Source organism: Streptomyces sp. NBRC 110035 (genome assembly GCF_000829695.1).
GTDB lineage: Bacteria > Actinomycetota > Actinomycetes > Streptomycetales > Streptomycetaceae > Streptomyces.
In genome coordinates this window covers 57,672-115,342 of the sequence record NZ_BBNN01000029.1, presented here as the reverse complement: position 1 = coordinate 115,342, position 57,671 = coordinate 57,672, and the positions used below count along the sequence as shown (strand labels likewise).

At 72.4% G+C, this 57,671-nt stretch carries 45 protein-coding genes, 2 tRNA genes, 1 pseudogene and 1 riboswitch (2 of these 49 cut by a window edge); of the genes and pseudogenes, 30 read left to right on the top strand and 18 right to left on the bottom strand.

Translation table 11 applies throughout. The features are described from left to right. Positions 1–12 carry the 3' end of a DEAD/DEAH box helicase gene (locus tag TU30_RS19775; RefSeq protein ID WP_042171850.1) on the top strand. It extends 2,130 nt beyond the left edge of the window, so only the last 12 of its 2,142 coding nucleotides appear in the window; the start codon falls outside the window, past its left edge; its stop codon occupies positions 10–12. 27 nt (positions 13–39) lie between these two features. Here TU30_RS19775 and pth read toward each other — a convergent pair whose 3' ends face one another. The 5 genes from pth to TU30_RS19750 form a co-directional block, all read right to left on the bottom strand. Continuing rightward, a complete protein-coding gene (gene pth / locus TU30_RS19770) occupies positions 40–642 on the bottom strand; it encodes an aminoacyl-tRNA hydrolase (RefSeq protein WP_042171763.1) in 603 nt (200 codons plus the stop codon). 134 nt (positions 643–776) lie between these two features. Then, positions 777–1,364 (bottom strand): 50S ribosomal protein L25/general stress protein Ctc, encoded by a 588-nt coding sequence (locus tag TU30_RS19765; protein ID WP_042171762.1) that lies wholly within the window; start codon positions 1,362–1,364, stop codon positions 777–779. Between the two features lie 240 nt (positions 1,365–1,604). After that, positions 1,605–2,585, bottom strand: coding sequence for a ribose-phosphate diphosphokinase (locus tag TU30_RS19760; RefSeq protein WP_042171761.1), 981 nt, complete (start codon positions 2,583–2,585; stop codon positions 1,605–1,607). A 153-nt stretch (positions 2,586–2,738) separates the two neighbouring features. Continuing rightward, positions 2,739–4,187 carry a bifunctional UDP-N-acetylglucosamine diphosphorylase/glucosamine-1-phosphate N-acetyltransferase GlmU gene (gene glmU / locus TU30_RS19755; RefSeq protein ID WP_042171760.1) on the bottom strand — a complete coding sequence of 483 codons (1,449 nt, stop codon included), beginning with the start codon at positions 4,185–4,187 and terminating at the stop codon, positions 2,739–2,741. 131 nt (positions 4,188–4,318) lie between these two features. Next, positions 4,319–4,394: transfer RNA gene (locus TU30_RS19750), tRNA-Gln, on the bottom strand. Positions 4,395–4,742: 348 nt separating this feature from the next. Between TU30_RS19750 and TU30_RS38050 the strand changes: the two are divergent. Beyond that, a pseudogene (locus tag TU30_RS38050) lies at positions 4,743–6,063 on the top strand (sensor histidine kinase). Positions 6,064–6,139: 76 nt separating this feature from the next. On the opposite strand, the gene TU30_RS19740 reads toward TU30_RS38050, so the two are convergent. Together TU30_RS19740 and TU30_RS19735 are read right to left on the bottom strand one after the other, a co-directional pair. Further along, positions 6,140–6,673: an SUKH-3 domain-containing protein gene (locus TU30_RS19740; RefSeq protein ID WP_042171759.1), complete on the bottom strand. Its 534-nt coding sequence runs from the start codon at positions 6,671–6,673 to the stop codon at positions 6,140–6,142. Between the two features lie 119 nt (positions 6,674–6,792). Continuing rightward, positions 6,793–7,311, bottom strand: coding sequence for a YwqJ-related putative deaminase (locus tag TU30_RS19735; RefSeq protein ID WP_042171758.1), 519 nt, complete (start codon positions 7,309–7,311; stop codon positions 6,793–6,795). Positions 7,312–7,665: 354 nt separating this feature from the next. Here TU30_RS19735 and TU30_RS19730 point away from each other — a divergent pair, with 354 nt between their 5' ends. The 4 genes from TU30_RS19730 to TU30_RS19715 all read left to right on the top strand — a co-directional run bounded on the left by TU30_RS19730 (position 7,666) and on the right by TU30_RS19715 (position 15,151). After that, a complete protein-coding gene (locus TU30_RS19730; RefSeq protein ID WP_078878379.1) occupies positions 7,666–8,652 on the top strand; it encodes an SMI1/KNR4 family protein in 987 nt (328 codons plus the stop codon). A gap of 9 nt (positions 8,653–8,661) precedes the next feature. Further along, the gene (locus tag TU30_RS34300) at positions 8,662–11,256 is read left to right on the top strand and encodes an SUKH-4 family immunity protein (RefSeq protein WP_042171756.1); all 2,595 of its coding nucleotides are present in this window, start codon (positions 8,662–8,664) and stop codon (positions 11,254–11,256) included. Between the two features lie 530 nt (positions 11,257–11,786). Further along, complete coding sequence (locus TU30_RS19720; RefSeq protein ID WP_042171755.1) at positions 11,787–12,575, top strand: ABC transporter ATP-binding protein; 789 nt, start codon at positions 11,787–11,789, stop codon at positions 12,573–12,575. Continuing rightward, on the top strand, positions 12,572–15,151 hold the full coding sequence (locus TU30_RS19715; RefSeq protein WP_042171754.1) for an ABC transporter permease: 2,580 nt from the start codon (positions 12,572–12,574) through the stop codon (positions 15,149–15,151). Before TU30_RS19720 ends, TU30_RS19715 begins: the two co-directional genes overlap by 4 nt. A 351-nt stretch (positions 15,152–15,502) precedes the next feature. Here TU30_RS19715 and TU30_RS36075 read toward each other — a convergent pair whose 3' ends face one another. Next, a complete protein-coding gene (locus TU30_RS36075) occupies positions 15,503–16,102 on the bottom strand; it encodes a hypothetical protein (RefSeq protein WP_042171753.1) in 600 nt (199 codons plus the stop codon). Positions 16,103–16,199: 97 nt separating this feature from the next. Further along, the gene (locus tag TU30_RS19705) at positions 16,200–16,991 is read right to left on the bottom strand and encodes a class I SAM-dependent methyltransferase (protein WP_158719340.1); all 792 of its coding nucleotides are present in this window, start codon (positions 16,989–16,991) and stop codon (positions 16,200–16,202) included. Positions 16,992–17,223: 232 nt separating this feature from the next. Here TU30_RS19705 and mfd point away from each other — a divergent pair, with 232 nt between their 5' ends. Next, the gene (mfd, locus tag TU30_RS19700; protein WP_042171752.1) at positions 17,224–20,814 is read left to right on the top strand and encodes a transcription-repair coupling factor; all 3,591 of its coding nucleotides are present in this window, start codon (positions 17,224–17,226) and stop codon (positions 20,812–20,814) included. A gap of 218 nt (positions 20,815–21,032) precedes the next feature. On the opposite strand, the gene TU30_RS19695 is transcribed toward mfd, so the two are convergent. Continuing rightward, the gene (locus TU30_RS19695) at positions 21,033–21,224 is read right to left on the bottom strand and encodes an antitoxin (protein WP_042171751.1); all 192 of its coding nucleotides are present in this window, start codon (positions 21,222–21,224) and stop codon (positions 21,033–21,035) included. Positions 21,225–21,461: 237 nt separating this feature from the next. Between TU30_RS19695 and TU30_RS19690 the strand changes: the two genes are divergently transcribed. The 14 genes from TU30_RS19690 (at position 21,462) to TU30_RS19625 (ending at position 37,697) form a co-directional block, all read left to right on the top strand. Next, the gene (locus TU30_RS19690; RefSeq protein WP_042171750.1) at positions 21,462–22,199 is read left to right on the top strand and encodes an HNH endonuclease family protein; all 738 of its coding nucleotides are present in this window, start codon (positions 21,462–21,464) and stop codon (positions 22,197–22,199) included. A gap of 226 nt (positions 22,200–22,425) precedes the next feature. Beyond that, complete coding sequence (locus TU30_RS19685; protein ID WP_042171749.1) at positions 22,426–23,082, top strand: hypothetical protein; 657 nt, start codon at positions 22,426–22,428, stop codon at positions 23,080–23,082. A 38-nt stretch (positions 23,083–23,120) separates the two neighbouring features. Next, entirely contained in the window at positions 23,121–24,617 is a 1,497-nt protein-coding gene (locus tag TU30_RS19680) for a serine/threonine-protein kinase (protein WP_267889349.1), read from the top strand. A 171-nt stretch (positions 24,618–24,788) separates the two neighbouring features. Beyond that, positions 24,789–25,439, top strand: a complete 651-nt coding sequence (locus TU30_RS19675) for a SurA N-terminal domain-containing protein (protein WP_042171747.1) — start codon at positions 24,789–24,791, stop codon at positions 25,437–25,439. A gap of 105 nt (positions 25,440–25,544) precedes the next feature. Continuing rightward, positions 25,545–26,534 carry a nucleoside triphosphate pyrophosphohydrolase gene (locus TU30_RS19670; RefSeq protein ID WP_042171746.1) on the top strand — a complete coding sequence of 330 codons (990 nt, stop codon included), beginning with the start codon at positions 25,545–25,547 and terminating at the stop codon, positions 26,532–26,534. Positions 26,535–26,615: 81 nt separating this feature from the next. Beyond that, positions 26,616–27,902 (top strand): cytochrome P450, encoded by a 1,287-nt coding sequence (locus TU30_RS19665; RefSeq protein WP_042171745.1) that lies wholly within the window; start codon positions 26,616–26,618, stop codon positions 27,900–27,902. A 331-nt stretch (positions 27,903–28,233) separates the two neighbouring features. Then, positions 28,234–29,148 (top strand): transglycosylase family protein, encoded by a 915-nt coding sequence (locus TU30_RS19660; RefSeq protein ID WP_042171744.1) that lies wholly within the window; start codon positions 28,234–28,236, stop codon positions 29,146–29,148. Positions 29,149–29,479: 331 nt separating this feature from the next. Next, a riboswitch (cyclic di-AMP (ydaO/yuaA leader) is annotated at positions 29,480–29,649 on the top strand. 4 nt (positions 29,650–29,653) lie between these two features. Next, positions 29,654–30,427, top strand: a complete 774-nt coding sequence (locus TU30_RS19655; RefSeq protein WP_042171743.1) for a transglycosylase family protein — start codon at positions 29,654–29,656, stop codon at positions 30,425–30,427. Between the two features lie 276 nt (positions 30,428–30,703). Then, positions 30,704–31,984, top strand: coding sequence for a phosphopyruvate hydratase (gene eno / locus TU30_RS19650; RefSeq protein ID WP_042171846.1), 1,281 nt, complete (start codon positions 30,704–30,706; stop codon positions 31,982–31,984). 146 nt (positions 31,985–32,130) lie between these two features. Beyond that, the gene (locus TU30_RS19645) at positions 32,131–32,607 is read left to right on the top strand and encodes a septum formation initiator family protein (RefSeq protein ID WP_042171742.1); all 477 of its coding nucleotides are present in this window, start codon (positions 32,131–32,133) and stop codon (positions 32,605–32,607) included. 54 nt (positions 32,608–32,661) lie between these two features. Then, a complete protein-coding gene (locus tag TU30_RS19640; protein WP_042171741.1) occupies positions 32,662–33,261 on the top strand; it encodes a DUF501 domain-containing protein in 600 nt (199 codons plus the stop codon). Continuing rightward, a complete protein-coding gene (locus tag TU30_RS19635; protein ID WP_042171740.1) occupies positions 33,258–34,208 on the top strand; it encodes a Ppx/GppA phosphatase family protein in 951 nt (316 codons plus the stop codon). The genes TU30_RS19640 and TU30_RS19635 overlap by 4 nt, the downstream gene beginning before the upstream one ends. Before the next feature lie 420 nt (positions 34,209–34,628). Continuing rightward, on the top strand, positions 34,629–36,041 hold the full coding sequence (locus TU30_RS19630; protein ID WP_078878376.1) for an NAD(P)/FAD-dependent oxidoreductase: 1,413 nt from the start codon (positions 34,629–34,631) through the stop codon (positions 36,039–36,041). Positions 36,042–36,398: 357 nt separating this feature from the next. Beyond that, a complete protein-coding gene (locus TU30_RS19625; RefSeq protein ID WP_042171738.1) occupies positions 36,399–37,697 on the top strand; it encodes a cyclopropane-fatty-acyl-phospholipid synthase family protein in 1,299 nt (432 codons plus the stop codon). Between the two features lie 149 nt (positions 37,698–37,846). Here the strand turns inward: TU30_RS19625 and TU30_RS19620 are convergent, their stop codons facing one another. Continuing rightward, on the bottom strand, positions 37,847–40,375 hold the full coding sequence (locus tag TU30_RS19620) for an ABC transporter permease (RefSeq protein WP_042171737.1): 2,529 nt from the start codon (positions 40,373–40,375) through the stop codon (positions 37,847–37,849). Between the two features lie 87 nt (positions 40,376–40,462). Beyond that, complete coding sequence (locus tag TU30_RS19615; protein ID WP_042171736.1) at positions 40,463–41,233, bottom strand: ABC transporter ATP-binding protein; 771 nt, start codon at positions 41,231–41,233, stop codon at positions 40,463–40,465. 455 nt (positions 41,234–41,688) lie between these two features. Here TU30_RS19615 and TU30_RS19610 point away from each other — a divergent pair. Next, positions 41,689–41,776: transfer RNA gene (locus tag TU30_RS19610), tRNA-Leu, on the top strand. A gap of 744 nt (positions 41,777–42,520) precedes the next feature. Next, complete coding sequence (locus TU30_RS19605; protein WP_042171735.1) at positions 42,521–43,429, top strand: Bax inhibitor-1/YccA family protein; 909 nt, start codon at positions 42,521–42,523, stop codon at positions 43,427–43,429. 126 nt (positions 43,430–43,555) lie between these two features. On the opposite strand, the gene TU30_RS19600 is transcribed toward TU30_RS19605, so the two are convergent. After that, on the bottom strand, positions 43,556–43,789 hold the full coding sequence (locus tag TU30_RS19600) for a DUF4287 domain-containing protein (RefSeq protein ID WP_042171734.1): 234 nt from the start codon (positions 43,787–43,789) through the stop codon (positions 43,556–43,558). Positions 43,790–43,889: 100 nt separating this feature from the next. On the opposite strand from TU30_RS19600, the gene TU30_RS36550 reads away from it, so the two are divergent. Continuing rightward, positions 43,890–44,201 carry a hypothetical protein gene (locus TU30_RS36550; protein ID WP_176726225.1) on the top strand — a complete coding sequence of 104 codons (312 nt, stop codon included), beginning with the start codon at positions 43,890–43,892 and terminating at the stop codon, positions 44,199–44,201. Positions 44,202–44,294: 93 nt separating this feature from the next. Here the strand turns inward: TU30_RS36550 and TU30_RS19590 are convergent, their stop codons facing one another. The 3 genes from TU30_RS19590 to TU30_RS19580 all read right to left on the bottom strand — a co-directional run bounded on the left by TU30_RS19590 (position 44,295) and on the right by TU30_RS19580 (position 47,843). After that, complete coding sequence (locus TU30_RS19590) at positions 44,295–45,104, bottom strand: hypothetical protein (protein WP_042171732.1); 810 nt, start codon at positions 45,102–45,104, stop codon at positions 44,295–44,297. A gap of 306 nt (positions 45,105–45,410) precedes the next feature. Further along, positions 45,411–46,631, bottom strand: a complete 1,221-nt coding sequence (locus TU30_RS19585) for an acetyl-CoA C-acetyltransferase (RefSeq protein WP_042171731.1) — start codon at positions 46,629–46,631, stop codon at positions 45,411–45,413. A gap of 105 nt (positions 46,632–46,736) precedes the next feature. Further along, positions 46,737–47,843, bottom strand: a complete 1,107-nt coding sequence (locus TU30_RS19580) for an SGNH/GDSL hydrolase family protein (RefSeq protein WP_234307912.1) — start codon at positions 47,841–47,843, stop codon at positions 46,737–46,739. A gap of 251 nt (positions 47,844–48,094) precedes the next feature. Between TU30_RS19580 and TU30_RS19575 the strand changes: the two genes are divergently transcribed. Next, on the top strand, positions 48,095–49,483 hold the full coding sequence (locus tag TU30_RS19575) for a cystathionine beta-synthase (RefSeq protein ID WP_042171730.1): 1,389 nt from the start codon (positions 48,095–48,097) through the stop codon (positions 49,481–49,483). A 465-nt stretch (positions 49,484–49,948) separates the two neighbouring features. Here TU30_RS19575 and TU30_RS19570 read toward each other — a convergent pair whose 3' ends face one another. Then, complete coding sequence (locus tag TU30_RS19570; RefSeq protein WP_042171729.1) at positions 49,949–50,383, bottom strand: membrane protein; 435 nt, start codon at positions 50,381–50,383, stop codon at positions 49,949–49,951. Positions 50,384–50,595: 212 nt separating this feature from the next. Between TU30_RS19570 and TU30_RS19565 the strand changes: the two genes are divergently transcribed. Both TU30_RS19565 and TU30_RS19560 read left to right on the top strand, forming a co-directional pair. After that, positions 50,596–51,441: a MurR/RpiR family transcriptional regulator gene (locus TU30_RS19565; RefSeq protein WP_176726226.1), complete on the top strand. Its 846-nt coding sequence runs from the start codon at positions 50,596–50,598 to the stop codon at positions 51,439–51,441. A 130-nt stretch (positions 51,442–51,571) separates the two neighbouring features. Then, positions 51,572–52,153 (top strand): hypothetical protein, encoded by a 582-nt coding sequence (locus tag TU30_RS19560; RefSeq protein WP_042171727.1) that lies wholly within the window; start codon positions 51,572–51,574, stop codon positions 52,151–52,153. Positions 52,154–52,286: 133 nt separating this feature from the next. Here TU30_RS19560 and TU30_RS19555 read toward each other — a convergent pair whose 3' ends face one another. Next, positions 52,287–53,738, bottom strand: coding sequence for a diaminopimelate decarboxylase (locus TU30_RS19555; RefSeq protein ID WP_042171726.1), 1,452 nt, complete (start codon positions 53,736–53,738; stop codon positions 52,287–52,289). Positions 53,739–53,864: 126 nt separating this feature from the next. On the opposite strand from TU30_RS19555, the gene hutU reads away from it, so the two are divergent. The 3 genes in view from hutU to TU30_RS19540 are tightly spaced (at most 41 nt apart) and all read left to right on the top strand, a layout consistent with a single transcriptional unit that may run on beyond the window. After that, positions 53,865–55,601: a urocanate hydratase gene (gene hutU, locus TU30_RS19550; protein ID WP_042171725.1), complete on the top strand. Its 1,737-nt coding sequence runs from the start codon at positions 53,865–53,867 to the stop codon at positions 55,599–55,601. A gap of 41 nt (positions 55,602–55,642) precedes the next feature. After that, positions 55,643–56,893: an allantoate amidohydrolase gene (locus TU30_RS19545; RefSeq protein ID WP_078878375.1), complete on the top strand. Its 1,251-nt coding sequence runs from the start codon at positions 55,643–55,645 to the stop codon at positions 56,891–56,893. Beyond that, positions 56,890–57,671: the 5' portion of a formimidoylglutamate deiminase gene (locus tag TU30_RS19540; protein ID WP_042171723.1), read on the top strand. Its footprint extends 628 nt past the window's final position; 782 of the gene's 1,410 nt are visible here — the first part of the coding sequence; it begins with the start codon at positions 56,890–56,892; its stop codon lies off the right edge, out of view. The genes TU30_RS19545 and TU30_RS19540 overlap by 4 nt, the downstream gene beginning before the upstream one ends.

The window sequence follows — 57,671 nt, the reverse complement described above, 5'->3', positions numbered from 1 at the left end:
CCGCCCTCCTGATCCACGGGCCTGCGAAGGCGGCAGGTCTCAGGAGTTGTACGTACCCTGCGCCCGCTCCAGACCGTCGAGCACCAGACACTCCACCGCGTCCGCCGCCCGGTCCACGAAGTAGTCCAGCTCCTTGCGCTCCGCCGACGAGAAGTCCCGCAGCACGTAGTCCGCCACCTGCATCCGCCCCGGCGGCCGCCCGATCCCGAACCGCACCCGGTGATAATCCGGACCGAACGCCTTCGTCATCGACTTCAGCCCGTTGTGGCCGTTGTCCCCGCCCCCCAGCTTCAGCCGCAGCGTCCCGTACTCGATGTCCAGCTCGTCATGGACCGCCACCACCTGCGCCACCGGCACCTTGTAGAACTCCCGCAGCGCGTTCACCGGCCCGCCCGACAGATTCATGAACGACGTCGGCTTCGCCAGGATCACTCGCCGGTTCGCCGGCCCCGGCGGCCCGATCCGGCCCTCCACGACCTGCGCCTGCGCCTTCCCGGCCCGCTTGAACCGGCCCGAGATCCGCTCCGCCAGCAGATCCGCCACCATGAACCCCACGTTGTGCCGGTTCATCGCGTACTCGGGGCCCGGGTTGCCCAGTCCCACGAGCAGCCAGGGGGCCGCCGCATCGGTCGTCACGTGCATGTCTCCTTCGTCCCGCTTCCGCGTCCGCGTCTTGTCCTCGGTCCCGTCCCCGTACACGCGTCGGCCGCTGCCCCCGTACGGGGAACAGCGGCCGACGCGCAGTGAAGACCGCGTAGCGAAGACTACGAGGAGGATCAGGCCTCGGCGGCCTCGTCCCCGTCACCCTCCGCGGCCTCCTCGGCCTGCGCGGACAGCACCTGCAGCACCACGGTGTCCTCGTCCACCGCCAGCGTCGTACCGGCCGGCAGCTTCACGTCCTTGGCGAGCACCGCGTCACCGGCCGTCAGGCCCTCGATCGAGATGGTCACGCCCTCCGGGATGTGCGTCGCCTCGGTCTCGACCGGCAGCGCGGACAGGACGTGCTCCAGCAGGTTGCCGCCCGGCGCCAGCTCACCCTCGGTGTTCACGAAGATCTCGACGGTGACCTTCTCGCCGCTCTTCACCTTCAGCAGGTCGACGTGCTCCAGGAAACCCTTGATCGCGTCACGCTGCACGGCCTTCGGGATCGCCAGCTGGCTGCCCTCACCGTCGACGACCAGATCGATCAGCACGTTCGGCGTACGCAGCGCCAGCAGCAGCTCGTGGCCCGGCAGCGTCACGTGCAGCGGCTCGAGGCCACGCTCGTACACCACGCCCGGAACCTTGCCCTCACGACGGATACGACGCGCCGCACCCTTGCCGAACTCGCGCCGCGTCTCCGCGTGCAGCTTCACCTCGGACATGCTCACCACTCCTCGAAGTCAGAAACCGTTGGGGATACCCCCCGCTCCGTGGAGCTTGGGGAAGGTCACCCGGCCACGAACGGCCTGCTACGAAGAGCGCGTCGATAACGGACCGCCGTACTCCACCCCTCACGAAGCGGTACGGCCTCCCTCGCCGAGCAACTGGAGCAGTCTACTCGGAGAGGGGGGCCGTACCCAAAACGATCAGCCGGGGCGCCGGCGGAACCCGGAGCGGAACCCTTACCGCTCGTCGAACAGGCTCGTCACCGAACCGTCCTCGAACACCTCGCGCACCGCACTCGCGATCGTCGGCGCGATCGACAGCACCGTGATCTTGTCCAGGTCGCCGCTCAGCTCACCCGGCGTCGGCAGCGTGTCCGTGAACACGAACTCGCTCACCCGCGAGTTCTTCAGCCGGTCCGCCGCCGGACCCGACAGCACGCCGTGCGTCGCCGTCACGATCACGTCCTCCGCACCGTGCGCGAACAACGCGTCCGCCGCGGCGCAGATCGTGCCACCCGTGTCGATCATGTCGTCCACCAGGACGCACACGCGGCCCTTCACCTCGCCGACCACCTCGTGGACCGTGACCTGATTCGCCACGTCCTTGTCCCGCCGCTTGTGCACGATCGCCAGCGGCGCACCCAGACGGTCGCACCAGCGGTCCGCCACCCGCACGCGCCCCGCGTCCGGCGACACCACCGTCAGTTTCTCCCGGTCCACCTTCGTGCCCACGTAGTCCGCCAGCAGCGGCAGCGCGAACAGATGGTCCACCGGACCGTCGAAGAAGCCCTGGATCTGGTCCGTGTGCAGATCCACCGTCAGTACCCGGGTCGCCCCCGCGGTCTTCATCAGATCCGCGATCAGGCGCGCCGAGATCGGTTCACGCCCACGGTGCTTCTTGTCCTGCCGCGCGTAACCGTAGAACGGCACGATGACGGTGATCGACCTCGCCGACGCACGCTTCAACGCGTCGATCATGATCAACTGCTCCATGATCCACTTGTTGATCGGTGCCGTGTGGCTCTGGATCAGGAAACAGTCCGCCCCACGGGCCGACTCCTCGTACCGCACATAGATCTCGCCATTGGCGAAGTCGAAGGCCCTCGTCGGCACCACCCCGACACCCAGTACGCGGGCGACCTCCTCGGCAAGCTCGGGGTGGGCGCGGCCGGAGAAGAACATCATCTTCTTCTGGCCGGTCGTCTTGATCCCGGTCACAGCACTATCTCCTCAGAGGTGTCGCAGAAACTCGCGGCTCGACGGCGAGAGATCCCCCGGACCGCTCAGGCGGCACACGAAAGGTCATCTCACCTGATGGGGTGCGGATGTGCACTTATCACGATACGACGACTCCGGCGCACCGCTTTCCGGTCAATCCTGCCCGGCCGACTCCCGGGCGGCCTCCTCCGCGGCCCTCGCGGCAGCGCTCCCCGGACGCTTACGGGCCACCCAGTCCTCGATGTTCCGCTGCTGGCCCCGGGCCACGGCCAGCGAACCGGGCGGTACGTCCTTCGTGATCACAGAGCCGGCGGCAGTGTAGGCACCGTCCCCGACGGTGACAGGTGCCACGAACATGTTGTCCGACCCGGTCCGGCAGTGCGACCCGACCGTCGTGTGATGTTTGTCCTGCCCGTCGTAGTTCACGAACACGCTCGCCGCACCGATGTTCGAGAACTCGCCGATCGTCGCGTCCCCCACGTACGACAGATGCGGAACCTTCGTCCCCTCGCCGATCGACGCGTTCTTCGTCTCCACGTACGTGCCGATCTTGCCCCTGCGGCCCAGCCGGGTCCCCGGACGCAGGTACGCGTACGGCCCCACCGTCGCCTCCGGACCCACCTCCGCACCCGACGCCACCGTGTTGTCCACCCGCGCCCCGGCACCCACCCGCGTGTCCGTCAGCCGCGCGTTGGGGCCCACCTCGCACCCCTCGGCGAGATGCGTGGCGCCGTGCAGCTGCGTCCCCGGATGCACCACCACGTCCTGCTCGAACGTCACCGTGACGTCCACCCACGTCGTGGCGGGGTCGACGACGGTGACCCCGGAGAGCATGGCGGCGGTCAGCAGCCGGTCGTTGAGGATCCGCCGCGCCTGCGACAGCTGCACCCGGTTGTTGATCCCCGCGATCTCCCGGTGGTCGCCCGCCACCGACGCGCCCACCCCGTGCCCCGCCTCACGCAGAATCCCCAGCACGTCCGTCAGGTACTCCTCACCCTGACTGTTGTCCGTCCGCACCCTCTTCAACGCATCCGCCAACAACGCGCCGTCGAACGCGAACACACCCGAGTTGATCTCCCGGACCGCCCGCTGCTCCTCGGACGCGTCCTTGTGCTCCACGATCGCCGTCACCGCGCCCGAGGCCGCGTCCCGCACGATCCGCCCGTACCCCGTCGCGTCCGGCACCTCGGCCGTCAGCACCGTCACCGCGTTCCCGTCCGCGGAATGCGTGGCCGACAGCCGCCGCAACGTCTCACCGGTCAGCAGCGGAGTGTCACCGCAGACCACGACCACGGTCCCGTCCACGGAGCCGCCCAGCTCCTCCAGCCCCATCCGCACCGCGTGCCCGGTGCCGTTCTGCTCCGCCTGGACGGCGGTACGTACGTCGGGGGCGACCTCGGCGAGGTGCGCGGTCACCTGCTCGCGTGCGTGCCCCACGACGACGACCAGGTTCTCCGGCTCCAGCTCACCGGAGGCGGCCAGCACGTGACCCACCAGGGAACGGCCGCAGATGTCGTGCAGGACCTTCGGCGTGGCCGACTTCATACGGGTGCCCTCACCCGCTGCGAGAACGACGACGGCTGCCGGGCGATTGGCGCTCACAAGGATGCCCTTCGGCTGTGAGGGGGAGGGGGACATCCGCAGGATACCGGGGTGTTTCGAGGCGGACACGCGTGCGGGCCCCGACCGGTGGTCCGACCGGTCGGGACCCGCACGGGAGTCTTGCTGCGCTGTGGCTCCCCCGCAAGGATTCGAACCTTGTCCTACTAGATCCAAAATCTAGTGTGCTGCCAGTTACACCACGGGGGACGGCGCCTCAGACCTTACCGGAGAGGTGCTCGCGCGTGGGTCACGACGGCGACCCACCCACCCTCGACGCGGCGGTACGGCTCACCGCTCTGCCGCACGGCGAGGACGAGACGCCCGCGATGGCTGTCGCCCGTTCCCCGAGGGCTCCGGAATCGGCGTATGTGCCCGGTGCGTGGGTCACGGACATGCCGTCCGGGCGGAACGCGGACTTCCTGACTCGGACGGCGTGCGGTTCGGCAGTGCGAGGGATTTCGGGATGTAGCGCACCTGAACGGTCACGGGATGTGGGGGGAGTCAGTCGGGGAAAGTCCCCGGAAGTCCGGCACCGGGCGCCTTTAGGGTGGAGGCATGACCACGACGGGGGAAGACCATGTGACGGCCCGTGGAGGGCCGTGGTGGTGGGGCAGACGGCGTAGTGCCGTGCTGGATGTGGGCCTTGCGGTGGTGTCCGCGCTGGAGTGCGGGCTGGAGGGGATTCCGTTCGCGCGGGACGCGGGGATTCCGGTGGCCGCGGGGGTGCTGTTCGGGTTGCTGGCGGGGTCGGTGCTGGTGGTGCGGCGGCACTGGCCGATCGCCGTGGTGCTGGTGGTGATCGCCATCACGCCGGCGCAGATGGGCTTCCTGATGGGCCTGGTGGGCCTGTACACGCTGGCGGCGTCGGAGCTGCCGCGCCGGATCATCGCGTCGCTGGCGGGGATGTCGCTGGTGGGGACGTTCATCGTGACGCTGGTGCGGGTGCGGCAGGACATGGCGCGGGGGGAGCTGGACCTGGGGGACTGGTTCGTTCCGTTCGCGTCGGTCGCGACGTCGGTGGGGCTGACCGCGCCGCCGGTGCTGCTGGGGCTGTACGTGGGGGCGCGGCGGCGGTTGATGGAGAGCCTGCGGGAGCGGGCGGACAGTCTGGAGCGGGAGCTCCAGCTGCTGGCCGAGCGGGCCGAGGAGCGGGCCGAGTGGGCGCGCAACGAGGAGCGGACGCGGATCGCGCGGGAGATGCACGACGTGGTCGCGCATCGGGTGAGTCTGATGGTGGTGCACGCGGCGGCGTTGCAGGCGGTGGCGCGCAAGGATCCGGAGAAGGCAGTGAAGAACGCCGCGCTGGTGGGGGACATGGGCCGGCAGGCGTTGACGGAGCTGCGGGAGATGCTCGGGGTGCTGCGGTCCGGTGGGGACGGTGCGGGGCGCAGGGCGGGGTCGGCGTTGCCGTTGGCGGCGGTGGGCGCGGCGGCGGCCGCGGCGGCGTCGCGGGCGGTGAGCGAGGAGCGGCCCGGTGGGGCTGAGGGGCCGAGCCTGTCGGAGATAGACGAACTGGTGGGGCAGTCGGCGGCTGCGGGGATGGTGGTGGCTCTGTCGGTGGAGGGGGAGGGCCGGTCGTACGCGGGGGTGGTGGAGTCGACGGCGTACCGGGTGGTGCAGGAGGCGCTGACGAACGTGCACAAGCACGCGCCGGGGGCGAAGACGTATGTGCGGCTGGCGCACCGGGTGTCGGAGATCGCGATGCAGGTGGAGAACGAGCCGCCGCCGGAGGCGGGGTCCTCGGCGCGGCTGCCGTCGGGTGGGAACGGTCTGGTGGGGATGAAGGAGCGGGTGTCGGCGCTGGGCGGGGTGTTCGTGTCGGGGCCGACGGACGCGGGGGGGGTTCCGGGTGTCGGCGGTGATTCCGGCGTCGTAGGGCGGCCGGCGGCCGGCGACGGCGACTGGTGAACGGCGGGCGTGGTGGCCGGGTGTCCGGCGGGCGTGGTGGCCGGTCAGCCTGTGGTGAGGCGGGTGGGTTCGGTGCCGGAGAGGAGGGCGGTGAGGCCCTGGTCGATGTCGTGGCCGAGGTACCAGTCGCCGGTGTGGTCGAGGGCGTGGACGCGGCCTTCGGTGTCGATGGCGACGAGGGTGCGGGTGTCGGGGTCGGCGCCGACGGGGCAGACCTCGGTGTGCAGTGCGCGGCCCAGGTCGCCGAGGGTGCGGGCCATGTGGAGGCCGTGGAGGGGGTCGAGGTGGAGGGCGGCGGGGGCGAGTTGGCGGCCGGGGCCGGCGGGGGCGATACGGAGTCCGCCGAATTCGGCCCAGGCCTCCACGGCGGCGGGGAAGACGGTGTGGCGGTGTCCTGCGGGTGAGGTGTGGTCACGCAGGGTGTCGGCCCAGATTTCGGCTTGCCCGATGTCCCAGCGTCCCGGCTGCCAGCCGGCTGCGCGCAGGGCGGCGGCGACGGGGGCGGGGAAGCGGTGGGAGGTTCCCCCCGGTCCGGGCGGGGCCGGGTGGTTGGGGGAGGGTGCGTGGTCGGTGCGCATCTGCCGTTCGTTCGTCGTGGTGGTGCGGCCGGTGGGGGGTGGGGGCCGGCCGGGTGGCGGTGGTGCGTGGCTCAGGGGTGGATACGGACCGGGCGTACGGAATCACTCACCGGACGGGTTCACCCGGGGTCGACGACGCGGACGCCGAAGTGGGCGGCGAGGGCGGTGCAGGCCCGGCAGGGGGCGGCGTAGCCGCCGTGGAGGGGGTCGCCGTCCTCGCGGATGTGACGGGCGGTGAGCTTGGCGTGTTTGAGTGCTTTGCGCGCTTCGCCGTTGGTCATGGGTTTGCGTGCGGCGCGTTTGCTGCGCGCGGAGTCGGCGGCGGTGAGGTGCCGGGAGATGAGGATCGTCTCGGCGCAGCGGCCGGTGAAGCGGTCGCGTTGGCCGCTGGTGAGGGTGTCGAGGAAATCCTGGACGAGGGGGTGCAGTTCGGGGGGCCTGTCGGCGCGGGCGGCGGTGCCGGTGAGGGTGGTGCCGCGGATGGAGAGGGCGGCGGCGATGGTGGGCAGGATGCCGTCGCGGCGGTGGTGGAGGAGGGGGGTGCGGGCGGCGTCGGTGCTGCTCCAGCCGATGCGGGGGTCGCCGCCGCGCGGGTCGGCGGGGTGTCCCGCCGGTGCTCCTGTTTGAGTCATGTTCATGATCGCCTTCCCCTCCCGTGCCTCCCCCGGAAGGTCACAGAGTGCCAAACGGCGCGGCTGATGGGGAAGCTGGGGCGGGGCGACACGCCCAGCTTTGGGCGAGCTGTCACGGGAGGGTGACGTTTGGTCACGGAAGCGGACGGGCCGGCGGCCGGTGCCCGGTGACCGGTGCCGTCGTACCGCATAGGCTGTTGGTGTCGCGATTCCTGCGGTGAACCGTACGGACGGCGTGCGGGGCGCCGGTGGGGGTGGCGGCGTCAAGCAGTCGAGACAGACGTGACAGTCGAATACGCTCCGTGACGGCACGATGGTGGTCGGCGCGGTGCGTACAGAGTGCCGCAGGGGGCAACCGCCATGACGACAGGTCGGCTCGGACAGAGAGCCGTGCCGCCGAATGCGGCCTATGCCGGGCAGGTCGTGCACTTCCCGGATCCGGTGCGGGCGGCCCGTCACCCGAGAGGGGTACGGGTGGACGAGCGCGGTTACCCCGATTTCTCGCCCTACGCGCGGGCGGCGGCGGAGATCGCGGAGCCGCCGGAGGGTTTCGGCGTCGACGAGCTGCGGCTGACGGACTACGTGTCGGCGAACGCGGCGCTGGCGGCGACCGGTCACGAGCTGTGGGGCACGGTGCCCGCGGTGGCGACGCCGCACGGCTGGACGTGGCACCACGCGGTGGCGTCGCGGCGGCTGGAGCTGGTGCCGGTCGAGGTGAAGGCGCTGCTGCGGCACCATGGTGGGGTGGTGACGTCGGGCGTGGACCAGGAGAAGCGGGGCACGCGGCCGTTGCAGGAGACGCGTCCGGCGCACTTCCGGCTGCCGAAGCCGGGGCTCGCGGTGACCGAGGCGCAGGTGCTGAACGTCGAGGAGGACCTCGGCTACCGGCTGCCCGGCGCGTACCGGTCGTTCCTGAAGACGGCGGGCGGTTGCGCGCCGGTGGGCACGGCGCTGGACGCCGAACTGGGCCTGCTGGTCGACCAGCCGTTCTTCACGGTGCGGGACGAGGCCGCGGTCAACGACCTGGTGTACATCAACAAGTGTCTGCGTGATCACCTGACCAAGGACTATCTGGCCGTCGGTTTCGTCCAGGGAGGTCTGCTGGCGGTGAAGGTGCGGGGCGACCGGGTGGGTTCGGTGTGGTTCTGCGCCTACGACGACGCGCGGGACGTGGATCCGTCGTGGCCGCCGGCGGAGCGGGTGGAGCGGCTGCTGCTGCCGTGCGGGGACGACTTCGACGCGTTCCTGGCCCGGCTGGCGGGGTCGCCGCCGGAGCTGGAGACGGTGGCGAATCTGATGGTGGACGGCGGCTTCGCGCAGGTCGTTCCGGTTGCTGCGGGGGAGTGAGGTCCGGCGATGGTGACGTTCGCGCAGGCGCAGGAGCGTGCGGAGGAGTGGGTCAACGGGGAAGTGCCGTCGTATCAGCACCGTGAGGTGCGGGTGCGGGAGTTCGGCCTCGGGTTCGTGGTGTGGGCGGAGGACCGCGAGGACGGGCCGCGGTCGGACGGCGGTGGCCAGCGGCTGGTGATCGCCCGGGACAGTGGTGAGGCCACGCTGTGGCCCGCGCTGGCGGTGGGCGAGGTGATCCGCCGGTACGAGGAGGAGTACGCCCGTACGGACGAGGCGGAAGGGCCGGCGCCGGCGGCTCCGGCGCGGGTGGACCTGAACCAGACGTCGTTCCTGCTGAGTCCGCCGGAGTGGTTGCAGGAGGCGGCGGACCGGCTGGGGATTCCGGACCGGCGGGGGGAGACGTCGGACGGCTCGGAGGGCACGGCCGGGACGGCGGGCGAATCCGGCGGGTCCGGTACGGCCGGGTCCGGTGCCGCGGCCGCCGGTGCCGCGGTGCCGGGTGCGCCGGCGGCGCCCGGGAGTGGTGCCGCCTGGCCCGCTGCCGGCGGGGACGGCTCCCCGGCGGGGACCGGTGCGGGCACTCCGGCCGGGGCGACGCCGTGGGCCGGTACGGACACGAACGCCGACGCCGGTGAGGACGGTTCGGTGCCGCTCCCGGTCACCGTGTTCGCGCCGCCGCTGAGCGGGTCCGACGACGGCACGCCGCCGCCCTCGGCGTCGGCGGCGGACGCCCCCACGGCGCTGATGTCGGGGGGCAGCCAGCTGCCGCCTACGGCGCTGACGCCGGCGCTGCAGGACGCGGACGCGCAGACTCCGCCGGGTGCGCCGGAGGCTCCCGGTACGCCTCCGCCGGCACAGGACGCCGCGGACACCGCCGACGCCGCGACCAGCAAGGCGGCACCCCCGCACCGTCCCGCGGGTCCGACGCCGCCGCCTCCGCCGGGAGCGCCGGGAGCCCCGGGTACGCCGGGTGCGCCGGGTGCGCGGCCGGGGGGTACGCCGCCGCCTCCGTCGGCGCCCCCCTCGGGGGCCGGCGCGCCGGGCGGTCCGGCGGGCGGGTACATGCCGACGCAGCTGGTGTCGTCCCTGGGGTCCAACGGCCTCGGCGGTTTCGACGGCCAGGGAGGTCCGGCAGGCCAGGGAGGTCCCCCGGGCGGTCCGCAGCCGCCCGGGGCCCCGACGCCTCCGCCCGGTGCCCCGCCTGCGCCGGGCACGCCGCCCGGCGGCGTCCATCACGCCGTGACGATGTTCGCCGACCCCGGCCGACCGGGTGCCGGTGCGCCGCAGCCTCCCGGCCCTCCCGGCGTTCCGGGTGCGCCGCAGCCTCCCGGGCCTCCCGGCGTTCCGGGTGCGCCGCATCCGCCCGGCGCTCCGGGGGTTCCGGGGGCCGCGGCGGGCGGGCGTGGTCCCGTGCATCACGCGGAGACCGTGCTGGCGGGCCCTCCTGTCGGTGGGCCCGGTACGCCTCCGCCGCCCTCGGCCCCCGGTGGCCCGGGTGTGCCACCGCCCCCCGCCCCGCCGGGGGTGCCCGGCGGGATGCCGCCCGGAACGCCGGGGGCGGTGCCGCCGGGTGTGCCCGGGCCCGGTCGGCCGCCGGCCTACGGCTATCCGCCGCAGCCGGTCGGGCAGCCGACGGTCGGTCCCGGTTATCAGGCCGTGCTGCGCTACCGCGCGCAGGACGGTTCCGAGCAGCAGCTGATCCGGCGTTCGGCGCCGGGCACGCCGCATCCGGAGTGGCAGATCTTCCACGAGCTGCGGGCGATGAACGTGCCGCCGGATCAGGTGCTGGAACTGCACACGGAGTTGGAGTCGTGCCAGCTGCCGGGCGCGTACTGTGCGCGGATGATCCGGGAGCAGTGGCCGCAGGCGCGGATCACGAACATCGCGCCGTACGGCACGGATCATGCGAGCCGGCAGCAGGGCATGCAGCAACTGCTCGTCCATCAGGGTGAGTTGCACCAGGTGGCGGACGGGCCCGCCCGGCCGGCGCCGGTGCGCGCGCCGTTGACGCCGGTGCAGCCGGCGCCGCCGCTTCCGCCGGAGGCCGTCGGGCAGGAGCTGGCGGGGGCGTTCGGGCCGGGGGTGTTCCGGTTCGAGCAGCAGGCGGTGTCCCGGCAGGGGGTGCCGCCGGTGGTGGCGCACACGCTGGTGGTGGCCGGGCTGCCGCTGGACATGGGTCCGTTCTTCTGGGCGCAGGCCCAGCCGGGCCGTCCGGTGCCGACCCTGGCGGAGCTGGCCGCGGAGCGGGGTGTGCAGCCGGCGTCGGACGCGGGCTCGTACCTCGTCATGGGCAGCGACTTCGGCAAGGCGATCTGTGTGCAGTACGGCACGGCGAACATCGTCGCGGTGCCGGTGGAGGCGGGGCCGGGCGGTGCGCCCGTACCGCCGCAGTTCGTGAACACGGGGCTGCCGGAGTTCGCGCGCTGTCTGGCGTTGCTGGGGCGGATGTGGCGGCTGCGGTTCGGGCTGAACCAGGAGCAGGCGGGCCGCTGGACCGTCGACTTCCAGATGCAGCTGACGGCGCTGGATCCCGCGGCGCTCGGTTCGCCGGAGAGCTGGTGGTCGGTGCTGCTGGAGCAGATGTGGGACGGGCTGCTCTGATCCGTCGTTCCCGTCCCCGCCGCTGAGGCGGAGGGCGGGGTGGGGGGGGCCGGGTCCGGCCGGATACGCGTATCCGGCCGGACCCGGCCCCCGTCCGTGTGCCCCGGCTCCGCGGCCGCGGCTGTTTCCCCAGGTCCGTTCGCCGCTGCGGTACTTGACCCTGACGTGGGGTGAGGGTGGAGGCTGGCCGGGACCTCAGGAGGAGGAACCCCGAGAAGTGCTCCGCCTGCCGGTGGAGAGCCCCTAGGGGTACCTCCGTACTACGGCTCGGGGAGGGCTCGTACCGGCGGAGGACGAGACGGGGCGGGGTCGGTTCTTAACCTGGCTTTACGCCGCTGGGGGGCGGCGAGCACACCACCGGGGGGTGGGGTTTTCCCCCGAGGAAGACTGCGCCGGGCACCAGGGCGCCCGGCCCTCCCCGCCGCCAGACTGCATCACGTCGAACGAACACGCACGGAGCGGCCGTCGGGCACGACGGCGGTCGCGCGGGCACCGCTTTCCCTCTTGCCGACCGACATAGGAGACTTACCGTGACATCGGCTGTGACCCTTCCCAAGCACGGAGGAACCGGTGGGCGCACGGCCGTTGCCGCGCGGGCCCGGCAGGTCGTGAAGGCATACGGGTCCGGGGAGACCCGCGTCGTCGCCCTCGACCACGTGGACGTGGACATCGCCCGCGGCCGGTTCACCGCGATCATGGGCCCGTCGGGGTCCGGCAAGTCCACGCTGATGCACTGCCTGGCCGGGCTCGACACGGTGACCAGCGGGCAGATCCACCTGGACGAGACGGAGATCACCGGGCTGAAGGACAAGAAGCTGACGCGGCTGCGCCGGGACCGGATCGGCTTCATCTTCCAGGCGTTCAACCTGCTGCCGACGCTGAACGCGATCGAGAACATCACGCTTCCCATGGACATCGCCGGCCGCAAGCCGGACCAGCCGTGGCTGGACCGGGTGGTGGAGACCGTCGGACTGTCCGACCGGCTGAGGCACCGGCCCACCCAGCTCTCCGGCGGGCAGCAGCAGCGGGTGGCGGTGGCGCGGGCCCTGGCGGCCCGGCCGGAGATCATCTTCGGTGACGAGCCGACCGGAAACCTCGACTCGCGCGCGGGCGCCGAGGTCCTCGGCTTCCTGCGCCGCTCGGTCGACGACCTGGGCCAGACCATCGTGATGGTCACGCACGACCCGGTCGCCGCCTCCTACGCGGACCGGGTGCTGTACCTCGCCGACGGCCGCATCGTCGACGAGATGCACAAGCCGACGGCCGAGCAGGTCCTGGACCGCATGAAGGACTTCGACGCCCGGGGGCGTACGTCATGACCGTGCTGAAGACCTCGATGCGCAACTTCCTCGCGCACAAGGGACGGATGGCGCTGTCGGCGGTGGCGGTGCTGCTGTCGGTGGCGTTCGTGTCCGGGACGCTGGTGTTCACGGACACGATGTCGACGACGTTCGACAAGCTGTTCGCGGCCACCGCGTCGGACGTCACGGTCAGCGCCAAGGACGCCTCCGACGGCGGCGAGACCACCTCCGACACCGGCAAGCCGCCGGTCGTCGCGGAGTCCGTGCTCGCCCGGGTGCGGGACGTGGACGGGGTGAAGTCGGCCGAGGGGGCGTTGCACTCCACCGCGCTGACCGTCGTCGACCGCGACAAGGAGAGCCTCTCGCCCACCAGCGGCGGCCCGACCATCGTCGGCAACTGGACCGCCAACGACGCCCGCACCATGAAGATCACCTCCGGTGCGCCGCCCGAGGGCCCCGACCAGGTCATGGTGGACGCCGACACCGCCGACAAGCACGGCCTGGAGCTCGGTGACGCGATCAGTGTCATCAGCGTGGTCGGCTCGCACACCGCGAAGATCTCCGGCATCACCGACTTCACCGTCACCAACCCCGGCGCCGCGATCTTCTTCCTGGACACGCCGACCGCCCAGCAGGCCCTGATCGGTGAGAGCGGTGTCTTCACCAACGTCAACGCCACGGCCGCCGACGGCGTCAGCGACGCACAGCTGAAGCAGAACGTCGTGGCCGCTCTGGGCGGCGACTACAAGGTGCTGACCGCCAAGGAGAGCACGGAGGCCGGGCAGCAGGACGTCGAGGGCTTCATGAGCGTCCTGAAGTACGCGATGCTCGGCTTCGCCGCGATCGCGTTCCTCGTCGGCATCTTCCTGATCATCAACACGTTCTCCATGCTGGTCGCCCAGCGCACCCGGGAGATCGGCCTGATGCGGGCCATCGGCTCCTCCCGCAAGCAGGTCAACCGTTCGGTGCTGATCGAGGCGCTGCTCCTCGGCCTCGTCGGGTCGGTGCTCGGGGTGGTCGCGGGCGTCGGGCTCGCGGTCGGGCTGATGAAGCTCATGGGCGCGGTCGGCATGGAGCTGTCCACCGACGACCTCACGGTCGCCTGGACGACCCCGGTGGTCGGACTGCTCCTGGGGGTCGTCGTCACCGTCCTGGCCGCCTACCTGCCCGCGCGACGGGCCGGGAAGATCTCCCCGATGGCCGCGCTGCGTGACGCGGGTGCCCCCGCGGACGCCAGGGCCGGCCGGATCCGGGGTGGCATCGGCACGTTCCTGACCGCGGTCGGCGCGTTCGCGCTGTACCTCGCCTCGGCGGCGGACAAGGCCGCCGAGGGATCGATGTGGCTGGGCCTGGGCGTGGTGCTCTCGCTGATCGGGTTCGTGCTCATCGGCCCGCTGCTCGCCGGCGGTGTGGTCCGGGTGCTGGGCGTCGTCGTGCTGCGGGTCTTCGGCCCCGTGGGGCGGATGGCCGAGCGCAACGCGCTGCGCAACCCGCGCCGCACCGGCGCCACCGGTGCCGCGCTGATGATCGGGCTGGCCCTGGTGGCGTGCCTGTCGGTGGTCGGCTCGTCCATGGTGGCCTCCGCCACCGACGAGCTCGACAAGACCGTCGGCACGGACTTCATCATCCAGTCCGACAGCGGCCAGCTCCTCACCCCGCAGGCGGTGAAGGCGGTGCAGGACACCCCGGAGCTGGAGCGCGTCACCGAGTACAAGTGGACCGAGGCGGACTTCACCACACCCGACGGGAAGCGGCTCGAGGACACGGCAATCACGGCGGCCGACCCGACGTACGCCACCGACCTGCGGGTGGAGACGGTGGAGGGGAAGCTCTCCGACGCCTACCGGCCCGACTCGATGTCCGTCCACGAGAAGTTCGCCGAGGACCACGGCATCGGCCTCGGCTCGACGATCGACGTCGCGTTCAAGGACGGGGAGACCGGCACCCTGACCGTCCGGGCGATCACCAGCAGCGAGGCCGTGGTCGACGCGGGTGCGATCTACACGTCGATCGACACCCTCGCGACGTACGTCCCGGCCGACAGGCTGCCGCTGGACACGCTGCTCTTCGCCACGGCGAAGGAGGGGCAGCAGGAGGCTGCGTACACGGCGCTGAAGGACTCGCTGCGCGGCTACCCGCAGTACACCGTGCGCGACCAGACCGACTACAAGGAAGCACTCGAGGACCAGATCGGCCAGCTGCTGAACATGATCTACGGCCTGCTGGCCCTGGCGATCGTCGTCGCGGTCCTGGGTGTGGTGAACACCCTGGCCCTGTCGGTGGTCGAGCGGACGAGGGAGATCGGCCTGATGCGGGCCATCGGTCTCTCGCGCCGCCAGCTGCGCCGCATGATCCGCCTGGAGTCGGTCGTCATCGCCCTCTTCGGTGCCCTGCTGGGCCTGGGGCTCGGCATGGGCTGGGGCGCCACCGCCCAGCAGCTCCTCGCGCTGGAGGGCCTGAAGGTCCTCGAGATCCCGTGGCCGACGATCATCGGTGTGTTCATCGCCTCGGCCTTCGTGGGGCTGTTCGCGGCCCTGGTCCCGGCGTTCCGGGCGGGCCGGATGAACGTCCTGAACGCGATCGCCACGGAGTAGCCGCGGCCGGCCACCGCACACGGGGGGTGCGGGGGAACGCCCGGCGCCGGAGGCCCAGGAGGGCCACCGGCGCCGGGCGGCTTCGCGCGTGCGGGGGCCCGGGGCAGGGGGTGGGGGACCGTGACAGAAGCGGGCCTGGCCGCGGCGTCGGCGTCGGCGGCTTCGCGCGTGCGGGGTCGGGGAGAGGTGGGGTCCGGAAGACGCGGGCCGAGTCGGTCGGGGTCGAGGTCGGGCGGCTTCGCGCGTGCGGGGGCCCGGGGCGGCCGGAGCCCGCGTGACGGCGACGGCCTCCGGCCCCGGCCTTACCCGCCGGCGCACGCCTCACGCACGGTGGCGACCCCGCCCGTACTGTCAGCCCCCGTCCGTGCTGTCCGTCCCGTCCGTCCCGTCCGTCCCCTCCGTGCCGGCGGGAAAGTAGGCGGGACTGAACATCTCCCGTACGAAGATCAGCGGCCCGCCCGCGTCGCACATCACGTACGTCTTCGACGCGCAGGGCTTGTCCGGTGCCTCGGGCCAGGCGGCACGCCCGACGTGGAGCAGCCGCCGCTCCAGCCGGCTGCCCCGGCCGGCCAGCGCGTACCCCAGGGGCCGCGGGGCCAGCATCGCCGCGTCCACGTCCGCGTCGCGGCCGGCCGCGGCGACCACGACGTTGGCGGAGACGGGCACACCGGCGGGCGTGACCAGCCGGGTCCGGCGCAACAGGCACGGCCGGCCCGCCTCGAGACCCAGCGCCGCCCGGGAGGCGGAGTCGTCGAGGGCGTGCGCGGACAGCCGGGCGGTCTGGGTGATCCGGACGTGCAGGGACGCCTTCACCACCGCTTCGAGCAGGACGGTCGTCAGGCCGTCGCTCGCCAGGAGCATGCGCGTGCGGGCCGAGGCGAACCCGGCGATGCGCCGGTCGAGGCCGGGTGCGGAACCGGGGGGCGGAGCGTAAGGAGGAGCTGTGGTCATCTGATACGCGGCCTGCTTTCGCTGAATGCGGGGGTGGGGGCCTCTCACAGCGCGGTGGAGCGCGGGAGGAGTGCGCGGGGGCGGGGGCGGGGCGGGTCTACCGGGCGGCCTCGTGCGGTCTGCGGCCCCACGCCGTCAGCATCGCGATGAACATCTCCCGGGTCGAGGGCCGGCGCACGTGGGCGACGGCCTCGTCCAGCGTGGCCTTGGCCACCCCGTCGGCCAGCAGGTGGCTCTCGGACTGCTCGAGCGTGTGCGCGACGAAGGTGCCGAACCCCGGATTCATCCCGATGATCGGATGGTGCGCGAGCAGACCGACCTTGGCCAGTCCCAGGTCCGTGAGGATCTGCGGGTACCGGGAGGCGAAGTGGAGGTCGCTGCCGATCACGTTCGCCATCATGCGGAAGTGGCCCGTCATCACCTCGCGGTAGGCGGGGTGATGGTACTGCTCGGGGTGCAGGGCGACACCGTCGGTGAGCACCAGCAGCCCGCCCGGCCGCACCCAGGACAGCATGCGGGGCAGCAGTTCCTCCCGCTGCCGCAGGTGCATCACCAGCAGCCTGGCGTGGACGAGGTCGAACGCGCCCGGAGGGAAGTCGGTGTCGTTGACGTCGGCGTGGACGACATCGAGGTGCGACCGCTTGCGCGCGAGGAACGTGATGTCGCGGTCGAGCGCGGTGACCGGCCCGTGGACGGTCCGGCTCAGCCAGGAGCTGACGGTACCGGTCCCCGCTCCGACGTCGAGACAGCGCCAGCCGGGCCCGACACCCAGGTCGTGCAGGGTTTGGAAGGAGACAGGGTCCAGGGCCCGGGTGAGCCCGTCCAGACGTGTCTGTTCGTTGTCGCGTGCCGATGAGAAGAGCACATCGCCGTAACTTTCCGTAGCCACGGCCGGATCAACGATCTACCGGTTGTGACGACACGGGCGGCCCGACGAGGGCTGCTCATCCGCCGTTCGCCCGTCGTTCGCCGCCCCGTCCGCCCGCCGCCCCGGCCGCCCGCCGCCCCGCCGCCGGACGGGGCGGCGGGGCCGGGGCCGGGCGTCGTACGCTGGAGACCCCCGGCCCGCGGCGCGTGTCGGGCCCGTCGTGTTGCACACCTCCGGAGGGAAGCCGCCCCGAATGAGCCTGCACGGTCTGTTGGACGCCGTCGTCAAGGACACCGCCCTCGCGGAAGCGATCTCGGCGGCCGCCGACGGCAACCGCATGCATGTCGACCTGGTCGGCCCCTCGGCCGCCCGCCCGTTCGCGGTCGCCGCCCTCGCCCGGGAGACCGGCCGCACGGTGCTGGCCGTGACGGCGACCGGCCGGGAGGCGGAGGACCTGGCGGCGGCCCTGCGCTCCATGCTCCCGCCCGAGGAGGTCGCGGAGTACCCGTCCTGGGAGACGCTGCCGCACGAGCGGCTCAGCCCGCGCAGCGACACCGTGGGACGCCGCCTGGCCGTGCTGCGCCGGCTGACGCACCCCCGCGCGGACGACCCGGAGACGGGTCCGGTGTCGGTCGTCGTCGCGCCCGTACGGTCCGTGCTCCAGCCGCAGGTCAAGGGCCTGGGCGAGCTGGAGCCGGTCGCGCTGCGGACCGGAGGGAGCGCCGACCTGGACGAGACGGTCGAGGCGCTCGCCGCCGCCGCGTACGCGCGGGTGGAGCTGGTCGAGAAGCGTGGCGAGTTCGCCGTACGCGGCGGCATCCTCGACGTGTTCCCGCCCACCGAGGAACACCCCCTCCGGGTGGAGTTCTGGGGCGACGAGGTCGAGGAGATCCGTTACTTCAAGGTCGCCGACCAGCGTTCCCTGGAGGTCGCCGAGCACGGCCTGTGGGCCCCGCCCTGCCGCGAGCTGCTGCTCACCGAGGACGTACGGGAGCGCGCGCGGGTGCTGGCCGAGCGGCACCCGGAGCTGGGCGAGCTGCTCGGGAAGATCGCCGAGGGGATCGCGGTGGAGGGCATGGAGTCCCTCGCGCCGGTCCTGGTCGACGACATGGAGCTGCTCCTCGACGTCCTGCCCGAGGGCAGCATGGGCGTCGTGTGCGACCCGGAGCGGGTGCGCACCCGCGCCTCGGACCTGGTGGCGACCTCGCAGGAGTTCCTGCAGGCGTCCTGGGCGGCCACCGCCCAGGGAGGCGAGGCGCCCATCGACGTCGGCGCGGCCTCCCTGCGGTCCATCGCGGACGTCCGGGAGCGGGCCCGTGAGCTGGGGATGATGTGGTGGTCGGTGTCGCCGTTCGCCGCCGACGAGTCGTTCGCGTCCGACGGGGACGGCGACGGGGCGGGTGGCTCGGACACCCTCAAGCTCGGCATGCGCGCCCCGGAGGCCTACCGGGGCGACACCGCGCGGGCGCTCGCCGACACCAAGGGCTGGCTCGCCGACGGCTGGCGCACGGTGTTCGTCACCGAGGGCCACGGCCCGGCCGCCCGCACCGTGGAGGTGCTGGGCGGCGAGGGCGTCCCGGCCCGCCTGGCCGGGGCGGCCGACGGGAAGGCGGGGACGGGCGAGCTCGGCGAGATCGCCCCGGCCGTCGTCCACGTCGCCTGCGGCTCCCTCGACAACGGCTTCGTCGACCCCGTGCTCCACCTGGCCGTGCTCACCGAGACCGACCTGTCCGGCCAGAAGGCGTCCGGCCGCGAGGGCGTGCGCATGCCGGCCCGGCGCCGCAAGACCATCGACCCGCTCACCCTGGAGCCGGGCGACCACATCGTCCACGAGCAGCACGGCGTCGGCCGCTACATCGAGATGGTGCAGCGCACCGTGCAGGGCGCGACCCGCGAGTACCTGGTGGTGGAGTACGCCCCCGCCAAGCGCGGCCAGCCCGGCGACCGCCTCTACATTCCCACCGACCAGCTGGAGCAGATCACCAAGTACGTCGGCGGTGAGGCGCCCACCCTGCACCGGCTCGGCGGCGCCGACTGGACCAAGACGAAGGCCCGCGCCAAGAAGGCCGTCAAGGAGATCGCCGCCGACCTGATCAAGCTGTACAGCGCGCGCATGGCGGCCCCCGGGCACGCCTTCGGCGGCGACACGCCCTGGCAGCGCGAGCTGGAGGACGCCTTCCCGTACGCGGAGACGCCCGACCAGCTCACCACGATCGCCGAGGTCAAGGAGGACATGGAGAAGACGGTTCCGATGGACCGGCTGATCTGCGGCGACGTCGGCTACGGCAAGACGGAGATCGCGGTGCGGGCCGCGTTCAAGGCGGTGCAGGACGGCAAGCAGGTCGCCGTCCTCGTCCCCACGACGCTGCTGGTGCAGCAGCACTTCGGGACGTTCGGCGACCGGTACGCGCAGTTCCCGGTGAACGTGCGGGCGCTGTCCCGGTTCCAGACCGACACGGAGGCGAAGGCGGTCCTCGAAGGGCTGAAGGACGGCTCGGTGGACGTCGTCATCGGCACCCACCGGCTGTTCTCCTCGGAGACGAAGTTCAAGGACCTGGGCCTGGTCATCGTCGACGAGGAGCAGCGGTTCGGCGTCGAGCACAAGGAGCAGCTGAAGAAGCTGCGCGCCAACGTCGACGTGCTGACCATGTCCGCCACTCCGATCCCGCGCACCCTGGAGATGGCGGTCACCGGCATCCGTGAGATGTCGACGATCACCACGCCGCCGGAGGAACGCCACCCGGTGCTCACCTTCGTCGGCCCGTACGACCAGCGGCAGATCGGCGCGGCCGTCCGCCGTGAACTGCTGCGCGAGGGGCAGGTCTTCTACATCCACAACCGGGTCGAGTCGATCGACCGCGCGGCGGCCCGGCTGCGCGAGATCGTGCCCGAGGCGCGCATCGCGACCGCCCACGGACAGATGTCGGAGTCGGCGCTGGAGCAGGTCGTCGTCGACTTCTGGGAGAAGAAGTTCGACGTGCTGGTGTCGACGACGATCGTCGAGTCCGGCATCGACATCTCCAACGCCAACACCCTGATCGTGGAACGCGGCGACAACTTCGGCCTGAGCCAGCTGCACCAGCTGCGCGGCCGGGTCGGCCGCGGGCGGGACCGCGGTTACGCGTACTTCCTGTACCCGCCGGAGAAGCCGCTGACGGAGACCGCGCACGAGCGCCTCGCGACGATCGCCCAGCACACCGAGATGGGCGCGGGCATGTACGTGGCGATGAAGGACCTGGAGATCCGCGGCGCCGGAAACCTGCTCGGCGGCGAGCAGTCGGGCCACATCGCGGGCGTCGGCTTCGACCTGTACGTCCGGATGGTCGGCGAGGCCGTCGCGGACTACCGGCGCCAGCTGGAGACCGGCGGGATCCAGGAGGAGCCGCCGCTCGAGGTCAAGATCGAGCTGCCCGTCGACGCGCACGTCCCGCACGACTACGCGCCCGGCGAGCGGCTGCGTCTGCAGGCGTACCGGGCGATCGCCGCCGCCGACAAGGAGGAGGACGTCACGGCGGTGCGCGAGGAACTCGTCGACCGCTACGGCACGTTGCCGGAGCCGGTGGAGAACCTGCTGCTGGTGGCGGGGCTGCGCATGCTCGCCCGCGCGTGCGGTGTCGGCGAGATCGTCCTGCAGGGCAACAACATCCGGTTCGCGCCGGTGGAGTTGCGCGAGTCCCAGGAACTGCGCCTCAAGCGGCTCTACCCGGGCACGGTCATCAAGCCGACCACGCGCCAGGTGCTGGTGCCCCGCCCGAAGACCGCGAAGGTGGGCGGGAAGCCGCTGGTCGGCCGGGAGTTGCTGGCGTGGGTCGGGGAGTTCCTGACGTCGGTCCTGGGGTCGTGACCGGCCCCGCCCCGTTCCGGGCCCCGGACACACGAAACGGCGGACACACGAAACGGCGGACACGGGAAACCGGTGGACCCGCGAAACCGGTGGACCCGCGAAACCGGTGGACCCGCGAAACCGCCCACGGGAAGGGGGTCCGTGGGCGGTTCCCGGCCCTGGGGCACGTCGGGTTCCGGTGACGTGGGGGCGGACGGCTGAGCGAGGAGACCCGGGGTCTACGCCTGGTCGTGGTGGCCCCGGTCGCGGTGCAGGCCGAACCGTTTCTCGGCCTGCCGCTGTCCGGCGTCGACCTGGCTCTCGTGCTTGCCGCCGGTCCTCTTGTTGATCTTCTTCTCCGCCGCGTCGGAGGCCTTCTTCGCCTTGTCCTGCGCCGAGCGGTTGCTCTTGAACTTGTCGAGGATGCCCATCCGGAGCTCCTTCCCGGGTGTCTCAGCACCGACCCTACGCGGAATCATCCCTTGATGCTCGATTTGTACCGATGTGGTCTGGACCTCTCTCTGGCTACGGTGGGACCAGGTGCGATCCGGCCGTTCGGGGACGGGTGCAGAGGGGCAAAGGGGTGGTGCGCCGTGGGGCGGTACTCGACGACGTTCTCGGCGTGCGCGGCACGGGGCGGGACGCGGGGCGCGGCGGGACGCGCGGGAGTGGCGGCGCTGGCCGCCGTACTGCTCCTCGCCGGCTGCGAGGTCCTGGAGGAGGGGAGCGGTTCTCCCGCCGAGGGCGGCGGCGCGGCGCAGGCGCCGGACGGACGCGCCGTCAGCCCCCTGGACAACCCGGACGGCACCGGACCGGGCCTCGCCCCGCTGACCGGGGAGGCGGACCGGGCCGACGGGCGTGCACTCATCGAGACGGTGCGGACCAAGGGGCGCGGGCCGAAGACCGGTTACGACCGCGACGAGTTCGGCTACGCCTGGAAGGACACGGCCGACGGAGTGCCGTTCGCCCGCAACGGTTGCGACACGCGGAACGACTTGCTGAAACTCCACGGGCGCAACGTCGAGTTCCGTACCGGTTCCGACTGCGTGGTCGTCTCGATGGACGTGTACGACCCGTACACGGGCAAGGACATCGCCTGGAAGAAGGCGAAAGCCGCCGAGGTCCAGATAGACCACGTGGTGCCGCTCTCGTACAGCTGGCAGATGGGCGCCTCCCGCTGGTCCGTGGACAAACGGGAACAGCTGGCGAACGACAGCCTCAACCTCCTCCCGGTCGACGGCGGCGCCAACTCCTCCAAGGGCGACTCCGGGCCCGCGGCCTGGCTGCCGCCCAGCAAACGGATCCGGTGCGCGTACGCGGTCCGCTTCGCCCAGGTCGCCGTCAAGTACGAGATGCCGGTGACCGCCGACGACAAGGAGATGATGCTGCGGCAGTGCGGCGGCTGACCGTCCTGACGGCAACGGTCGGCAACGGTTCGGTACACACCGGGACCGGTTGTCCCCATCGGCCTATACGCTCGGACTTCCCGGCGCCTTCCGCTCGCGCGGTTTCGCCCACCCGTACCACCCGCACGACCCGTACCACGCGTGTCACTCGCGCGCTCGTACCCCTCGCACCACTCGCACCACTCGCACCACTCGTCCCATCGGCCACACCGGTCCAGGAGCAGTCATGTACGGCCACGGCGCGGCGCCGCCCCAGCGCAGTACGGCAACGGTCATCTCCCTGCGCGTGCTGATCGCCGCCGCCGGCGTCCTGTCGTGCGGGCTGCTGGCCTGCGTGCCGCTGTTCCGGGTCGCGGTCCTGCGGGGCCGCCTCCCCGACTGGCTGATGGCCTGGGTGAGCCTGCCGCTCTCCCTCTTCCTGCTGATGGTGATCGGCTCGCTCCCGGAGTCGGACCCCCGGACCGATGTCGCCCTCTTCGGCCTCCTGCTCCTGGGCGCGGCCGCCGCCGCGTACTACCTGACCGTGGACATCCGCCACCACCACCGGCTGCGCCAGTACGGGGTGCACGGCATGCCGTCGCCCCACGCCACGACGATGCACGCGCACGGGGGCGCCCCCGCCCCGTACGGCTACCCGCAGCCCACGTCGCCGTACGCGCACACACCGGTGCCGCAGCCCCAGCCCGGGATGCCCCCGCAGATGCCCCGGCCGCCCGTGCCGCACCACGACGGGGCCCCCACCCCCGTACCTCCGGCCCAGTCGCCGCAGCAGCCCGGGCCGGCCCGGATCGACCAGGTGCGCGCCGAACTCGACGAGCTCAGCGACTACCTGCGCAGAAGCGACGGCGGCCGGGGCGACGGCGACAAGCAAGGGGGCAGGTGAGGGTGACGGCGGGACGTGTCGTCGCCGGCCGCTACGAGCTGTCCACGCTCATCGGGCAGGGCGGCATGGGGCAGGTCTGGACGGCCTACGACAAGCGGCTGGACCGGCGGGTCGCGGTGAAACTGCTGCGCCCGGACAAGGTGGCCGGCCAGGAGGCCGACGAACTGCGCCGCCGCTTCGTGCGCGAGTGCCGGGTGACCGCGCAGGTCGACCACCCCGGCCTCGTCACCGTGCACGACGCGGGCAGCGAGGGCGACGAGCTGTTCCTCGTCATGCAGTACGTCGACGGCGCCGACCTCGGTGACCACCTCGCCGAGCACACCCCGTACCCGTGGCAGTGGGCGGTGGCGGTGGCCGCGCAGCTGTGTGCCGCGCTGAGCGCGGTGCACGCCGTGCCGATCGTCCACCGTGACCTCAAACCGCGCAATGTGATGGTGAAGCAGGACGGCACGGTCACGGTGCTCGACCTGGGCGTCGCCTCCGTCATGGACAGCGACACCACGCGCCTGACCCACACCGGTTCACCCATCGGCTCGCCCGCCTACATGGCCCCGGAGCAGGCGATGGGCGGCGTGGTCGGCCCGTACACGGACCTGTACGCGCTCGGCGTGCTGCTGCACGAACTGCTCAGCGGCGACGTGCCCTTCGCGGGCTCGACGGCGCTCGGCGTGCTGCACCGGCACCTCTACGAGGCGCCGCAGCCGGTGCGCCAGGTCCGTCAGGAGGTCCCCGAGGCCCTGGAGGCGCTGGTCCTGCGTCTGCTCGCCAAGGACCCGCAGCACCGCCCCGCCTCCGCCCAGGAGGTCTACGAGCACCTGACGCTGCTGCTGCCGTCGCGGGGCACACCCACCGGAGCGCCCCTCGACCCCACACGTCCCTTCCTGCGTCCGCACGCCCCCTGGCCGGACCGTGCGCGCACCCCCGCGCCGCAGCCCGTCCCCGCCGCACCGCCCGCGCCCGTCACGGAGAAGGCCGATGTCGCCGCCGCCGTGGACGAGGTCAAGCGGCTGCTCGGCGAGGGCCGTATCACCCAGGCGGTGGACATTCTCGGCGGCATCCTGCCCGTCGCCGCCGAAGAACACGGCGAGCACTCCCCGGTCGTCCGCACCCTGCGCAAGCAGTACGCCGCCACCCTCCTGGACGACGGCCAGTACCGGCGCGCGCTGCCCGAACTGCGCCGTCTCGCCGACGAACGCGCCACCGAGGCGGGCCAGGCCGACCCGCAGTCCCTGCGCTACCGCTACGAGGCGGCCCAGTGCCTGGAGCAGCTCGGCCGGCCGACAGCGGCGCTCTCCGAGTACCGGGCGCTGCTGCCGTACTACGAGAACCGGTACGTGGCCGCGGGCGACCCCCAGCTCGCCCATGACGTCCGCCGCCGCATCGGCCACCTCCTGCTCGCCCTCGGCGACCGCCCGGCCGCGCACGAGACCCTGGCCCGGCTGCTGCACGACGTGGAGCGTTCCCAGGGCCCCGGCCACCCGCTCGCCGGGGAGATCCGCCGGACCCTGCAGTGGCTGGGGCAGGTGCGCGGATAACGGGGCAGGACGTCCTTTTTCACCACCCGGGCGGGCCGGCGGGGGTGCGGCGGTGCCGGAAGTCCTGGTGAATCGTTGGTCGAATGGGTTGGCCGGAGCCCGGCCGCTGCCTACCATCGATCACCGCAGGACTTTGTGCACCGCCGCACAAGCTCTCCTCAGGAGGTTTCCTTGCACCGCCGTCGCCGCACCGCGCTCCTCCTCACCGCCGCCCTCACCGCGGCGGCCCCCCTGCTCACCGCCTGCGGGAACGACGCGCATCCCGGCGCGGCGGCCGTCGTGGGCGGTCAGCGGATCACGGTGTCGCAGCTGGAGAGCCGGGTCGGCGAGATCCGCGCGGCCCAGCGGGAGGCGGTGCCGGACGAGGCCCAGTACGAGCAGGTCATCGCCCGCACCGGCAGCCTCACCCGCGACACCCTGCAGGGCATGGTCCTGGACCGGGTGCTGGAGCGCGCCGCGCGCGACGCCGGTGTGACGGTCACCCCCAAGGAGGTCCAGGGGATGCGCTCCGGTCTGGAGGAACAGGCCGGCGGGGCCGAGGCGCTGGAGACGGCCTGGCTGCAGCAGTACGGCATCCCGCCGGAGCGGCTCGACGACAACCTCCGCCTGCAGCTCCAGGCCCAGAAGCTCGCCCAGCGGCTCGGCACCGACACCAGCAGGCCCGAGTTCTGGCAGGCGCTGTCCGAGGCGAGCAAGGAGCTCGACGTCGACCTCAACCCGCGCTACGGCACCTGGGACGACGAGAAGAGCAGCCGCGTCGACGCCAGGACCCCGTGGGTACGGGACGTCACGGGGGAAGCCGCGGCCCAGCCGGTCGCCTGACGGGCCGGGCGGTCGCCGGACGGGCCGGGCGTACCGTCACACCGCGCCGGTCCCCCTGTGGACAACCTTCGGAGGGCCGGCGCCGCAGTGGGTTAGTTTCGGACCGTGAACGCACCCAGCCCCGCAGCCCCCTCCGCGGCCCCGACCGGCCGCATCGTCCTGCTCACCACCAGCCACCGCGTCGCGCCCGGTCTGCTGTCCTGGCCCGCCTGGCAGACCCTGCGCGCGGCCGACACGGTGCTGTGCGCGGACGGCACCCATCCGCAGCTGCCGTATCTGCGGGAGGCGGGCATACCGGTCGAGGAGGCGTCCCCGGCCGCCGAGGAGCTGGTGGACGCCTGCGCCGGCGGGCGCACGGTGGTGGTCGTGGCGACCGGCGAGGGCGAGCCCGCCCTGACCGACGGCCTGGCCCGCCTCGCCGGCACCGGCCGCGTCCCGATGCCGGAACTGGAACTGCTCCCCGCCTCCTACGACCTGCCGGGCGCCCGCCTGCTCGACCTCGTCCAGGTCATGGACCGCATCCGCGCCGAGTGCCCCTGGTCCTCCCGGCAGACCCACCAGGGCCTGGCGAAGTACGGCATCGAGGAGGCGTACGAACTCGTCGAGGCGATCGAGGAGGGCGACCGGGACGAACTGCGCGAGGAACTGGGCGACGTCCTCCTCCAGGTCGTCTTCCACGCCCGGATAGCAGAGGAGCACCCCGAGGAGCCCTTCTCCGTCGACGACGTGGCCGGCGGCATCGTCACCAAGCTCGTCCACCGTCACCCCCACGTCTTCGGCGACGCGACGGCGACCACCCCCGAGGAGGTCAAGGAGCACTGGCTGCGTACCAAGGCGGTCGAGAAGCGGCGCACCTCGGTCACCGAGGGCGTCCCGCTCGGCCAGCCGGGACTGGCCCTCGCCGCCAAACTCGCCTCCCGCGTCCGCACGGCGGGCCTGGACGTCCCCCTGCCCCGGGCGGAGGGCATCGGCTACGAACTGCTCGGCCTCGCGGCGCGGGCCGAGGCGGAGGGCGTCGACCCGGAAGCGGCGCTGCGCGCGGCCGCCCGGGCCTACCGGGACGCGATACGGGCCGCCGAGGGCGTGGGGGAGTAGGGCGCGGTCCCCCGGCGTGGCCGGCCACCGTCGCGGGGAGCGGGACGCACCTGCCCGCGTGCCGCCGGATACGGTCGAGCGGTGACCGACCAGCACCAGCCTCAGCCCCGGCCCGAGCACGGCGCCCCCGCACTCTTCACCTGGGAGTTCGCGAGCGACCCCTACCCCGCGTACGCCTGGCTGAGGGAGCACGCGCCCGTGCACCGGACGCGGCTGCCCAGCGGGGTGGAGGCCTGGCTGGTCACCCGGTACGCCGACGCCAAGCAGACCCTCGCCGACCCCCGCCTCTCGAAGAACCCGGCGCACCACGACGGGCCCGCCCACGCCAGGGGCAGGACCGGCATCCCCGGCGAGCGCAAGGCCGAGCTGATGACGCATCTGCTCAACATCGACCCGCCGGACCACACCCGGCTGCGCAGACTGGTCAGCAAGGCGTTCACACCGCGCCGGGTCGCCGAGTTCGCGCCCCGGGTGCAGGAGCTCACCGACGGCCTCATCGACCGGTTCGCGGAAGGCGGCTCCGCCGACCTCATCCACGACTTCGCCTTCCCGCTCCCCATCCACGCCATCTGCGACCTGCTCGGCGTTCCGAAGGAGGACCAGGACGACTTCCGCGACTGGGCGGGCATGATGATCCGTCACGCGGGCGGGCCCAGGGGCGGTGTCGCCCGGTCGGTGAAGAAGATGCGCGGCTACCTGGCCGACCTGATCCACCGCAAGCGCGAGGCCCTGCCCGCCGAACCCGCCCCCGGCGAGGACCTCATCTCCGGCCTGATCCGGGCCTCCGACCACGGCGAGCACCTCACCGAGAACGAGGCCGCCGCCATGGCGTTCATCCTGCTGTTCGCCGGCTTCGAGACCACCGTCAACCTCATCGGCAACGGCACCTACGCCCTCCTCACGCACCCGGGGCAGCGTGAGCGCCTGCAGACGTCCCTCGCCGCCGGGGAACGCGGGCTGCTGGAGACCGGGCTGGAGGAACTCCTGCGCTACGAAGGGCCCGTGGAGCTGGCCACCTGGCGGTTCGCCACCGAGGCGCTCACCCTCGGCGGGCAGCACATCTCCGCCGGCGACCCGGTCCTCGTCGTCCTGGCCGCCGCGGACCGCGATCCGGAGCGGTTCGCCGACCCCGACGCGCTCGACCTCGCGCGGCGCGACAACCAGCATCTGGGGTACGGCCACGGCATCCACTACTGCCTCGGCGCCCCGCTGGCCCGCCTGGAGGGCCAGACCGCGCTCGCCACGCTGCTGACCCGGCTGCCGGACCTCGAACTCGCGGCGGATCCGGCCGAACTGCGCTGGCGCGGCGGCCTCATCATGCGCGGACTGCGCACACTGCCGGTGAAATTCACCCCGCCCCCGATGTGATGTTGCGAACGGGGGCGGCGCGCCCGGAAAGCATTCCGAAATGCCCAGGATGGTCTGTGAAAGGGCCCCGGAAAGACCCTCGGCATGCCCGTCGGCCACGGCTCCAGTGACCGTCAGGACCCCCTCGAACAGGGTCCGTCGACCCTTGGTAGGACGTCCGTAAAGGTGACACCCACTCAACTCTGTGATCTTCATGTGATCTGCGCGGCATGAACTTGTGACAGACGCTCGACTGCCTATACGTTCACCCATCAAGCGCGGCGTCCCGCTTTTCATACGCCATGGTTCGAAACGCCGTGCGAGCAACTGTTCTCCTGCGAAAGGTCTCCGCATGCTCTCCGGGAACGGTCGTCACCGTCGCCCCCGCCAGGCTCCGGCTCTCCTCGTCGCGGCCGGAGTGACCGGCTCGGCCATCGCGATCCCCCTCCTCGGGGCCGGCGCCGCCAGTGCCGCCGACGGCTCGACCTGGGACCGGGTGGCCGAGTGCGAGTCGGGCGGCTCTTGGAGCCAGAACTCCGGCAACGGCTACTACGGCGGCCTGCAGTTGACCCAGGAGGACTGGGAGGCCTACGGCGGCCTCGACTACGCGCCCAGCGCCGACCAGGCCAGCCGCGGCCAGCAGATAGCCGTGGCCGAGAAGATTCTCGCCGACCAGGGTGTCGGCGTGTGGAGAGCCTGCGGGCTGCTGGGGGGTCTGGACCAGGACGCGCCCGCGCTCGACGTCGACACCGGCGTGGAGGGTGACTCGTCGGGTGCGTCCGGCTCCGAAAGATCTGCCACTCCGTCACCCTCCCAGTCCGCCGGCTCCTCGTCGGACGCGAAGGACGCCGAGGGCGCCGAAAACGGCCAGAAGAAGGAAGCAGGAGCGGACGCTTCTCCCTCGCCCTCGGCGTCTCCCTCCGCACAGGGGGACGACTCGGGCAAGTCGGGGCAGAAGGCCGACGCTTCGGAGTCGGCCGACGGCGAGGACTCCGGCAGCGGTCGCCACCGCGGCGCCAGCGCCGAGGAGGAGGCGCGCGAGGGCCGTGACGCCGGATCCTCCGGGCGGCACGCGTCGCGCGGCGGTCTCGGCTTCACGCGCAGCCTCGACAGCTCCTCCCCGTCGAGCGACTCCGGGTCGGGCTCCGCGGGCGGCTCCTCGGCCGCCTCCGACTCCCTTGCCCTCGGTGGTGGATGGCTCGCCCAGTACGGCGGGGGCGACGAGGCCGAGGGTGCCGCCACCCCGCATCTCACCCTTTTCGGTTAAGGGATCGCATTCCTGTTTGAGTCGGTTGAATTCTGACATTCCTACAGCGGCGGCCGGTCGCTCGGGCGTCGGCCCTGCGCCGGCCGGGTGGTGGCGGCGCGCCGACCGGGTGACAGGTGGCCCGGAATGCGAAAAAGCGCACCGATGGTGGAAGTTGAGAGTCATGGTTCGCAACAAATGTCCGGTTTAAAGGTGATGAGAGATAGGTCTCAGAAGCCCTGATCGTCTTTGATAATCCGCTGCGAGCGTGTCTACGGTCGTGACCGCTCGTCATCACGGGCCCCGGCTGCCGCCACGCCGAATCCTGCCAGTGGCAGCACGGGAACAGTCGTCGCGTCATGCGCCGTAGGCAGGAGCGGGGGACCCAAGGTAGGCGCCGGATCCGGTGAAGTGCGCCGGGTGCGGCTCGGGGTGAAGCCGCGTCCCGCAGGGGAACGCGGCCGGGCAACTCAACCGGCCCGAACCCGACAGCTCACCTCGTAGGCGTCGGTGAGGGGATCCATCCATGCTGTTTTCCAGCAAGGGCAAGCACCGTCGTCCGTCCAAGGCCACCCGTGCCATCGCCGTCGCCGGCGTCACCGGTGCCGCCGTCGCCGCCCCGCTGATGGCGGCCGGCAACGCCTCCGCCGCCACCGCCGCCGAGTGGGACGCCGTCGCCCAGTGCGAGTCCGGCGGCAACTGGTCGATCAACACCGGCAACGGCTACTACGGCGGCCTGCAGTTCTCCGCCTCCACCTGGGCCGGCTACGGCGGCACGAAGTACGCCGCCACCGCCGACCAGGCCGGCAAGGCCCAGCAGATCGAGATCGCCGAGAAGGTCCTCGCGGGCCAGGGCAAGGGTGCCTGGCCGGTCTGCGGCAAGGGCCTGTCCGGCGCCGCCTACACCGGTGGCGGTTCCACCGGGAGCTCGGGCAGCCAGAGCTCGGGCAGTCAGAACTCCGGCAGCCAGGGCGGCGGTTCCTCGCAGGGCTCCCAGCAGCAGGCGCCGGAGCAGCAGGCGCCGGAGCAGAGCACCGAGGCCGCTCCCGAGCGTTCCGCCGAGCAGAAGGCCTCCCGCTCCGACGAGCGTCCGGCCGCCAGGAAGACCGTCACCACCCCGACCGGCGAGAAGGTCAAGAAGGGCGACGGCGAGTACAAGGTCCTCAAGGGCGACACCCTCAGCTCGATCGCCTCGGAGCACGATGTCAAGGGCGGCTGGGACAAGCTGTTCAAGCTGAACGACGACATCGTCGAGGACGCCGACCTCATCTACCCGGGCCAGCAGCTGCACCTGAAGTAGGACGCCGGCCGCGGGTCCGGGCCCCGGCCCCGCGGAGGCCTGCCCCGCCCCGGCGCGCGTCCCCCGTGCGCCGGGGCGGGGCTTTTCCGTGGCCGGAACGGGCCTCCCGTTCCCGGGTTTCCCGGACCCGTCTTTGTTCCGTTCGGAAACAATTTACTCTCGGTTCTGTCCGCGAAGCGGCCGACCGGATGGCCGATCGCCCCGAGCCGGATAGGCTCGGGTCCGCAGGGCCCCGTGGCCCCGCTGAACCACGTCACATCCATGAAGGAGATGCTCGTGCCGTCCATCGACGTCGTCGTAGCCCGGGAAATCCTGGACTCCCGAGGCAACCCCACGGTCGAGGTCGAGGTCGGCCTCGACGACGGCAGCACGGGTCGTGCCGCCGTCCCGTCCGGCGCCTCCACCGGCGCCTTCGAGGCCATCGAACTCCGTGACGGAGACCCCGACCGTTACCAGGGCAAGGGCGTCGAGAAGGCCGTCCTGGCCGTCATCGAGCAGATCGGCCCGGAGCTCGTCGGCTACGACGCCACCGAGCAGCGCCTGATCGACCAGGCGATGTTCGACCTGGACGCCACCGACAACAAGGGCTCCCTCGGCGCCAACGCCATCCTCGGCGTCTCCCTGGCCGTCGCCCACGCCGCCTCCGAGGCCAGCGACCTGCCCCTGTTCCGCTACCTCGGCGGCCCCAACGCGCACCTGCTGCCGGTGCCGATGATGAACATCCTCAACGGCGGTTCGCACGCGGACTCCAACGTGGACATCCAGGAGTTCATGATCGCCCCGATCGGCGCGGAGTCCTTCTCCGAGGCCCTGCGCTGGGGCACCGAGGTCTACCACACGCTGAAGAAGGTGCTGAAGGGCCGCGGCCTGTCCACCGGCCTCGGCGACGAGGGCGGCTTCGCCCCGAACCTCGGCTCCAACCGCGAGGCCCTCGACCTCATCCTCGAGGCCATCAAGGAAGCCGGTTACACCCCCGGCGAGCAGATCGCCCTCGCGCTCGACGTCGCCGCCTCCGAGTTCTACAAGGACGGCACGTACGTCTTCGAGGGCAAGGAGCGCTCCGCCGCCGAGATGACGGAGTACTACGCCGAGCTGGTCGCCGCGTACCCGCTGGTCTCCATCGAGGACCCGCTGTTCGAGGACGACTGGGACGGCTGGAAGGCCCTCACCGACAAGCTCGGCGACAAGGTCCAGATCGTCGGCGACGACCTGTTCGTCACCAACCCGGAGCGCCTGGCCCGCGGCATCGAGGACGGCGCGGCCAACGCCCTGCTGGTCAAGGTGAACCAGATCGGTTCGCTGACCGAGACCCTGGACGCCGTCGAGCTGGCCCAGCGCAACGGCTTCAAGTGCATGATGTCGCACCGCTCCGGCGAGACCGAGGACGTCACCATCGCCGACCTGGCCGTCGCCACCAACTGCGGCCAGATCAAGACCGGTGCCCCGGCCCGCTCCGAGCGCGTCGCCAAGTACAACCAGCTGCTGCGCATCGAGGAGATCCTCGACGACGCCGCGGTGTACGCCGGCCGCAGCGCCTTCCCGCGGTTCAAGGGCTGATCCGCCGGTCCGCCGAACCGACGGCCCGCGCCGGGTGACGACCGGGGTCGTCGTGTCCTGGCCGGGCGTCCGTACGTCCCCGGACGCGGTCCCGTACCGTGTCCGGGGACGTACGCGCGTATGACAGGGGAACGGGAGGCGGGGAGATGGCCGTGAAGGACCGGGACCGGTTCTCCACCGCGACCAGGATCCGGCTGATCGGCGAGCAGACCGCCGCCCGGGTCTACCGTTCGCAGACCAAACGCCAGGCCCGCCGTTCCCGGCTGACCGGCCGGGCCGCGCTGCTCGCCCTGGTCGTCTGCTCGCTGATCGTGGCCCTCGCCTATCCCATGCGGGAGTACGTGTCCCAGCGCGCCGACATCGCCGACCTCCAGCAGGAGCAGGACGCGGCCAGGCAGCGGGTCGAGCAGCTGCGCGACCTGAAGGCGCGCTGGCAGGACGACGCCTACGCCGAGCAGCAGGTCCGCGCCCGGCTGCACTACGTCATGCCCGGCGAGACCGGCTACATCGTGATCGACCCGGGCGCGGCCGAGCAGCCGCGCGCCGACCGCGGATCGGCCGACCGCCCCTGGTACGCCAACGTCTGGGACGGCGTCGACACGTCCGATGCGGCCGGGCGATGAGCCCGGCGCCGTAGCCTTACTCCTCACGAGCACCAGCACCGCAGAAAGACAGGTATGGAAACGCCCCCGCCCACGACCCCGCGCACCGACCCGACCGACGCGGACGTCGAGGCGTTCACACAGCAGCTCGGGCGGCCCCCGCGCGGGCTGCGCGCCATCGCGCACCGCTGCCCCTGCGGGCAGCCGGACGTCGTCGAGACCGCGCCGAGGCTGCCCGACGGCACCCCCTTCCCGACGCTGTACTACCTCACCTGCCCCCGGGCCGCCTCGGCGATCGGGACGCTGGAGGCGAACGGCGTGATGAAGGAGATGACGGAGCGGCTGGCGACGGACCCGGTGCTGGCGGCCGCCTACCGCGCGGCGCACGAGGACTACGTCCGGCGCCGCGACGAGATCGAGGAACTGAAGAACTTCCCGAGCGCCGGCGGGATGCCGGACCGGGTGAAGTGCCTGCACGTCCTGGTCGCCCACTCGCTGGCCGCCGGCCCCGGCGTCAACCCGCTGGGCGACGAGGCGCTCGCGATGCTGCCGCAGTGGTGGCGCAAGGGCCCGTGCGTGACGGCCGCCGAGCCGCCCGCCGGTGGGGGATGGCAGGTGGAGAGCTCGGACGGCGGCTACTTCGCGGCCAGGCCGATCGAGGAGGACGGCCGATGACCCGCGTCGCCGCCATCGACTGCGGTACCAACTCGATCCGGCTCCTGGTGGCCGACGCCGACCCGCGGACGGGTGAACTCGTCGACCTGGACCGGCGCATGACGATCGTTCGGCTCGGCCAGGGCGTCGACCGCACGGGCCGGCTCGCCCCCGAGGCGCTGGAGCGGACGTTCGCCGCCTGCCGCGCGTATGCCCGGGTCATCAAGGAGCACGGCGCGCAGCGCGTCCGCTTCGTCGCCACCTCCGCCTCCCGCGACGCCGAGAACCGCGACGCGTTCGTGCGCGGAGTGCTGGACATCCTCGGCGTGGAGCCCGAGGTCATCACCGGCGACCAGGAGGCCGAGTTCTCCTTCACCGGCGCCACCAGGGAACTGGCGGGCCGTGCGGACCTGCACCGCCCGTTCCTGGTCGTGGACATCGGCGGCGGCTCCACCGAGTTCGTCGTGGGCGACGACCGCGTACGGGCCGCCCGGTCCGTCGACGTGGGCTGCGTACGGATGACCGAGCGGCACCTGCTGCGGGACGGGGTGGTGCAGGACCCGCCGTCCGAGGAGCGGATCGCGGCGATGCGGGCCGACATCGAGGCCGCCCTCGACCGTGCCGAGCGGACGGTCCCGCTGCGCGAGGCCCGCACCCTGGTCGGCCTGGCCGGTTCGGTCACGACCGTGTCGGCGATCGCCCAGGGCCTGCCCGCGTACGACTCGACGGCCATCCACCACTCCCGGGTCACCCGGGAACGCGTCCGCGAGATCACCGACCGCCTGCTCCACGCCACCCACGCCGAACGGGCGGCGATCCCTTCCATGCACCCGGGCCGGGTCGACGTCATCGGGGCGGGCGCCCTCGTCCTGCTCTCCCTCATGGAACGCACCGGCGCGAAGGAGGTCGTCGTCAGCGAGCACGACATCCTGGACGGGATCGCCTGGTCCGTCGCCACTGACGCGTAGTGCTCTGCCGAGCAGCGGGAACACACTTTGAGCGGTGATCGGAAGGGCCGGTCGGGCCCTTCCGCGGAGTGTCGGCGGGAAAGTTCGTGAAGTTCTTCACAAGGAAATCGGCCCGGTGGATCGAAGAACCGGGTCCGGTTGCCCCTTTCGAGCCCCCTGGGTCGCTTTGAACGTGTTCAGGAGGCGCGGGCGGGGGGTTCCCGAGGGGTCGCCGCCGACCCTCCGCGCGCGACCTCACGGGGGTCTCGGGAGCGAAGAGAGGCAGCTCACGCGGCATTGACAACGGGTCGCGGGCGGCCCTGGTTCCCGGATCCCGGCATGGGCTTGATCACAAAAGCCGGGAAGTGTAACACGAGCACTGTCCGAGCTTGTGAAGGGGCGCACGAGCCCACCCCTCGGGGCGGGTGGATACTCGATGGCATGAGCACCACGGAGCGTCCCAGGATCCTCGTAGTAGGCGGTGGGTACGTAGGCCTGTACGCAGCTCGGCGCATCCAGAAGAAGATGCGTTACGGCGAGGCGACCGTCACCGTCGTCGACCCGCGGTCGTACATGACCTACCAGCCCTTCCTCCCCGAAGCCGCCGCCGGCAACATCTCCCCGCGGCACGTCGTCGTCCCCCTGCGACGCGTGCTCCCCAAGGCGGAGGTTCTCACCGGCCGGGTCACCACCATCGACCAGGACCGCAAGGTCGCCACGGTCGCGCCGCTCGTCGGCGAGGCCTACGAGCTGCCCTTCGACTACCTGGTCATCGCGCTCGGCGCGGTCTCCCGCACCTTCCCGATCCCCGGCCTCGCCGAGCAGGGCATCGGCATGAAGGGCATCGAGGAGGCCATCGGCCTGCGCAACCACGTCCTCGAGCAGCTCGACAAGGCCGACTCCACCACGGACGAGGAGATCCGCCGAAAGGCGCTCACCTTCGTCTTCGTGGGCGGTGGCTTCGCGGGCGCGGAGACCATCGGCGAGGTCGAGGACATGGCCCGGGACGCGGCCAAGTACTACAGGAACGTCTCCCGCGAGGACATGCGCTTCATCCTCGTCGACGCCGCCGACAAGATCCTCCCCGAGGTGGGTCCCAAGCTCGGCGCGTACGGCAAGGAGCACCTCGAGAGCCGCGGTGTCGAGGTCTACCTCTCCACCTCCATGGACTCCTGCGTCGACGGCCACGTCGTGCTGAAGAACGGCCTCGAGGTCGACTCCCACACGATCGTGTGGACGGCGGGCGTCAAGCCGAACCCGGCACTGGCCCGCTTCGGCCTGCCGCTGGGCCCGCGCGGCCACGTCGACACCCGGCCGACCCTCCAGGTCACCGGCACCGACTACATCTGGGCCGCGGGCGACAACGCCCAGGTGCCGGACCTCGTGGGCCGCAAGGCCGGCAACGAGAACGCCTGGTGCCCGCCGAACGCCCAGCACGCGCTGCGCCAGGCCAGGGTCCTCGGCGACAACGTGGTCTCCGGCATGCGGGGCTTCCCGCAGAAGGACTACAGCCACGCCAACAAGGGCGCGGTGGCGGGCCTCGGCCTGCACAAGGGCGTCGCGATGATCGTCATGGGCAAGATGAAGATCAAGCTCAAGGGCCGTCTCGCCTGGTACATGCACCGTGGCTACCACGGCCTCGCGATGCCGACCTGGAACCGCAAGATCCGCGTCTTCGCCGACTGGACGCTCGCCGTCTTCCTCAAGCGCGAGGTCGTCTCGCTGGGCGCGATCCAGTCCCCGCGCGACGAGTTCTACGAGGCCGCGAAGCCGGCGCCGCTGCCCGCGGCCGCCGAGCCGGTCCCGGCCGGGAAGGCGGAGAAGGCCGGGAGCGAGAAGGCCAAGGCCTCCTGACCGCAGGCCTCCCGACCGCAGGCTTTCCCGCCGCAGGCCGTCCGACCCGCAGGCCCCGCCGGGCCCGCGCCCGGTCGGGCGGCCTGCGGTCCGCCCGGTCCGCAGGCCTCCCGACGTCCCCCGGTTCGCCCGTCGGGAGCGACACGCCGTCTGCCGGGCCGTCTTCGGCTCCTCGAAAGGGCCGCCCGCCATCCGTGGTGCGGGCGGCCCTTTCCGGCGTTTTGCCCACTCATGACGCGCGCCGGGGGGTGCCGTGCGCCCCGTAGGTGTTTTCTTGGTGAGGACATTCCGGGATTTCCCCTCCCCAGGCTCTCGACCTCGCTCGAGCAGGGGACGGCCCTATCGGAGGTGCACACCATGAGAGACGCCGCTCCGCGGCTGAAGGGCCTTGTCGAACAGCTGGTGGGGGCGCCCCTCCCGCTGCGCATCCGCGCCTGGGACGGATCACAGGCCGGTCCGCCCACCGCCCCGATCCTCGTCGTACGCAACCGCCGTGCCGTGCGCCACCTGCTGTTCAAGCCGGGCGAACTCGGCCTCGCCCGCGCCTGGGTGACCGGAGACCTCGGCGTCGAGGGCGACCTGTACACCGCCCTCGACGCCATCGCCGGCCTCGTCTGGCAGCGCGGTGAGGACGCCCCCACCCTCGCCCGGTCCCTGCGCGACCCGGGCGTCCGCTCCGCCGTCCGCGGCCTCGTCGCGCTGGCCGGCCCGCCGCTGCCGCCCGGCCCGCCCCCGGAGGAGGTCCGCAGGCCCCGCCGCGGCCTCCACACCAGGCACAGCGACCGGCGGGCCATCAGCCACCACTACGACGTCGGCAACGACTTCTACGAGATCGTCCTCGGCCCGTCCATGGTGTACTCCTGCGCCTACTGGCCCGCCCCGCCGCCGCGGGCGACCCTCGAACAGGCCCAGCGCGACAAGCTGGAACTCGTCTGCCGCAAACTCGCCCTGACGCCCGGGCAGCGGCTGCTGGACGTCGGCTGCGGCTGGGGCTCCATGGCGATCCACGCCGCCCGCGAGCACGGCGTGAGCGTCGTCGGCGTCACCCTCTCCCCGGCGCAGGCCGGGTACGCCCGCAAGCGCGTCGCCGAAGAAGGACTCACCGACCGCGTCGAGATCCGCGTCCAGGACTACCGGGACGTCACGGACGGCCCCTACGACGCCATCTCCTCGATCGGCATGGCCGAACACGTCGGCTCCCCGCGCTATCTGGAGTACGCCACCGCTCTGCACCGTCTCCTGAGGCCCGGCGGGCGGCTGCTGAACCACCAGATCGCGCGCCGCCCGCAGCGGGACGAGGCGGAGTACGAACTGACCCCGTTCATCGACGCGTACGTCTTCCCCGACGGTGAACTCGCCCTCGTGGGTACCACCGTGTCCCTGTTGGAGCGGGCCGGCTTCGAGACGCGCGACGTCGAGTCGATCCGCGAGCACTACGCCCTCACCCTGCGCCGCTGGGTGGCGAACCTGGAGGCCGACTGGGACCGGGCGGTCTCCCTCGCGGGGCCCGGCCGTGCCCGCGTCTGGCTGCTGTACATGGCCGCCTCCGCGCTCGCCTTCGAACGCAACCGCCTCGGCGTCAACCAGGTCCTGGCCGTGCGGACCCCCGGATCCGGCACCTCCGGTCTCCCCTTGCGCGCCCGCACCTGGAACTGACGGAGCGGTGCCCGTCCCTCCGCCCCTCGGCCGGCACCCGGCACGACGAAGGGCCCTGTTCCGGCGACCGACGCCGAGCCGGCTTCGGCCACCGGAACAGGGCCCGCGCCCCGTCCCCCCGTACTGCTTCACCCTCCGGCCGCCGACGGCTACTCGGCCTTGATCGCCCCGAGCATGTTCAGCCGTGCCGCCCGCCGGGCCGGCCACAGTGCCGCGATGACGCCCACGGCGCCGGACAGCAGCAGGAAGACCGCCAGCCGGTCCCAGGGCAGGATCAGTTCGTACGTCGCCACCGTGGAGTCCACCAGCCGGCCGGCCGCCCAGCCGAAGAACACGCCGAGGCCGATGCCGAGCACCCCGCCGAACAGGGAGATCACCAGGGACTCCAGGCGGACCATCCGCTTGACGCCCTTGCGGTCCAGGCCGATCGCGCGGAGCATGCCGATCTCCTGGGAACGCTCGAACACCGACATGGCCAGGGTGTTGACGACCCCGAGGACCGCGACGAGCACCGCCATCCCCAGCAGCCCGTAGACCATGTTCAGAACCAGGGTGAGCGTGGACGCCAGCTCGTTGGAGATGTCCTTCTTGTCCTTCACCTTGATTCCGGGGTTGGTGCCGAGGGCCTCCACCAGCCCGTCCTTCGCCGCGTCGGAGGCGCCGCCGGAGGTCTTCACCATGACCTGCATGTCGAGCGGGTCCGACTGGTGCGGGGCGAGGGTCGCGGTGTCGAGCATGATGCCGCGGAACATCTTGTTGCCCTCGTAGACACCGGCGACCGTCAGTTCCTGCTTCTCGCCGTCCTCGTAGGTGAGGGCGAAGCGCGAACGGGCCTTCCAGCCGTACTCCTCGGCCGTCTCCTGGTCGACGACGACCCGCGTGCCGGTCACCTCGAAGGCGCCGTCGAGAACCGGGAAGTCGGTCAGTTCGCCGATCGAGGCGCCGTCGACGCCGGTGACGAAGTCGGTCCCGCCGTCGAGGCGGACGGCCCCGTTGCGCAGCGGGCTGGTGGCGGTGACGCCGTCGGACTGCTTCAGGGCCCGCCCGACGTCCGGCGACAGCCAGTTGCCGTTCGCCATCGACACCACGTAGTCGGCCTCGATCGAGGAGGCGGCCATCTTGTCGATGGCGTTCTGCAGGCTGCCCGCCACCACCGTCATGCCGGTGATCAGGGTGAGTCCGATCATCAGCGCGGACGCGGTCGCGGCCGTACGGCGCGGGTCGCGCACCGAGTTCTGCCGGGCCAGCTTCCCGGACACCCCGAAGACGCGCAGCACCGGCGCCGCGGCGGCGATCAGCGGGCGGGACAGCAGCGGGGTCAGGATGAACACGCCGATGATCAGCAGCACCGCGCCGATGCCCATGGGGGCCTGGCCGTCCGTGCCGCTCATCGTCGTGGCCGCGAGGACCACCGCGACGCCGGCACCCGAGACGAGCGCGCCCAGCGTGTTGCGCAGGACGAGCGACCTGGTCGTCGCCTTGGCGTGCACGGAGCTCATCGCCGCCACCGGCGGGATCTTCGCGGCCCGGCGGCCGGGCAGCCAGGCGGCGAGCATGGTGATCAGGACGCCGACCGCGAACGCGGTGCCGACGGTGCCCGGAGTGACGACCAGCGGTCCGGCGGGCACGGACCCGTCGAACGTCCCCATCAGGGCCTGCAGCCCGGCCCCGATGCCGATACCGGTGAGCAGTCCGACCACGGCGGCGACCGCGCCCACCACGAACGCCTCGAGCAGCACCGACCGGGTGACCTGCCGGCGGGAGGCACCGACCGCGCGCATCAGCGCCAGCTCCCGGGTGCGCTGGGCGACCAGCATCGTGAAGGTGTTGGCGATGATGAACGTGCCGACGAACAGGGCGATGCCGGCGAACACCAGCAGGCTCTGCTTCATCTCCTCCATGGAGGAGGCGATCATGCTCGCCTGGTCCTCGGCGAGCTTCGTGCCGGTGGTGGTCTCCACGGCGCCGGCGGGCAGCGCCTTGTCCAGCTCCGCCCGCAGCGCGGCGTCGGAGACGCCGTCCTTCGCCTTGACGGCGATCTCGTCGAACGTGTCCCCCTTGCCGAACAGCTTCTGCGCGGTCGCCGTGTCGAACAGCGCGAGGCTGCCGCCGGCCGCGACGTTGCCGTCGTCGGTGGTGAAGACGCCGGCGACGACCGGTTCGAGGACGGGGCCGTCGACCGACATCCGTACGGTGTCACCGACCTGGTAGCCGGTGCGCTTCGCGGTCTCGGTGTCGATGAGGACCTCGTCCGCGCCCTTCGGGGCGTGCCCTTCGGTCAGCGGGTAGCGGGGGTCGTCGGTGCCCCAGTAGTTGCCGCCCTGCGACTGGAAGCCGTCGCCGATCAGCCTGCCGTCCCGGTCGGCCATGGCGGTGAACCCGGTGACGACCCCGATGGCCCGCGCGGCGCCGGGCACCCGGGCGCTGTCCTCGACCATGGCCGGGGTCAGCTCGTAAGCCTCACCGAGCTCGTCGCCCCCGGCGTCCTTCCAGCCGGGGGTGACGGCGACGTCCACGTGGTCGAAGCCCTTGGCGGAGCTCTTCTGGAGGGCGTCGGAGATGGTGTTGGTGAAGACCAGGGTTCCCGACACGAAGGCCACGCCGAGCATCACGGCGAGCACGGTCATCAGGAGCCGGGCCTTGTGCGCGAACACGTTGCGCAAGGCGGTACGGAACATGGGTGTCTTCTCGAGTCCAGTCGTACGGGTGGGGGTGCGGGACGTCAGCAGGGGCGGGGGCGCGTCACCACGAAAAGTGACGGAGCCTCAGCTGGTGCGGCCCTTGGCGTCGAACTGCTTCATGCGGTCGAGCACCGAGTCGGCCGTCGGTCCGTGCACCTCGTCCACGACCCTGCCGTCCGCGAGGAACACCACCCGGTCCGCGTAGGCCGCGGCGACCGGGTCGTGGGTCACCATGACCACCGTCTGCCCCAGCTCGCGCACGGAGTTGCGCAGGAAGCCGAGCACCTCGGCGCCGGACCGGGAGTCGAGGTTGCCGGTGGGCTCGTCGCCGAAGATGATCTCGGGCCGGGAGGCGAGCGCCCGTGCCACGGCGACGCGCTGCTGCTGACCGCCGGACAGCTGCGAGGGCCGGTGGCTCAGCCGGTCGGACAGTCCGATCATCCGGATCACGGTGTCGAGCCACTGCTTGTCCGGCTTGCGCCCCGCGATGTCCATCGGGAGGGTGATGTTCTCCAGGGCCGTCAGGGTCGGCAGCAGGTTGAACGCCTGGAAGATGAAGCCGATCTTGTCCCGGCGCAACTTGGTCAGCTGCTTGTCCTTGAGGGAGCCCAGCTCGGTGTCGCCGATGCGCACGGAACCGGCGGAGAACGTGTCGAGCCCGGCCACGCAGTGCATCAGCGTGGACTTGCCGGAGCCGGAGGGGCCCATGATCGCGGTGAACTCGGCCTGCCGGAAGTCCACGGAGACCTGGTCGAGGGCGACCACCCGGGTCTCGCCCTGGCCGTAGATCTTCGACAGCTCCGTGGCGCGTGCGGCCACGGCGGTGGTCCGGTCGGCGATGGGTGCGGTGGTCACGGGATGGGCACTCCTGACGGAACGGCGTTGCGCGGGAACGGGACGGTCTCCATCGTCGCGCCCGCCCGCCGCCGTGTAGTCAGCCGCTGTTCCGGTTCCGGGGGGCGACTCGGGGCGGACCCCGGTCGCCGCCGTCATACCTGGGGATGACGGCGGACCCGGAGCGGGGGAGGAGTCACCGGAGCCGGGGAGTGCCTTCGTGCCGAGCGGAGTCCCACTGCGCGGTGGATGTCGTGGGAACGGGTGGAGTGCCCTTGTTCGGGCGGTGAAATTCCGTCATTCCGTACGCACCGCCGGCCCCCGCACGCAAGGCTGGTGGCATGTGCTGATGGCAGTTTCCGTGGCCTGATACACCCTCAGGCGTCAATAAAATAAGACAACATCGGCTCACCACCCCGCAGTTCGGGGGAGGGGTCCCGATAGGCTCGGGGGGCCCGATGCGGAGCCCATGGCCTGCCCGGATGGTGGAATGCAGACACGGCGAGCTTAAACCTCGCTGCCCCTGCTGGGGGCGTGCCGGTTCAAGTCCGGCTCCGGGCACCACCGTTGTCACGGCTCCTGCCTCTCTCGGCTGCCTCCGCCCACTGGGCGAGGAGGCGTTCGCACCCGACGGCGCGTCAGGCGTGGTCCGCGACGGGCCTCCTCCCGCGTCCCGGCGAGGCGGGGACGGTGCCGCCCGGGCGTGGGGGGTGCGGGTGCGCGGGGCGGTCGGCGTGCTGGGCGACGGTGACACCTTCCGACCACACGCCGGCGAAGCCGGCCCGGGTGCGCGGGCTTCCCTCCGGTTCGCCGTATCGCGTCCCGCGGGCTCACCGGCCCGGCCGTCCACACCGACGGCGGGCTCGAGGGCTGGGGGCCGGCTCCGGTGCCGGATGGTCACGAGGGGGGCCGAAGCGGCGCCGGGCGGTCACGACGGGGGCCGAAGCGGTGCGACGCCCGCGCGCGTCCCGGTGCCGGGGCCGGCCCCCGACGTCTCCGGCCGGCACGTGACCGTCGGAGGAGGCGCCGGGAAGACGTCGGAAGGCATCGGGGAGAAGGGCCGGGACGGGGCCCGGGAGGCGCCGGCGAGGACGCCACCGGTGGCGGGGGCGGGTGATCTCCGGCCGGTCCCGGGCGGGTACCGGGTCGGTCATGGTCCGGTTCCCTGCGATGAGGGGAATCGCATGGTCGCGTAGCGTGTTGTGCAGCACGACGAGGGAAAGATCCTTCTCAGGCATGGGGGTCATTCCTTTGCTTACCTATTACTCTTGAGCCCAAGGCCATGCTGTGTGGCCATGGAGGAGTGAAATGAGGAGCAGAAACCCGGTCTTCTCGCGACGGGGGTTCAGCCGCGACAACGGCTACGCGGGCTTCAACACCGCGCCGCAGGCCGGGGGTCCCGCTGTCGCCACGCAGGGCAACCCGTACGCGCAGCCCACCGGCAACCCGTACGCGCAGAACCCCTACGCACAGAACCCGTACGGTCAGCAGGACGTGCAGCACGGCGCGCCGCCGCAGGCGCCCGCCGCCGCCGACCGGATGACCATCGACGACGTCGTCATGCGCACGGGCACCACGCTCGGCGTGCTCGTCGTCTTCGCCGCGCTCGCCTGGGCCCTGCTGCCCGTGGACGACGCCAACCTCGGCCGGTCCTACGGCATCGGCATCGGCGCCGCGCTGATCGCCATGGTGCTGGGCTTCGTGCAGGCCTTCAAGCGCAAGGCGGCACCCGCGCTGATCCTGACGTACGCCGCGTTCGAGGGTGTCTTCCTCGGCGTCATCTCCAGCGTCGTCGACAACCGCATCGCCGACGGTGCGGCCATGCAGGCCGTGCTGGGCACCATGGCGGTCTTCGTCGGTGTGCTGGTGGCGTACAAGGCGGGCTGGATCCGCGTCAACCGCCGCTTCTACGGCTTCGTGATGGCGGCCGCGCTCGGCTTCATCCTGCTGATGGCCGTGAACCTGCTGTTCGCGGTGTTCGGCGGCGGTGACGGCCTCGGCTTCCGCAGCGGCCCGCTCGGCATCATCTTCGGTGTCGTCGGCATCATCCTCGGTGCCTGCTTCCTCGCCCTGGACTTCAAGCAGGTCGAGGACGGCCTCGCCTACGGTGCCCCGCGCGAGGAGGCGTGGCTCGCGGCCTTCGGCCTCACGCTGACGCTGGTCTGGCTCTACCTGGAGTTCCTGAGGCTCATCGCGATCCTCAACAGCAGTGACTAGCGGCCGGTGACCAGCGCTCGACGCGTCTGATCCACCGGTACGTACGGCGAAGGGCCCCGGGTTCACCCGGGGCCCTTCGCCGTGGTGCGGACGGGGCGGGTGGCGGACGGTGGGCGGGGCGTGGGCTCAGCGCAGATTGCGCGCGGCCCTTCTCAGGTCGTACTCGTGGACGATCGCCTTGGCGTGGCCGTACGCCAGGTCGTACTCGTGGCGGAGCCAGCTGACCTTCTCCTCGAAGCGGAAGAGCGACGGGCCCTCCTCCTCGACGGTGCGCAGCCAGTCGGAGACCTCGCGACCGGTGCACTGCGGGATGCGGGCGAGCATGTTGCGGTGGGTCTCCTCGGAGAGGACTTGGGACATCGGCGCCTCCAGAGCAGGGGTGTGAGCCGGTCCTTCAGATCACCGTGCCCGAGCGGCCGCCCGTTGGCAACAGTCCTGTCGTGCCGCGTACGCTCACCGCGTGGTTGATACGACGCCCCTCACCCGTGCCGTGGATCATTTCGCCGACCGCCTGCGGGCCGCGCCGCAGAGCCGGCTCCAACGGGGGGCCGCCGCCGAGGCGCTCGCCCTGGCCAGGGAACTGGCGTTGTGGACCCAGCGCGTGGAGGAGCCGGGCACCGAGCCCCGCGAGATGCCCGACGCGGGCATGTTCGCCGCCGCCGACCAGGTCACCGTCGCCGGTCACGACCTGGCGCTCGTGCTGGAGGACGAGGACGAGGTGGCGGAGGCGCTACGGCTCGTGGAGGAGGCGCAGAAACGCGCCGGGGTGTAGGGCCGGGAACGGCCCGGGCGCACACCGGCGCGGGAAAAGGCACGGGCGGACAGCCGGGCACGAGGACCGGGCGGACAGGCCGGAACGGGCGGCTCAGAGGGACGCGATGACGCGGTCCGCCAGGATGTAGACGTTCTCCTCGCCGCAGGCGAAGGTCAGCGTGTACGCGCCCGAGACGCCGGAACCGCCCAGCAGGAACGGACTCCGGCCCTCGCGCACGGCCGCGGCCAGCCGTTCGGCGGTCTCCCGGTGCCCCGGCGTCATGCACAGCGTGGTGCCGTCGGCGAAGACGTAGACGTCCAGGGTGCCCAGCGGGCCGGGGCGGACGTCGGTCAGTTCCACCTCGCAGGAGGCCAGCTCCTCCAGCGTGGAGACGGTGCGCTCGTGGTCGTTGACGACCGGCGACGCGTTCGGGACGAAGTCCGGGTGCGAAGGGTGGCGACGGCGGGCCGCGGCCAGTTCCGGGGACTCGGTGGGCGTAACGCCCTGGACGAAGTCCTTCGGGGCGTACTCGTCGGCGTCGGCGCCCGGCTCGGTCCCCTGCTCCAGACCCGTGAGGTCGGCCTGCCGCGGCATGAACAGCTCACTGTCGGCCAGGCCCAGCAGGGACGGCGCGTCGGAGACGTCACGCGACTCCTGGGCGGCCCAGAACGCCCGTGCCTCGGCGAGCTCCCGCTCCCGCTCCTCCGCGAGCGCCTCGGCCACGGCCGCGCGTATCTCGTCGGCGTGGGCGGAGCGGGCGGCGGGCAGGAGCGCGCGCGTGGCGGCGGCGCGGTCCTTGACCAGCTCGGCGTGCAGGGCCGCGACCTGTCGGCGCAGCACCAGAATGCTGCGCAGGACAGCGACGCCCACGGCGCCGGTTGCGGCCGTGGTGACCAACAGGGCGATCGGCATGGCGCTCACTGACGTACTCCCGGTTCAAAGTCGACCCCCGACTTCCTACATCAGCTTGAAGGGTGGACTAACCATCTGTCAGTGCGTAACGTCACGAAACGGACAGAGTGTGGTTTCCAGGCTGGGTGGGGGCAGAGCTCTGACCTGCGTGAATCACCGCGGCGAGGGAGATAGGTCACATCCTGGGGGAGATTGGATCACGAAACGGCCCGGAACCCCGGTGGTGCGAGGGTCCCGGGCCAAGGCCTCACCGAACGTTCTCTTCCGGCCACTCTGCGCGCTCCTGCGGTCTCGCGGCAGGTGTGGCCGATCCGGTCAGCCGAGGCGCTCGATGACCATGGCCATGCCCTGGCCGCCGCCGACGCACATCGTCTCCAGGCCGAACTGCTTGTCGTGGAACTGGAGGGAGTTGATGAGTGTGGTGGTGATGCGTGCGCCGGTCATGCCGAACGGGTGGCCGACGGCGATCGCGCCGCCGTTGACGTTCAGCTTCTCCAGCGGGATGCCGAGCTCGCGGTAGGAGGGGATGACCTGAGCGGCGAACGCCTCGTTGATCTCCACCAGGTCGATGTCGTCGATGGTGAGGCCGGCGCGGCGCAGCGCCTGCCGGGACGCCTCGACCGGGCCGAGGCCCATGATCTCGGGGGAGAGGCCGGAGACGCCGGTGGAGACGATCCGGGCGAGCGGGGTCAGGCCCAGCTCGCGGGCCTTGGTGTCGCTCATGACGACGAGGGCTGCGGCACCGTCGTTGAGCGGGCAGCAGTTGGCGGCGGTGACCATGCCGTCGGGGCGGAAGGCGGGCTTGAGGCCCGAGACGCCCTCCAGGGTGACGCCGGCGCGCGGGCCGTCGTCCTTGGCGACGACCGTGCCGTCGGGCAGCGTCACCGGAGTGATCTCGCGCTCCCAGAAGCCGTTCTTGATGGCTTCCTCGGCCAGGTTCTGCGAGCGGACGCCGAACTCGTCCATGTCCTGCCGGGTGACGCCCTTCAGGCGCGCCAGGTTCTCGGCGGTCTGGCCCATCGCGATGTAGGCGTCCGGGACGAGGCCGTCCTCGCGCGGGTCGTGCCAGGTGGTGCCCTCCTGCTCCGCGACGGCGGCGGTCCGGGCCTCGGCCTCGGCGAAGAAGGGGTTGCGGGTGTCGGGCAGGCTGTCGGAGTTGCCCTTCGCGAACCGGGAGACCGTCTCGACGCCGGCCGAGATGAAGACGTCGCCCTCGCCGGCCTTGATGGCGTGCAGCGCCATGCGGGAGGTCTGCAGGGACGAAGAGCAGTAGCGCGTGACGGTGCAGCCGGGGAGGTGGTCCATCCCCATCTGCACGGCGACGACGCGGCCGAGGTTGTTGCCCTGCTCGCCGCCGGGGAGGCCGCAGCCGAGCATCAGGTCGTCGATGTCCCCGGGGTCCAGCTCGGGGACCTTGGCGAGGGCGGCCTGGATGATCGACGCGGTCAGGTCGTCCGGGCGCACCTCCTTGAGGGAGCCCTTGAAGGCGCGGCCGATGGGGGAACGGGTGGCAGAGACGATCACGGCTTCGGGCATTACGGCTCCTGGGGCTACCGGGTGGTTGGACAGGGCTGCAGGGGAAGTTACCCGGACGTAGTGGCGGGGTCACGGGGCGCGCGGTGTGACACTGGCCGCAATGTACTAAGCGCTTGCTTTGGCCTGGGGCTCCCCGGATTCCGTGGGCTCCCCGGATTCCCCGGATTCCCCGGATTCCGTGGGTTCCTCCGCCGGAGCGGACCGCGCCCCGGCTTCCGGCTCCCACACCCGGCGGCGCTTGCGGCGCTTGAGGAGCGCCCAGGGGCCCCTGGGGCCCCTGGGCAGGGCCGCGGTGACCTCGGTGCCCGCCTCCGACGCGGCCTCGGCCGCGGCCCGGGCGACGGGGAGGAAGCCCTCGCGGCGTGCGGCGTCGGGCCGCTCGTCCTGGGCCGGCCACAGGCCGAGCACGGCGCAGACCGTCGGCAGGACGGCCATGGCCGCCGTGGCGTACCCCTCGGCGGAGGGGTGGTAGCTGTCGGGGCCGAAGAGCTCGCGGGGGTTGGCGGCGAACTCGGGGCCGAGCAGGTCGCCCAGCGACACCGTGCGCCCGCCCTGCTCGACCGCGCCGATCGTCTGGGCCGCCGCCAGCTGCCGGGAGGTCCGCCGGGCCAGCCAGCGCAGAGGCTGCTGGACCGGCTCGATCGTGCCCAGGTCGGGACAGGTGCCCACGACGACCTCCGCACCCGCCGTGCGCAGCCGGCGCACCGCCGCCGACAGGTGACGGACGGAGCGCGCGGGCGGCACGCGGTGCGTGACGTCGTTGGCGCCGATCATGATCACGCAGATGTCGGGCACCCGGGACGGATCCGCCAGGGCCCGTGTCACCTGCCGGTCCAGGTCGTCGGAGCAGGCCCCGGGTGCCGCCACCGTGCTCAGCCCCACCGGCCGCTCCGCGACCGCCGCGACCCCCGACGCCAGCAGCGCGCCCGGGGTCTGACCGGCCCGGTGCACGCCCTGGCCGGCGGCCGTGGAGTCGCCCAGCATCGTCAGCCGCAGCGCCGGCAGCCCGGGCACCGTGTAGACGGCGCCGTACAGTCCGTCCGCGTTCGGTACGTTCGGGCTCCTGCCGTTGCCCACACGGCGTCGCGCCAGCCGGACCTCGGCCAGCAGCAGCCCGACGCCGGCCGCGCCGGCCAGGCCGATGCCCCCGCCGCCGTACGCGGCACCGGCCGCGATCCGCCGGGCCACCCTCGCCCTCGACGTCCTCGTCATGCCTCGCCGCCACCTCCTTCGAGCCGTACCGCTGGACAGCCTCACTGCCGTACACCCAGTGCTTGCCCCGTACGGACCGTGATCCAATCCTCGCGGTGGGTGAACGACCCGGGAGGGCCGGGCCGGGCCGGGGCGGGGCGGCCCGGGGTGCGGGCCCGGGTGCGGGTGCGGGTTCACGGACAGGGCCCGGAGCAGGCTCTAGGCTGGCATCACCACTTCAACCACACCTTTTGCAGCATCCGGAGACAACGGTGCAATTCCACGACTCGATGATCAGCCTCGTCGGCAACACCCCGCTGGTGAGGCTCAACAACGTCACCCACGGCATCGGGGCGACCGTCCTGGCCAAGGTGGAGTACTTCAACCCCGGCGGATCGGTGAAGGACCGCATCGCCCTGCGCATGATCGAGGCGGCGGAGAAGAGCGGAGAGCTGCGGCCGGGCGGCACCATCGTCGAGCCGACCAGCGGCAACACCGGCGTCGGCCTGGCCATCGTGGCCCAGCAGAAGGGGTACAAGTGCATCTTCGTGTGCCCCGACAAGGTCTCCCTGGACAAGATCAACGTACTGCGGGCGTACGGGGCCGAAGTGGTCGTCTGCCCGACCGCCGTGGACCCCGAGCACCCCGACTCCTACTACAACGTCTCCGACCGGCTGGTCCGTGAGACGCCGGGGGCCTGGAAGCCGGACCAGTACTCCAACCCCCACAACCCGCTCTCCCACTACCACTCCACCGGCCCGGAGCTGTGGGAGCAGACCGAGGGGAGGATCACCCACTTCGTGACCGGCGTCGGGACCGGCGGCACCATCTCCGGGACCGGGCGTTACCTCAAGGACGTCAGCGACGGCCGCGTCCAGGTGATCGGCGCCGACCCCGAGGGCTCCGTCTACTCCGGCGGCTCCGGGCGGCCCTACCTGGTGGAGGGCGTCGGCGAGGACTTCTGGCCGACCGCCTACGACCGGACCGTCGCGGACGAGATCGTCCCCGTGTCCGACAAGGACTCCTTCCAGATGACCCGGCGCCTCGCCAAGGAGGAGGGCCTGCTCGTCGGCGGATCGTGCGGCATGGCCGTGGTCGCGGCGCTGCGGGTCGCCGAGCGGCTCGGCGAGGACGACGTCGTGGTGGTGCTGCTCCCGGACAGCGGGCGCGGCTACCTCAGCAAGATCTTCAACGACGAGTGGATGGCCGACTACGGCTTCCTCGAGGACACCGGCCCGAGCGCGCGGGTCAGCGCCGTCCTCGACCACAAGGAGGGCGGCCACATGCCGTCCCTCGTGCACATGCACCCCGACGAGACCGTCGGGCAGGCCATCGAGGTGCTGCGCGAGTACGGCGTCTCGCAGATGCCGGTCGTCAAGCCGGGCGCCGGGCACCCGGACGTGATGGCCGCCGAGGTCGTCGGCTCGGTGGTGGAACGGGAACTGCTGGACGCGCTGTTCAGCAGGAGCGCCTCGCTCGACGACCCGCTGGAGAAGCACATGTCCGCCCCGCTGCCGCAGGTCGGCTCCGGTGAGCCGGTCGCGGACCTGATGGCCGTGCTGGGCAAGGCCGACGCGGCGATCGTCCTGGTCGAGGGCAGGCCGACCGGTGTGGTCAGCCGCCAGGACCTGCTCTCCTTCCTCGCCAGGGACGGCAAGTGACCGTCGGCACCTGACGGGCGCGGGGGCGGACGGCCGGCGGGACGTCCAGGGGCGGCCGGCGCCCGCCGTCCGGGAGCGCACCGGCCGTGAACGCCGGGAGCCGGGCCGTACGTGATCTTCGTGGACTTCGCGGAAGTGGTACGTGGGCGTCACGTGCGCGCAGCACTCGCTTAACACCGGTCCGGCAGATTGGTCGTTGTCGGCGGGCAGGGAGCGGCTCCCCTTCCCGGCCGACAGGGAACGGCGTCACAGGACCTCCGGAGCGGCTCCCGGACCTCCATGGACGCCAGACGCGAGACCCGGCCCGACCGGCCCGCGTCGCTACGCGGGGACCACCGTCGTCCCGCCCCCCGGTAACGGGGGTGCGGTGGTCCCCGCGTCACCCCGTTCGGCATCCCGCGATCCCGTTCGGCCGTCCGCGCCCGGCCCGTGTGCCCGTCCTCGGCCCGTGTGCCCGCCCCGTGCTCAGTCCTCCCAGGCGTCGTCCTGCCGCCGCTGCCCGCGGTGGCCGAACAGGCCCGGGTTGCTGCGGGCCGCCTGGACGGCGTTCACGCCGACGATGCCCAGCCAGGCGGCCAGCAGGCCGGGCAGACCGGCCACGCCGCCGCCGATCGCGGACAGCGGCACCGCCAGGACCAGGGAGACGATCCCGAAGCCGAACCGCTCGCCCCAGGTGTCCGTGGCCCTCGGCGACCGGGAGTCCCGGGCCACCGTCATCTGCTGTTCGGCGAGCTGCCGGCGCACCCGGCGCTCCACCGCACTGTCGATACGCTGGTCGACCTTCTCCAGGAACGAGTCGACCAGCGCGGACTCGTACTCGTCGCCCAGTTCCCCGCGGGCCCGCAGGGTGGCGTCGAGTTCCTTCTTCAGATCGGTGTCCCGCGCATCCATTCCGGTCATACGGACCACGGTAGGCAGCCCGGCCGCCCGGGGCACTGGGGACAGCCCCCCTTGTCGGCGGGGGGCTGTCCCACTCCCGGTCGTGCGCGCCCCGCGTTCGCCTGTATAACGGCATACAGGGAGCACGGTGGGTGAATAGACCGTGTGGGCAGCCGGGCAGCCGGGCAGCCGGGCAGCCGGAGCCGGTGAACAGGTCGAGGGGAAGCCACGTCATGAGCGTCACCGAAGGGCCTGCCGCGCGCCTGCAGGCGCTGTTCGAGGGGCACCGGCTGACGCCGACGCAGCGGCGCATCGCGCACAGCATGGTGCGGCGCGCCGCCGACGTGCCGTTCCTGTCCAGCGTGGAACTGGCCGACCTGGCCGGCGTCAGCCAGCCCTCCGTGACCCGCTTCGCGGTCGCCCTCGGCTTCGACGGCTATCCCGCGCTGCGGCGGCATCTGCGCGAGGTCGTGCCCTCCGGGCCGCCGGCGCCGGACGCCGGTTCGTACAACGAGTACCAGCAGGCCGTCGAGGCCGAGATCGAGAACCTGCGGCACCTGGCCGAGGTGCTCGCCGATCCGGAGCCCGTGCGGCGGGCGGGGCGAATCCTCGCGGGCAGTCGGCCGCTGCCCGTGCTCGGGCTGCGCGCGGCGGCGGCACAGGCCCACGGCTTCGCCTACTTCGCCGCCAAGGTCCACCCCGACGTACGGCTGCTCAACGAGGGCGGCACCATGCTCCACGACCGCATCGACGCCGCCGCGGCGGCCGGAGCCGGAGCCCTGCTCTGCTTCGCGCTGCCCCGGCACCCCCGGGAGGTCGTCGACGCCCTCACCCACGCCAAGGAGACGGGGCTGACCGTCGTCACCGTCGCCGACTCCGCCTTCGCGCCGGTCGCCAAGGTCTGTGACCTGCTGCTGCCCGCCGCCGTCGGCACCGGGCTCGCCTTCGACACGGCGTGCGCGCCGATGTTGCTGGGCCGGGTGCTGCTGGAGGCGATGTGCGACGCCCTGCCCGACGCCCAGGCCCGCCTGGAGGAGTTCGACACGAAGGCGGCGACGCGCGGCCTGTTCGTGGAGTGACGGCGCCGGGCGCGGGTCCTTGCGCGGTATCTCAGATTTCTCTCACCTCGAGTCACTAATCTGCGCTCCGGACCCTACGGACGCTCCACTGCAGTGGGACGGGAGGCTGGACGTGATGCGCGGAGGACAGATGCGCGGAGGGCAGGGGCTGGCTCGGGTGGCCGTGGTCGTACGGGCCGGGGCGGCGCCCCTGTGGTGGCTGGGCGTGTGCGCGGCGGGCATCGGCCTGCTGGTGCCGGGGCTGACCGGCCGCCGGATCGGCGTGTCGGCCGGGGCCGCGCTGTTCCTCGTGGCCCTGGCCGTGGTGGCGTACGCACGGCGCGGGCGGTACCGCGAGCTGGCCCGGTCGGCGGTGCGGGCGGGCAAGCACGACGTGCTCCAGGACCGCGCGGTCAGTGTGCGCACCTGGCGGCGCCGGTACCGCTGGTGGCTGCTGCCGGCCTTTCTCGCCGCCCTGGGCAGCGGGTTCGCGGTGCCCGCGGCGGGCGGTCTGCTGCTTGCCGGGTGCGGTGTCGGCCTGTGGCTGAAGGCGTCCTGGATCGGCCGTCTGGAGCAGGCCGACGAGATCCTTCTGTGGGTCCGGGTCGACTGGTTGAACGGCGGCGCGGGCAGCCCGGCCGGCAAGGCGGTCAAGGGCTACCGCACCACGGGCATCGCGGCGGGCGACGCGACCCCGGGCGGCGCCCGCCGCAGGGCCTCGGCCCTGACCTGACCCGGCCCCGGCCCCGGCCTGACCCAACCCGGCTGATGTGGCTGGGCGTTGCTCGGTCCGGTTGATCCGGCCCGGTCTGGCTCGGTTCGGTCCGGTGTCACCAGGCCCCTGCCCGGCCTGCCCGGCCTGGTGATCAGGTGGTCAGGGCGTCGGGGTGGGCGCCACCCGATTCGGCCACGATCTCCTCGACGGTCTGAGCCGGGCGCACGAGCGCGAACGCGACCTGGCCGGGGCTGTCGGCGGTGAAGCCGTGGACGGCCGGGCGGGGGAGCGAGTTGTACCCGTAGTGGTGGGCGAAGCAGTACGCGCCGGTGTCCAGCACCGCCACGTGGTCGCCCTGCTCCAGCAGCGGCAGCGGCTGCCCCCGGGCGAGCAGGTCGCCCGCGAAGCAGGCCGGCCCCGCCACGTCCTGCGCCACCGCCGGGCCTTCCTTCGGCCGCCCCTCGGCGTCGTACGCGGCGATCCTGAGCGGCCACGCCCCCGGCGCGTACACCGTCCGTGTGACCACCTGCACGCCCGCGTGCGTCACCGCGACCGGACGCCCGCCGGCGCTCTTGGCGTACTCCACCCGGGCGACGACCGTGCCGTGCTTCGCCAGCAGCGACCGCCCGAACTCGGTGACCAGCCCGTACCGCCCGTCGAACAGCCCCGGCACGGTCTCCTTCAGCAGCCGCGCGTACCGCGCGTACGTCGGACCGGCCGCCTCGGAGGTGAAGTTCACCGGCAGCCCGCCCCCGATGTCGACGGTGTCGACCTGCTGCCGCCCCGCGCGCCGGTTGATCTCCTCGGCCAGTGCGTACGTCTGGGCCACCCCCCTGGCCATCAGGGGCAGGGCGACGCCCTGGGAGCCGGTGTGCGTGTGCAGCCGGGTCAGCCACGGCCGGTCGAGATACGTCCGCACGACCCACTCCCGCGCCCCTTCGTCGCGCAGTGCCACACCGAACTTCGAGGTCGTCGTGGCGGTGGACAGCGCCTCGATGGTGCCCCCGCCGACCTGCGGGTTCACCCGGATGCCGAGGGCGGAGCGGAGGCCGGCCGGCCGTTTCGGGGCGTCGGCCACCAGGGCGTCGATGCGCGCCAGTTCCTGCGGGTTGTCCGCGTTGACGGCGACGCCCAGGGCCAGCGCCTCCCGCAGCTCGGCCGGTGTCTTGGCGGGCGAGTCCAGCACCGTCCGGGCCGGCGGCACCCCCGCGGCCCACGCCAGGGCCAGCTCGCCGGGGCTGGCGACCTCGGCCCCGATGCCCTCCGCGCGCAGCAGCCGCAGCACCGGTACGAGCGGGGTCGCCTTCACCGCGAAGGCGTGCAGCACGGGGGTGCCGGACGGTGTCACCGCCGCGAAGGCCTCCCGCAGCTCGGCCGCCGACTCCCGGATGCCCGTGACGTCGAGCAGCGCCACCAGGGGGTGCGCGGGACCGAGCAGTCCCTGCGCCACGGCGGCCCGCACCGCCGCGTTCCGCCGGGCCGCCCGCCCGGCCCCCGCCGCCCGCTCGTCGTCCTCGCCGTGGCCCGCCTCCGGCGCTCCGCCGTCGTCTCCCGTGCCCGTGCCTGTGCCTGTGCCTGTGCCCCTGCTCGTGTCGGCGCCCATGTCCTCAGCCAAGCACCGTCGGGTGCTCCGTGCCGACACGGCCGCATGCATTGACTGACCCTATTCAGTCTGTAAAGGTGTGAATAACTGTAGTAAGTGCGGGAGCCGGCCACCAGGAGGCAGACCATGTCAGAACCCCGCCCGCCCGTCCGCGCCCCGCGCGGCACGCACCTGAGCGCCCTGGGCTGGCCCCAGGAGGCCGCCCTGCGCATGCTGCAGAACAACCTCGACCCCGAGGTCGCCGAGCACCCCGACCGGCTCGTCGTCTACGGCGGCACCGGCAAGGCGGCCCGCGACTGGCGCTCCTTCGACGCCATGGTCCGCACCCTGAGGACCCTCAAGCAGGACGAGACGATGCTCGTCCAGTCCGGCCGTCCCGTCGGCGTCATGCAGACCCACGAATGGGCCCCGCGCGTCCTCATCGCCAACTCCCACCTCGTCGGCGACTGGGCCAACTGGGAGGAGTTCCGCCGCCTGGAGGCCCTCGGCCTGACCATGTACGGGCAGATGACCGCCGGTTCCTGGATCTACATCGGCACGCAGGGCATCCTCCAGGGCACCTACGAGACGTTCGCCGCCGTCGCCGCGAAGAAGTTCGGCGGCACCCTCGCCGGGACCATCACCCTGACCGCGGGCCTGGGCGGCATGGGCGGCGCCCAGCCGCTCGCCGTCACCATGAACGACGGTGTCGCGATCTGCGTCGACTGCGACCCGCGCGCCATCGACCGCCGCATCGAACACGGCTACCTGGACGTGCGGGCCGACTCCCTCGACCACGCCCTCCGCCTGGCCACCGAGGCCCGTGACGCCCGCCGCCCGCTGTCCGTCGGTGTGCTCGGCAACGCCGCCGACGTGGTCCCGCGGCTGCTGGCCGGGGGCGCCCCCGTCGACATCGTCACCGACCAGACCTCCGCCCACGACCCGCTGGCCTACCTGCCCACCGGGATCGCCTTCGAGGACATGGCCGACGCCGTCGCCGAGGACCCGGCCGGTTTCACCGCCCGCGCCCGCGAGTCCATGGCCCGGCACGTCGAGGCGATGGTCGGCTTCATGGACGCCGGGGCCGAGGTCTTCGACTACGGCAACTCCCTCCGCGGCGAGGCCCGACTCGCCGGATACGAGCGCGCCTTCGCCTTCCCCGGCTTCGTTCCCGCGTACATCCGCCCGCTGTTCTGCGAGGGCAGGGGGCCCTTCCGCTGGGCCGCTCTGTCCGGCGACCCCGCCGACATCGCGAAGACCGACCGGGCCGTCCTCGACCTCTTCCCCGAGGCCGACTCCCCGCAGAACGCGTCGCTCGCCCGCTGGATGCGCCTGGCCGGGGAGCGGGTCCGCTTCCAGGGCCTGCCCGCGCGCATCTGCTGGCTCGGCTACGGCGAGCGGGACAAGGCAGGAGAGCGGTTCAACGACATGGTCGCCTCCGGGGAACTGTCGGCCCCCGTCGTCATCGGCCGCGACCACCTCGACTGCGGCTCCGTCGCCTCCCCGTACCGCGAGACCGAGGGCATGCTCGACGGCTCCGATGCGATCGCCGACTGGCCGCTGCTCAACGCCATGGTGAACGTGGCGTCCGGGGCCTCCTGGGTCTCCGTCCACCACGGCGGCGGTGTCGGCATGGGCCGCTCCCTGCACGCGGGCCAGGTGACGGTCGCCGACGGCACGAAGCTCGCCGGCGAGAAGATCCGGCGGGTCCTGACCAACGACCCCGGCATGGGCGTCATCCGCCATGTGGACGCCGGCTACGACCTCGCGGACTCGGTCGCGTCGGAGCGGGGCGTACGGGTACCGATGCGCGAGGGATCCGAGGGGGCAGAGGAGGCCGAAGGGGTCGGGGGACGTGCGGGCCGCGAGGGTGAGGGCGCGTGACCGGGTCCTTCGGGCCTCCCGTGCCCCCCACCTTCCAGGAAATGTGGCGTGAGCTGCTCCCTCTCGGCCGCCACTCCGGCTCCGGCGGCTATCGGCGCTATGCCTGGACCGGTGCGGACACCGAATGCCGGGCCTGGTTCGCCGCGCAGGCCGAACGGCGTGGACTGCGGCTCGACGTGGACCGGAACGGGAACCAGTGGGCCTGGCTCGGTGACCCCGCCGACGGGGACGCCGTCGTCACCGGGTCCCACCTGGACTCCGTGCCGGACGGCGGAGCCTTCGACGGACCCCTCGGCGTGGTCTGCGCCTTCGCGGCCCTCGACGAACTGCGCCGGAGAGAGGGGAGGGACGGTACCCGGCGCCCCCGGGGCCGGGACCCGTTCCCCCGCCCCCTGGGCATCGTCAACTTCGGCGACGAGGAGGGCGCCCGCTTCGGGCTCGCCTGCGTCGGCTCGCGGCTCACCGCCGGACAGCTCACCCGCGACCGGGCGCACCGCCTCACCGACGGCGACGGGATCACCCTGCCCCGGGCGATGGAGGCCGCCGGACACGACCCCGACGCCATCGGCGCCGACCCCGAACGGCTCGCCCGCATCGGCGCCTTCGTCGAACTGCACGTCGAACAGGGCCGTGCCCTCGACCTGTCCGGCGACCGGGTCGGCATCGCCAGTGCCATCTGGCCGCACGGGCGTTGGCGGTTCGACTTCCGCGGCGAGGCCAACCACGCCGGCACCACCCGCCTGGCCGACCGCCGCGACCCCATGCTGCCCTACGCCGAGACCGTCCTCGCCGCCCGCCGCGAGGCCGAACTCGCCGGTGCCGTCGCCACCTTCGGCAAGATCGCCGTCGAGCCGAACGGCGTCAACGCCATCCCCTCCCTGGTGCGCGGCTGGCTCGACTCCCGCGCCGCCGACCAGACGAGCCTGGACACCGTGGTCGCCGGGGTGGAGAAGGCGGCCCGCGTCCACGCCGCCGCCCACGGCGTGGACCTGGACGTGGTCCGCGAGTCCCGCACACCCGTCGTCGACTTCGACCACGCCCTGCGCGACGAACTCGCCCGCATCCTGGGCCGGAAGAGGGACGACGGGCAGGCGCCGGCCCGGATTCCCGTCCTCGGCACGGGCGCCGGACACGACGCGGGGATCCTCTCCTCGAGCATTCCGACCGCCATGCTGTTCGTGCGCAACCCCACGGGCGTCTCGCACTCCCCGGCCGAGTACGCGGCCGAGGACGACTGCCTGGCCGGGGCGACCGCACTCGCCGACGTACTGGAGGGACTGGTGCACGGGTGACACAGGACAGCGGCACCACGGCGAGCGCCACGGCCGGCCCGGCCACCGGGCGGACGTACTGGCTGGAGCACGCCTGGCTCGGCGACCGGGTCGAGCCGGGTGTGACCGTGACCGTCGGCGTCCGTGGCGACGGCGGCGCCCGGGGCGACGGCCGCGTCACCGCCGTCACCCCGGGCGTCCCCGCCCCGCCCCCCGGGGCCGAGATCCTGCGCGGACTGACCCTCCCCGGGCTGGCCAACGCCCACTCGCACGCCTTTCACCGCGCTCTGCGCGGCACCGTCCAGGTCGGCGCCGGCACCTTCTGGACCTGGCGCGAGGTGATGTACTCGGTCGCCGAACGGCTGAACCCCGAGAGCTACCACCGGCTCGCCCGCGCCGTGTACGCGGAGATGGCGCTCGCCGGCATCACCGCCGTCGGCGAGTTCCACTACCTGCACCACGCCCCCGGCGGCACCCCGTACGCCGACCCCAACGCCATGGGCGAGGCCCTCGTCGCGGCCGCCGCCGAGGCCGGCATCCGCATCACCCTCCTCGACACCGCCTACCTGTCCGCCGGCTTCGGCGAGCCGCCCACCGCCCCCCAGCGCCGCTTCAGCGACGGCACCGCCGAGGCCTGGGCCGAACGCTGTTCACTCCTCGAGGAACAGGACCACGCGCGGATCGGTGCCGCCCTCCACTCCGTACGGGCCGTGCCCGCCCGGGAGCTGGCGACCGTGGCCCGCTGGGCACAGGAGCGGCGGGCCCCGCTGCACGTGCACCTGTCGGAGCAGACCGCCGA

What these genes read in the sequence shown, in the direction of transcription:
- TU30_RS19765 (WP_042171762.1), bottom strand. Translation starts at nt 1,364, where the DNA reads ATGTCCGAGGTGAAGCTGCACGCGGAGACGCGGCGCGAGTTCGGCAAG.
- TU30_RS19545 (WP_078878375.1), top strand. Translation starts at nt 55,643, where the DNA reads ATGTGGCGTGAGCTGCTCCCTCTCGGCCGCCACTCCGGCTCCGGCGGC.
- TU30_RS19740 (WP_042171759.1), bottom strand. Translation starts at nt 6,673, where the DNA reads ATGCGCACCGACCACGCACCCTCCCCCAACCACCCGGCCCCGCCCGGA.
- TU30_RS19625 (WP_042171738.1), top strand. Translation starts at nt 36,399, where the DNA reads ATGAGAGACGCCGCTCCGCGGCTGAAGGGCCTTGTCGAACAGCTGGTG.
- mfd (WP_042171752.1), top strand. Translation starts at nt 17,224, where the DNA reads ATGAGCCTGCACGGTCTGTTGGACGCCGTCGTCAAGGACACCGCCCTC.
- hutU (WP_042171725.1), top strand. Translation starts at nt 53,865, where the DNA reads ATGTCAGAACCCCGCCCGCCCGTCCGCGCCCCGCGCGGCACGCACCTG.
- TU30_RS19635 (WP_042171740.1), top strand. Translation starts at nt 33,258, where the DNA reads ATGACCCGCGTCGCCGCCATCGACTGCGGTACCAACTCGATCCGGCTC.
- TU30_RS19565 (WP_176726226.1), top strand. Translation starts at nt 50,596, where the DNA reads ATGAGCGTCACCGAAGGGCCTGCCGCGCGCCTGCAGGCGCTGTTCGAG.
- TU30_RS36075 (WP_042171753.1), bottom strand. Translation starts at nt 16,102, where the DNA reads ATGACCACAGCTCCTCCTTACGCTCCGCCCCCCGGTTCCGCACCCGGC.
- TU30_RS19580 (WP_234307912.1), bottom strand. Translation starts at nt 47,843, where the DNA reads ATGACGAGGACGTCGAGGGCGAGGGTGGCCCGGCGGATCGCGGCCGGT.
- TU30_RS19655 (WP_042171743.1), top strand. Translation starts at nt 29,654, where the DNA reads ATGCTGTTTTCCAGCAAGGGCAAGCACCGTCGTCCGTCCAAGGCCACC.
- TU30_RS19585 (WP_042171731.1), bottom strand. Translation starts at nt 46,631, where the DNA reads ATGCCCGAAGCCGTGATCGTCTCTGCCACCCGTTCCCCCATCGGCCGC.
- TU30_RS19640 (WP_042171741.1), top strand. Translation starts at nt 32,662, where the DNA reads ATGGAAACGCCCCCGCCCACGACCCCGCGCACCGACCCGACCGACGCG.
- TU30_RS19555 (WP_042171726.1), bottom strand. Translation starts at nt 53,738, where the DNA reads ATGGGCGCCGACACGAGCAGGGGCACAGGCACAGGCACAGGCACGGGC.
- TU30_RS19560 (WP_042171727.1), top strand. Translation starts at nt 51,572, where the DNA reads ATGCGCGGAGGGCAGGGGCTGGCTCGGGTGGCCGTGGTCGTACGGGCC.
- TU30_RS19695 (WP_042171751.1), bottom strand. Translation starts at nt 21,224, where the DNA reads ATGGGCATCCTCGACAAGTTCAAGAGCAACCGCTCGGCGCAGGACAAG.
- pth (WP_042171763.1), bottom strand. Translation starts at nt 642, where the DNA reads ATGCACGTGACGACCGATGCGGCGGCCCCCTGGCTGCTCGTGGGACTG.
- TU30_RS19645 (WP_042171742.1), top strand. Translation starts at nt 32,131, where the DNA reads ATGGCCGTGAAGGACCGGGACCGGTTCTCCACCGCGACCAGGATCCGG.
- TU30_RS19605 (WP_042171735.1), top strand. Translation starts at nt 42,521, where the DNA reads ATGAGGAGCAGAAACCCGGTCTTCTCGCGACGGGGGTTCAGCCGCGAC.
- TU30_RS19600 (WP_042171734.1), bottom strand. Translation starts at nt 43,789, where the DNA reads ATGTCCCAAGTCCTCTCCGAGGAGACCCACCGCAACATGCTCGCCCGC.
- TU30_RS19630 (WP_078878376.1), top strand. Translation starts at nt 34,629, where the DNA reads ATGAGCACCACGGAGCGTCCCAGGATCCTCGTAGTAGGCGGTGGGTAC.
- TU30_RS34300 (WP_042171756.1), top strand. Translation starts at nt 8,662, where the DNA reads ATGGTGACGTTCGCGCAGGCGCAGGAGCGTGCGGAGGAGTGGGTCAAC.
- TU30_RS19660 (WP_042171744.1), top strand. Translation starts at nt 28,234, where the DNA reads ATGCTCTCCGGGAACGGTCGTCACCGTCGCCCCCGCCAGGCTCCGGCT.
- TU30_RS19685 (WP_042171749.1), top strand. Translation starts at nt 22,426, where the DNA reads ATGTACGGCCACGGCGCGGCGCCGCCCCAGCGCAGTACGGCAACGGTC.
- TU30_RS19570 (WP_042171729.1), bottom strand. Translation starts at nt 50,383, where the DNA reads ATGACCGGAATGGATGCGCGGGACACCGATCTGAAGAAGGAACTCGAC.
- TU30_RS19620 (WP_042171737.1), bottom strand. Translation starts at nt 40,375, where the DNA reads ATGTTCCGTACCGCCTTGCGCAACGTGTTCGCGCACAAGGCCCGGCTC.
- TU30_RS19735 (WP_042171758.1), bottom strand. Translation starts at nt 7,311, where the DNA reads ATGAACATGACTCAAACAGGAGCACCGGCGGGACACCCCGCCGACCCG.
- TU30_RS19730 (WP_078878379.1), top strand. Translation starts at nt 7,666, where the DNA reads ATGACGACAGGTCGGCTCGGACAGAGAGCCGTGCCGCCGAATGCGGCC.
- TU30_RS19715 (WP_042171754.1), top strand. Translation starts at nt 12,572, where the DNA reads ATGACCGTGCTGAAGACCTCGATGCGCAACTTCCTCGCGCACAAGGGA.